45 protein-coding genes and 1 rRNA gene (2 of these 46 cut by a window edge) are annotated in these 57,671 nt (G+C 73.4%); 27 read left to right on the top strand and 19 right to left on the bottom strand.

Going from position 1 to position 57,671, the window contains the following annotated elements; translation table 11 throughout:
• The 5 genes from STTU_RS11995 to STTU_RS11975 form a co-directional block, all read left to right on the top strand.
• Positions 1–133, top strand: the 3' end of a protein-coding gene (locus STTU_RS11995) for a 5-(carboxyamino)imidazole ribonucleotide synthase (protein WP_007823050.1). Its footprint begins 1,007 nt before the window's first position; the window shows 133 of its 1,140 coding nt (coding positions 1,008–1,140); its start codon lies off the left edge, out of view; its stop codon occupies positions 131–133.
• Entirely contained in the window at positions 130–669 is a 540-nt protein-coding gene (gene purE, locus STTU_RS11990) for a 5-(carboxyamino)imidazole ribonucleotide mutase (RefSeq protein ID WP_009068179.1), read from the top strand. Before STTU_RS11995 ends, purE begins: the two co-directional genes overlap by 4 nt.
• Positions 670–763: 94 nt before the next feature.
• Positions 764–1,975 (top strand): dipeptidase, encoded by a 1,212-nt coding sequence (locus STTU_RS11985; protein WP_007823048.1) that lies wholly within the window; start codon positions 764–766, stop codon positions 1,973–1,975.
• 219 nt (positions 1,976–2,194) lie between these two features.
• A complete protein-coding gene (locus tag STTU_RS11980) occupies positions 2,195–3,352 on the top strand; it encodes a S1 family peptidase (protein ID WP_009068183.1) in 1,158 nt (385 codons plus the stop codon).
• 264 nt (positions 3,353–3,616) lie between these two features.
• Entirely contained in the window at positions 3,617–4,732 is a 1,116-nt protein-coding gene (locus STTU_RS11975; protein WP_007823046.1) for a membrane dipeptidase, read from the top strand.
• A 69-nt stretch (positions 4,733–4,801) separates the two neighbouring features.
• Here the strand turns inward: STTU_RS11975 and STTU_RS11970 are convergent, their stop codons facing one another.
• Positions 4,802–6,148: a UDP-glucose dehydrogenase family protein gene (locus tag STTU_RS11970; protein WP_007823044.1), complete on the bottom strand. Its 1,347-nt coding sequence runs from the start codon at positions 6,146–6,148 to the stop codon at positions 4,802–4,804.
• Positions 6,149–6,517: 369 nt separating this feature from the next.
• Between STTU_RS11970 and STTU_RS11965 the strand changes: the two genes are divergently transcribed.
• From STTU_RS11965 to STTU_RS11955, 3 genes are all read left to right on the top strand, one after another.
• Entirely contained in the window at positions 6,518–7,624 is a 1,107-nt protein-coding gene (locus STTU_RS11965; protein ID WP_052862492.1) for an acyl-CoA dehydrogenase family protein, read from the top strand.
• Between the two features lie 173 nt (positions 7,625–7,797).
• Positions 7,798–8,190, top strand: a complete 393-nt coding sequence (locus STTU_RS11960; RefSeq protein ID WP_007823040.1) for a hypothetical protein — start codon at positions 7,798–7,800, stop codon at positions 8,188–8,190.
• 81 nt (positions 8,191–8,271) lie between these two features.
• A complete protein-coding gene (locus STTU_RS11955) occupies positions 8,272–9,339 on the top strand; it encodes a hypothetical protein (protein WP_007823038.1) in 1,068 nt (355 codons plus the stop codon).
• Positions 9,340–9,348: 9 nt separating this feature from the next.
• Here STTU_RS11955 and STTU_RS11950 read toward each other — a convergent pair whose 3' ends face one another.
• On the bottom strand, positions 9,349–10,179 hold the full coding sequence (locus STTU_RS11950) for an SAM-dependent methyltransferase (RefSeq protein ID WP_043254943.1): 831 nt from the start codon (positions 10,177–10,179) through the stop codon (positions 9,349–9,351).
• Positions 10,180–10,308: 129 nt separating this feature from the next.
• Complete coding sequence (locus tag STTU_RS11945) at positions 10,309–11,643, bottom strand: LCP family protein (RefSeq protein WP_043254941.1); 1,335 nt, start codon at positions 11,641–11,643, stop codon at positions 10,309–10,311.
• A 117-nt stretch (positions 11,644–11,760) separates the two neighbouring features.
• On the opposite strand from STTU_RS11945, the gene STTU_RS11940 reads away from it, so the two are divergent.
• A complete protein-coding gene (locus tag STTU_RS11940) occupies positions 11,761–12,309 on the top strand; it encodes an acyl-CoA thioesterase (protein ID WP_010273626.1) in 549 nt (182 codons plus the stop codon).
• 114 nt (positions 12,310–12,423) lie between these two features.
• Here the strand turns inward: STTU_RS11940 and STTU_RS11935 are convergent, their stop codons facing one another.
• The 5 genes from STTU_RS11935 to STTU_RS11915 form a co-directional block, all read right to left on the bottom strand.
• Positions 12,424–13,944 (bottom strand): LCP family protein, encoded by a 1,521-nt coding sequence (locus tag STTU_RS11935; protein WP_007823027.1) that lies wholly within the window; start codon positions 13,942–13,944, stop codon positions 12,424–12,426.
• A 113-nt stretch (positions 13,945–14,057) separates the two neighbouring features.
• On the bottom strand, positions 14,058–15,878 hold the full coding sequence (locus STTU_RS11930) for an LCP family protein (protein WP_234019220.1): 1,821 nt from the start codon (positions 15,876–15,878) through the stop codon (positions 14,058–14,060).
• Between the two features lie 181 nt (positions 15,879–16,059).
• Entirely contained in the window at positions 16,060–17,868 is a 1,809-nt protein-coding gene (locus STTU_RS11925; protein WP_007823024.1) for an LCP family protein, read from the bottom strand.
• A gap of 295 nt (positions 17,869–18,163) precedes the next feature.
• Positions 18,164–19,420: an LCP family protein gene (locus STTU_RS11920; RefSeq protein WP_007823022.1), complete on the bottom strand. Its 1,257-nt coding sequence runs from the start codon at positions 19,418–19,420 to the stop codon at positions 18,164–18,166.
• A 114-nt stretch (positions 19,421–19,534) separates the two neighbouring features.
• Positions 19,535–20,278, bottom strand: a complete 744-nt coding sequence (locus STTU_RS11915; RefSeq protein ID WP_007823020.1) for a TIGR03089 family protein — start codon at positions 20,276–20,278, stop codon at positions 19,535–19,537.
• A gap of 136 nt (positions 20,279–20,414) precedes the next feature.
• Between STTU_RS11915 and STTU_RS11910 the strand changes: the two genes are divergently transcribed.
• Positions 20,415–21,632 (top strand): N-acetylmuramoyl-L-alanine amidase, encoded by a 1,218-nt coding sequence (locus tag STTU_RS11910; RefSeq protein ID WP_007823018.1) that lies wholly within the window; start codon positions 20,415–20,417, stop codon positions 21,630–21,632.
• A 184-nt stretch (positions 21,633–21,816) separates the two neighbouring features.
• On the opposite strand, the gene STTU_RS11905 is transcribed toward STTU_RS11910, so the two are convergent.
• Positions 21,817–23,043, bottom strand: a complete 1,227-nt coding sequence (locus STTU_RS11905; RefSeq protein ID WP_199785015.1) for an RNA-guided endonuclease InsQ/TnpB family protein — start codon at positions 23,041–23,043, stop codon at positions 21,817–21,819.
• Between the two features lie 14 nt (positions 23,044–23,057).
• Between STTU_RS11905 and STTU_RS11900 the strand changes: the two genes are divergently transcribed.
• From STTU_RS11900 to STTU_RS11890, 3 genes are all read left to right on the top strand, one after another.
• Positions 23,058–23,219, top strand: a complete 162-nt coding sequence (locus tag STTU_RS11900) for an Arc family DNA-binding protein (protein ID WP_037933123.1) — start codon at positions 23,058–23,060, stop codon at positions 23,217–23,219.
• Between the two features lie 111 nt (positions 23,220–23,330).
• On the top strand, positions 23,331–24,422 hold the full coding sequence (locus STTU_RS11895) for a nucleotidyltransferase family protein (protein ID WP_043254938.1): 1,092 nt from the start codon (positions 23,331–23,333) through the stop codon (positions 24,420–24,422).
• A 129-nt stretch (positions 24,423–24,551) separates the two neighbouring features.
• Positions 24,552–25,517, top strand: a complete 966-nt coding sequence (locus tag STTU_RS11890; RefSeq protein WP_043254937.1) for a DNA-3-methyladenine glycosylase — start codon at positions 24,552–24,554, stop codon at positions 25,515–25,517.
• Positions 25,518–25,529: 12 nt separating this feature from the next.
• Here the strand turns inward: STTU_RS11890 and STTU_RS11885 are convergent, their stop codons facing one another.
• The 3 genes from STTU_RS11885 to STTU_RS11875 form a co-directional block, all read right to left on the bottom strand.
• The gene (locus STTU_RS11885) at positions 25,530–26,870 is read right to left on the bottom strand and encodes a coenzyme F420-0:L-glutamate ligase (protein ID WP_043254935.1); all 1,341 of its coding nucleotides are present in this window, start codon (positions 26,868–26,870) and stop codon (positions 25,530–25,532) included.
• A complete protein-coding gene (cofD, locus tag STTU_RS11880) occupies positions 26,867–27,826 on the bottom strand; it encodes a 2-phospho-L-lactate transferase (protein ID WP_043254934.1) in 960 nt (319 codons plus the stop codon). Before cofD ends, STTU_RS11885 begins: the two co-directional genes overlap by 4 nt.
• Positions 27,827–27,958: 132 nt before the next feature.
• Complete coding sequence (locus tag STTU_RS11875) at positions 27,959–28,465, bottom strand: cysteine dioxygenase (RefSeq protein WP_007822990.1); 507 nt, start codon at positions 28,463–28,465, stop codon at positions 27,959–27,961.
• Between the two features lie 828 nt (positions 28,466–29,293).
• Between STTU_RS11875 and STTU_RS11870 the strand changes: the two genes are divergently transcribed.
• The 3 genes from STTU_RS11870 (at position 29,294) to STTU_RS11860 (ending at position 35,449) form a co-directional block, all read left to right on the top strand.
• The gene (locus tag STTU_RS11870; protein WP_007822987.1) at positions 29,294–29,566 is read left to right on the top strand and encodes a WhiB family transcriptional regulator; all 273 of its coding nucleotides are present in this window, start codon (positions 29,294–29,296) and stop codon (positions 29,564–29,566) included.
• Positions 29,567–30,011: 445 nt separating this feature from the next.
• A complete protein-coding gene (locus STTU_RS11865; protein WP_007822985.1) occupies positions 30,012–33,947 on the top strand; it encodes a glycosyltransferase in 3,936 nt (1,311 codons plus the stop codon).
• Positions 33,944–35,449, top strand: coding sequence for a DUF5719 family protein (locus STTU_RS11860; RefSeq protein WP_043254931.1), 1,506 nt, complete (start codon positions 33,944–33,946; stop codon positions 35,447–35,449). Before STTU_RS11865 ends, STTU_RS11860 begins: the two co-directional genes overlap by 4 nt.
• Before the next feature lie 85 nt (positions 35,450–35,534).
• Here the strand turns inward: STTU_RS11860 and STTU_RS11855 are convergent, their stop codons facing one another.
• Entirely contained in the window at positions 35,535–35,984 is a 450-nt protein-coding gene (locus STTU_RS11855; RefSeq protein WP_007822981.1) for a metallopeptidase family protein, read from the bottom strand.
• A gap of 584 nt (positions 35,985–36,568) precedes the next feature.
• Here STTU_RS11855 and STTU_RS11850 point away from each other — a divergent pair.
• Positions 36,569–36,940, top strand: coding sequence for a DUF3499 domain-containing protein (locus STTU_RS11850; RefSeq protein ID WP_007822975.1), 372 nt, complete (start codon positions 36,569–36,571; stop codon positions 36,938–36,940).
• Positions 36,941–36,953: 13 nt separating this feature from the next.
• Here the strand turns inward: STTU_RS11850 and STTU_RS11845 are convergent, their stop codons facing one another.
• Complete coding sequence (locus STTU_RS11845) at positions 36,954–37,481, bottom strand: hypothetical protein (RefSeq protein ID WP_007822974.1); 528 nt, start codon at positions 37,479–37,481, stop codon at positions 36,954–36,956.
• 310 nt (positions 37,482–37,791) lie between these two features.
• Here STTU_RS11845 and STTU_RS11840 point away from each other — a divergent pair, with 310 nt between their 5' ends.
• The 7 genes from STTU_RS11840 (at position 37,792) to STTU_RS11810 (ending at position 45,744) form a co-directional block, all read left to right on the top strand.
• Positions 37,792–39,153, top strand: coding sequence for a phosphomannomutase/phosphoglucomutase (locus STTU_RS11840; RefSeq protein WP_043254926.1), 1,362 nt, complete (start codon positions 37,792–37,794; stop codon positions 39,151–39,153).
• A 107-nt stretch (positions 39,154–39,260) separates the two neighbouring features.
• A complete protein-coding gene (locus STTU_RS11835; protein WP_007822972.1) occupies positions 39,261–39,443 on the top strand; it encodes a Trm112 family protein in 183 nt (60 codons plus the stop codon).
• Between the two features lie 210 nt (positions 39,444–39,653).
• Positions 39,654–40,769 (top strand): SIS domain-containing protein, encoded by a 1,116-nt coding sequence (locus STTU_RS11830; RefSeq protein WP_007822971.1) that lies wholly within the window; start codon positions 39,654–39,656, stop codon positions 40,767–40,769.
• 108 nt (positions 40,770–40,877) lie between these two features.
• Positions 40,878–42,041 (top strand): mannose-6-phosphate isomerase, class I, encoded by a 1,164-nt coding sequence (gene manA / locus STTU_RS11825; RefSeq protein ID WP_007822970.1) that lies wholly within the window; start codon positions 40,878–40,880, stop codon positions 42,039–42,041.
• Positions 42,042–42,192: 151 nt separating this feature from the next.
• Positions 42,193–43,176, top strand: coding sequence for a cation diffusion facilitator family transporter (locus STTU_RS11820; protein WP_007822969.1), 984 nt, complete (start codon positions 42,193–42,195; stop codon positions 43,174–43,176).
• A gap of 353 nt (positions 43,177–43,529) precedes the next feature.
• The gene (ahcY, locus tag STTU_RS11815; RefSeq protein ID WP_007822968.1) at positions 43,530–44,990 is read left to right on the top strand and encodes an adenosylhomocysteinase; all 1,461 of its coding nucleotides are present in this window, start codon (positions 43,530–43,532) and stop codon (positions 44,988–44,990) included.
• A gap of 121 nt (positions 44,991–45,111) precedes the next feature.
• The gene (locus STTU_RS11810) at positions 45,112–45,744 is read left to right on the top strand and encodes a hypothetical protein (RefSeq protein WP_007822967.1); all 633 of its coding nucleotides are present in this window, start codon (positions 45,112–45,114) and stop codon (positions 45,742–45,744) included.
• A gap of 47 nt (positions 45,745–45,791) precedes the next feature.
• On the opposite strand, the gene STTU_RS11805 is transcribed toward STTU_RS11810, so the two are convergent.
• The 4 genes from STTU_RS11805 to STTU_RS11790 all read right to left on the bottom strand — a co-directional run bounded on the left by STTU_RS11805 (position 45,792) and on the right by STTU_RS11790 (position 52,703).
• Entirely contained in the window at positions 45,792–48,887 is a 3,096-nt protein-coding gene (locus tag STTU_RS11805) for an alpha-mannosidase (protein WP_007822966.1), read from the bottom strand.
• Positions 48,888–49,056: 169 nt separating this feature from the next.
• Positions 49,057–50,676, bottom strand: a complete 1,620-nt coding sequence (locus STTU_RS11800) for an extracellular solute-binding protein (RefSeq protein WP_007822965.1) — start codon at positions 50,674–50,676, stop codon at positions 49,057–49,059.
• A 126-nt stretch (positions 50,677–50,802) separates the two neighbouring features.
• Positions 50,803–51,786, bottom strand: coding sequence for a carbohydrate ABC transporter permease (locus tag STTU_RS11795; RefSeq protein ID WP_043254922.1), 984 nt, complete (start codon positions 51,784–51,786; stop codon positions 50,803–50,805).
• A complete protein-coding gene (locus STTU_RS11790; RefSeq protein WP_007822963.1) occupies positions 51,783–52,703 on the bottom strand; it encodes an ABC transporter permease in 921 nt (306 codons plus the stop codon). The genes STTU_RS11795 and STTU_RS11790 overlap by 4 nt, the downstream gene beginning before the upstream one ends.
• A 252-nt stretch (positions 52,704–52,955) precedes the next feature.
• Between STTU_RS11790 and STTU_RS32975 the strand changes: the two genes are divergently transcribed.
• Positions 52,956–55,169, top strand: a complete 2,214-nt coding sequence (locus STTU_RS32975; protein WP_007822962.1) for an ROK family protein — start codon at positions 52,956–52,958, stop codon at positions 55,167–55,169.
• Between the two features lie 171 nt (positions 55,170–55,340).
• Entirely contained in the window at positions 55,341–57,053 is a 1,713-nt protein-coding gene (locus STTU_RS11780) for a glycoside hydrolase family 71/99-like protein (RefSeq protein ID WP_007822961.1), read from the top strand.
• A gap of 110 nt (positions 57,054–57,163) precedes the next feature.
• Here STTU_RS11780 and STTU_RS34615 read toward each other — a convergent pair whose 3' ends face one another.
• Positions 57,164–57,484 carry a hypothetical protein gene (locus STTU_RS34615; protein ID WP_158678789.1) on the bottom strand — a complete coding sequence of 107 codons (321 nt, stop codon included), beginning with the start codon at positions 57,482–57,484 and terminating at the stop codon, positions 57,164–57,166.
• A 110-nt stretch (positions 57,485–57,594) separates the two neighbouring features.
• Here STTU_RS34615 and STTU_RS11775 point away from each other — a divergent pair.
• Positions 57,595–57,671: ribosomal RNA gene (locus tag STTU_RS11775) — 16S ribosomal RNA — on the top strand; it runs 1,452 nt beyond the window's last position.

Genomic DNA, 57,671 nt, shown 5'->3' with positions numbered 1-57,671 from the left:
CCACATGTACGCGAAGGGCGTGAAGCCCGGCCGCAAGGTCGGCCACGTGAACACCTACGGCGAGGACCTGCCCGAGGTCCTGGAGCGCGCCCGGCACGCGGCCGGCTACCTGCGAGGGACGATCACCGAATGAGCACGACAGCCCAGCCCCTCGTCGGCATCGTCATGGGTTCCGACTCCGACTGGCCCGTCATGGAGGCCGCGGCGAAGGCGCTCGACGAGTTCGCGATCCCCTACGAGGTCGACGTCGTCTCGGCGCACCGGATGCCGCGCGAGATGATCGCGTACGGCGAGGACGCGGCCGACCGCGGCCTCAAGGCGATCATCGCCGGGGCGGGCGGCGCGGCGCATCTGCCCGGGATGCTCGCCTCCGTGACCCCGCTGCCCGTCATCGGCGTGCCCGTGCCGCTCAAGTACCTCGACGGCATGGACTCGCTGCTCTCCATCGTGCAGATGCCCGCCGGAGTGCCCGTCGCGACCGTCTCGGTCGGCGGCGCGCGCAACGCGGGCCTCCTCGCGGCCCGCGTCCTCGCGGCGCACGACCCCGAGCTGCTCGCCCGGATGCGCGACTTCCAGCAGGACCTGAACGCGCAGGCGACGGAGAAGGGCAAGCGGCTGCGGACGAAGGCCGCGCAGAACGCGAGCGGGGGCTTCGGCTTCGGGAGCTGAGGCCGGGCGTACGTTCTTCCTCGTACGTCACGGGGGTGGCGCCGCGTTCCGCGCGGGGCCGCCTCCGTCCCCCCTTCGGAGAAGAGGTCCCGCCTTGGCCACCCCCCAGCCGTCCCCCGCCCGACTCGAAGAAGCCCGCGCGCTGCTCGCCGGGGCGCCCGTCGTCGACGGGCACAACGACCTGCCGTGGGCCCTGCGCGAGCAGGTGCGGTACGACCTCGGGCGGCTCGACATCGCCGAGGACCAGCGCGGCAGCCTCCACACCGACCTCGCGCGGCTCGCCGCGGGAGGCGTGGGCGGGCAGTTCTGGTCGGTGTACGTGCCGGGCGAGCTGGCCGGGGACGAGGCCGTCGCGGCGACGCTCGAACAGATCGACTGCGTGGACCAGCTCCTCGCCCGCTACCCCGAGCGGCTCGCCGAGGCCCGCACCGCCGACGACATGGAGGCCGCCCGCGCCTCCGGGCGCATCGCCTCGCTGAAGGGCGCCGAGGGCGGCCACTCGATCGCCAACTCGCTCGGCACGCTGCGGGCCTTCCACGCGCTCGGCGTCCGCTACATGACGCTCACGCACAACAGCAACACCGACTGGGCCGACTCCGCGACCGACGAGCCCGCGCACGACGGCCTCACGCGCTTCGGCGTCGAGGTCGTGCGCGAGATGAACCGGCTCGGGATGCTCGTCGACCTCTCGCACGTCGCCCCCGCGACGATGCGCGCCGCGCTGGACGCGAGCGAGGCCCCGGTGATCTTCTCGCACTCCTCCTCGCTCGCCGTCTGCGACCACGTGCGCAACATCCCGGACGACGTCCTGGAGCGGCTGCCCGCCAACGGCGGCATCGCGATGGCCACCTTCGTCCCGAAGTTCATCCTCCCCGAGGCGGGGGAGTGGACGCTGCGCGCCGACGAGAACCTGCGCGCCCGGGGCTTCCACCACCTCGACACGACGCCCGCCGCGATGGCGGCGCACCGCGCCTTCGAGGAGGCCGACCCCCGCCCCTCCGCGACCGCTTCGACCGTCGCCGACCACCTCGACCACATGCGCGAGGTCGCCGGGATCGACCACCTCGGCGTCGGCGGCGACTACGACGGCACGGCCTTCACGCCGAAGGACCTCGACGACGTCGCGGGCTACCCGAACCTCGTCGCCGAACTCCTCGACCGGAACTGGTCCGCGGCGGATCTCGCCAAGCTCACGTGGTCCAACGCGGTCCGCGTCCTGCGCGAGGCCGAGATCGCCGCGAAGGAGATCCAGCGCGGGCGCGGCCCGTCGAACGCGACGATCGAAGAGTTGGACGGCAAGAAGTAGCACTCAGTGCGAGGGAGTTGGGGTTCCCAAGGCCTCAACTCCCGGCATTTAGCTTCTTGTTGAAACTTGTCGCGGAATCGGACACGAACCAACAGTGGCGAACATTGGTCTATGCCTGGCCTGTTGAGCGCGCCTACTCTCGTTGACGCGGCGCCCCCACAGCGTCGGGGCGTCGTTGTTCCACCCCCACTCCTGGAACAACGAGAGGCCGTCACCCCCATGCATCGCAGACCCGTCATGCGTATCGCCCTGTCCACGCTCGCCCTCCTGGGAGGTCTCGGCGTCGCCGCAGGGACCGGCACCGCCGCCCAGGCGGACAGCAAGCCCGAACAGCCCGCCTCCGCAGGGCTGTTGACCGCCCTGCAGAAGGACTTCCACCTCACCGCGCAGCAGGCCGAGCAGCGGCTCGCCGCCGAGAAGCAGGCCGCGAAGACCGACCGCGCGGCCCGCGAGGCGGCCGGTTCCGCCTTCGCCGGTTCGTGGTTCGACGCGAAGAAGGGCACGCTCACCGTCGCGCTCACCGGCACCCGTACCGCCGACGCCGTCCGCGCGACCGGCGCCGAGGTCCGCACCGGCGCCCGGCACAGCGAGGCCCGGCTCACCTCCGTCAAGCGCGCGATCGACCGCATCAAGGCGCCCACGTCGGTCACCGGCTGGCGCGTCGACCCGCGCACGAACCGCGTCGTCGTGGACGTCCTGGCCAAGGACCGCTCCGACAAGGCCGTCCGCGCCTTCCTCACCAAGGCCGAGGACGCCGGGCCCGTCACCGTCCACGCCGTCGAGGGCGCGCCCGAGAAGCCCCGCCCGCTCGCCGCCGGAACCGTCGGCGGCGACCCCTTCTACACCGGCAACGTCCGCTGTTCCATCGGCTTCTCGGTCGTCGGCGGCTTCGTCACCGCCGGGCACTGCGGGCAGCCGGGACAGGCCGTCTACGGCTGGGACAACAGCTACATCGGCAACATCCAGGGCTCGACCTTCCCCGGCGACGACATGGCCTGGGTCAACGTCGGCAGCGGCTGGTGGACGACCCCCGTCGTGCTCGGCTGGGGCACCGTCTCCGACCAGCTCGTCCGCGGCTCCAACGTCGCCCCGGTCGGCAGCTCGATCTGCCGCTCGGGCTCGACCTCGCACTGGCACTGCGGCACCGTCCTCGGCCTCAACGAGACCATCAACTACGCGAACGGGCCCGTCTACGAGGCCACCCACACCAACGTGTGCGCCGAACCCGGCGACTCCGGCGGCTCCTTCATCAGCGGTGACCAGGCGCAGGGCGTGACGTCCGGCGGCTTCGGCAACTGCACGAGCGGCGGCGAGACGTGGTTCCAGCCGGTCAACGAGATCCTCGGCCGGTACGGACTGACGCTCGTCACCTCGTGACACCCCTCGCGAGGCGCTGAGACCCGGGTACGGGGCGGGGACGGCCGGTGGCCCCCGCCCCGTACCGCTGCCGTACGGCCCGCACCGCCGCGCCGCTCGCCCCCGCCACCGCTCGACCCCGCCACCGCCCCACCGCCTTCACCGCCTCACTGCCTTCACCGCCCCACCCCCTCACCCGAACGGCCGTCCCGGCGTGTCGGCCGCCCCGCACCGTGCCACGGTGGGCGCACTGCCCCGTACCCGAGCGAGCACCGGAGCCCTTCCATGGCGCACCTGCGGGACGACGCCCTCCCCGACGACCCCTTCCCCGAAGGCACGGACCCGCTCGGCGGGGACGCCACCGCGCCGCGGCCCGCGCCCGAGGACATCGCGGCGCTGCTCGCCGAGCACCCCGTCGCCGACGGCTACAGCGGGCTCGCCTGGACGCTGCGCCACCTGCCCTGGTGCGAGATGGAACTCGGCGACAGCGCGCTCGGCGCCGACATACCCCGGCTGCGGGCCGGCGGGGTCGGCGCGCAGTTCTGGTCGCTCAAGGTGCCCGGGGACGAGGGCGCGAGCCTCACCCGCACCCTCGAACAGCTCGACTTCGCGCGCGCCGTCGTCGCCGCGCACCCCGGCGCGCTCCGCCTCGCCCGTACCTCCTACGACGTCGCCGACGCGCACGGCCGCGGCCGGATCGCCGTCGTCCCCGGACCCGCCGACGCGCGCGGCATCGACGACTCGCTCGCGGGCCTGCGCACCCTCGCCGAACTCGGCGTCCGCTCCCTGACCCTCGCCGGGGCCCGCTGGGCGGGCGAGGAGGGGCTGAGCGTCTTCGGGACCGAGGTCGTCCGGGAGACGAACCGCCTCGGAATGCTGCTCGACCTCACCGGGGCACCCGCCGCCGTCGTCGCGCGCGTCCTCGACATCTCGCGCGCGCCCGCACTCCTGCGCGCCGGGGCCGCCGCCGTGCGCGAGCACGCGGGCAACGCGCCCGACCCCGTGCTCGCCGCGCTCGGCGCCGCGCGCGGCCTGTGCCTCGTGCCCCTCACCGAGCCCCTGTGCGGCCCCGCGCTCGCCGACACGGCCGACCACATCGACCACGTCCGCGCCGTCGCGGGCCCCGGGTCGGTCGCCCTGTGCGGCGCCCACGACACGGGCGAAGCCCACCCCGAGGGCCTGAGCGACCCCACCGGCTACCCGCCCCTCCTCACCGAACTGCGCGCCCGGGGCTGGAGCGACGCCGAACTGACCGCGCTGACCTGGGAGAACGTCGTCCGCGTCCTGAAGGAGGCCGACGAGACGGCCCGCGAGACGAGCGCCCGCCGGGGCCCGAGCACGGCGCGGCTGGAGGAGCGGGACGAGCTGAGGCCGAGGCCGGTCCCGGGACTGGGGCTGTAGCGGCCGAGAACCCGGCCCCTCCGGGGATGCCCCCGGCCGAAGACGGGGGCGGGGGCCCCGGCAGGCTGCTCAGGCGTTGGGCCGCCCCATCGCCCGGTACGTCCACCCGGCCTCCCGCCACCGCGCCGCGGAGAGCGTGTTCCGCCCGTCCAGCAGAACCTTCTGCTTGACGGCCTCGCCCATCTCCGCCGGGTCGATCTCCCGGTACTCCCCCCACTCCGTGAGGTGGAGCACCACGTCCGCCCCCCGCACCGCGTCCAGCGCCGTGTCCGCGTACCCCAGCGTCGGGAAGACGCGCGCCGCGTTCTTCATCGCGCGCGGGTCGTGCACCGTGACCTGTCCGCCCTGGAGGTGGATCTGCCCCGCCACGTTGAGCGCGGGCGAGTCCCGTACGTCGTCCGAGTCCGGCTTGAAGGCCGCGCCGAGCACCCCGACCCGCACGCCCAGGAAGGAACCGCCCACCGTCTCGCGGGCGAGGTCCACCATCTGCGCGCGGCGGCGCATGTTGATCGAGTCGATCTCGCGCAGGAAGGTCAGCGCCTGGTCGGCGCCGAGTTCGCCCGCGCGCGCCATGAAGGCGCGGATGTCCTTGGGCAGGCAGCCGCCGCCGAAGCCGATCCCGGCGCGCAGGAACTTCCGCCCGATGCGGGAGTCGTAGCCGATCGCCTCGGCGAGCTGCGAGACATCGCCCCCGGCGGCCTCGCACACCTCGGCCATCGCGTTGATGAAGGAGATCTTCGTGGCGAGGAAGGAGTTCGCCGAGACCTTCACCAGCTCGGCGGTCGCGTAGTCCGTGACGAGGAAGGGCGTGCCCTCGCCGATCGGGCCCGCGTAGACCGTACGGAGCAGCTCCTCGGACTCCGCGTCGCGCACCCCGACGACGAGCCGGTCCGGGTGGAGCGTGTCCTCGACGGCGAAGCCCTCGCGCAGGAACTCCGGGTTCCACGCGAGCCGCGCCCCGGCGCCCGCCGGGGCCAGCTCCGCGAGCCGCGCGGCCAGCCGCTCGGCCGAGCCCACGGGGACCGTCGACTTGCCGACGACGAGCGCCGGGCGGGTGAGCAGCGGCGCCAGCGACTCGACGGCGCTGTCCACGTAGCTCATGTCGCAGGCGAGGTCGCCCCGGCGCTGCGGGGTGTTGACGCACACGAAGTGGACGTCGCCGAAGTCGGCGATCTCCTCCCACGAACTGGTGAACCGCAGCCGCTTGGTGGAGCCGTCCAGCCCCGCGACGTGCTTGCGCAGCACCTCTTCGAGGCCCGGCTCGTACATCGGGGTCTCGCCGCGCGAGAGCGACTCGATCTTCTCCGGCACGACGTCGATGCCGAGCACGTCGAAGCCCAGCTCCGCCATGGACGCCGCGTGCGTGGCACCGAGATAGCCGAGACCGATGACGGTGATCCGGGGCGACTGGCTCATGGACGGCTCCTGTGCGACGGGGATACGTGGCGGGGCTGCGTACGGGCCGCCGGAGCGGCCGACCGGCGGGTCGCGCGGGCGCTGCCCCGGCGGATGCCGAGCATAGTCGGCGGCCCCCGGAGCGCTTCGGGGGCGCGGCCGGGAACGCGGGGGCTGTCGGAAAGGTCACTCGGGGTGCGCGTGCCGTAGGCGCGGCAGGCTTCGCGGCCTATTATTCGAAACCGTAGGTTACTTACCGGTAATGAGCGTGCGGGGCAATCCCCGGGGCCCTTCGCGGCACCCCCCGGGTCCGCTCGCGCCGGGCCGTTCGAGAAGGAGACCAGCACCGTGTCCGACTTCGACCTGTACCGTCCGGCCGAGGAGCACGACATGCTCCGCGAGACGGTCCGCGCCCTCGCCGAGGCGAAGATCGGCCCGCACGCCGCCGAGGTGGACGAGCAGGGCCGCTTCCCGCAGGAGGCGCGCGACGCGCTCACCGGCGCCGACCTGCACGCCGTGCACGTGCCCGAGAACTACGGCGGCGCCGGGGCCGACGCCCTCGCGACCGTCATCGTCATCGAGGAGGTCGCCCGCGTCTGCGCCTCCTCCTCGCTCATCCCGGCCGTCAACAAGCTCGGCTCGCTGCCCGTCATCATCTCCGGCTCCGAGGAGCTGAAGAAGAAGTACCTGGGCCCGCTCGCCAAGGGCGACGCGATGTTCTCGTACGCCCTCAGCGAGCCCGACGCGGGCTCCGACGCGGCCGGCATGAAGACGAAGGCCGTGCGCGACGGCGACTTCTGGGTCCTCAACGGCGTCAAGCGCTGGATCACCAACGCGGGCGTCTCCGAGTACTACACGGTCATGGCCGTCACCGACCCGACCAAGCGCAGCAAGGGCATCTCCGCGTTCGTCGTCGAGAAGAGCGACGAGGGCGTCTCCTTCGGCGCCCCCGAGAAGAAGCTCGGCATCAAGGGCTCGCCCACCCGCGAGGTCTACTTCGACAACGTCCGCATCCCGGCCGACCGCATGATCGGCGCCGAGGGCACCGGCTTCGCGACCGCGATGAAGACGCTCGACCACACCCGTATCACCATCGCCGCGCAGGCCCTCGGCATCGCGCAGGGCGCCCTCGACTACGCCAAGGGCTACGTCCAGGAGCGCAAGCAGTTCGGCAAGGCCATCGCCGACTTCCAGGGCATCCAGTTCATGCTCGCCGACATGGCCATGAAGATCTCCGCCGCGCGCGCCCTCACGTACCAGGCCGCCGCCGCCTCCGAGCGCGGCGACGCCGACCTCACCTACCAGGGCGCCGCCGCCAAGTGCTTCGCCTCGGACGTCGCGATGGAGGTCACGACCGACGCCGTCCAGCTCCTCGGCGGCTACGGCTACACGCGCGACTACCCGGTCGAGCGCATGATGCGCGACGCGAAGATCACCCAGATCTACGAGGGCACCAACCAGGTCCAGCGCATCGTCATGGCCCGCAACCTGCCGTGACACGCCGGGCGCGGGGAGACGGAGCGACGCGGGGCGCCCCGCCCCGCGCCCCCGTCCCGCCCCCGCCCGCGCCCCCCTCGCGCCCCCGAGTCGCCCCGCGACCCGTGACCCCCACCCGCCCCCACCCGTTGTGCTCTGCGTCCGCCCCCCACCCCTGAGAGGGACCCAGACACATGAAGCACGACAAGCTCGCCAAGGCCGCCTTCGCCGTCGGTGCCGTCCTCGCCGCCGGTGCCGCCGCCTCCGGCACCGCCTCCGCCGCGGGCCCGACCGACGCGCTCGGCGCCCTGCCCCTCGGCTCCGTCACCGGCGCGCTGCCGGTGGGCGACGTGGCCGGCCAGGTCGCCTCCGGCGAGATCACCGAGAACCCGCTGGAGAACGAGACGGTCGCCGGTGCCGTCCACTCCGTCGAGCAGACCGGTGGCCAGCTCGCGGGCCAGGTCCAGCAGGCCCGCGCGGGCGGCCAGGGCCAGGGCAACTCCCCGATGGTGGGCGGCCTCCCCGCCGCCGGGCTCCTCGGCGGCCTCCCCGTCGGCGGTCTCCTCGGCGGCCTGCCGATCGGCTGAGTCCCGGCCCGCAGCACCCGCCCCGCCCTCCGGTCCGCCGCAGGGCGGGGCCCTTGTCGTCCCGTACGCCTGGAGGTCCCCATGGACGACCCCTCCGCCCGGTACACCGCCCTCGCCCGGCACGAGGAACGGCTGCGCCACGAGGAGCGACGCCGGCGCGAGACGCGTGCCGCCGCCATACGGCGTGCCGCGGCGGAGGCGTGCCGTCCCGCCGCCGTACGCCGCCCGCGCCCCACCGACGCCCTCGTCCCGCCGCGCCCGCGCTCCGGCGAGCCCCCGCACGTCCCGGGCCCGCGTGCGCTCAGCCTCGACGACTTCGCCGAGTCCGCGATGGCCGTCGTCCGCCCCGTCCCCGGCGAGGAGGTCGACCTCGACCTGCGCCTCGGCCCGCCCCCCGCCCTCGAAGCCCTGGCCGCCCCCGCGCCACCCGCGCCGGTGAGCGCCCCGCCGGCCGACTGGCGCGCGGCGCTGCGCCCCGCCACGGTGCTCGACGGGGCCTCGGCGGGCCCCTGGACCGCGTACGGGATCAGCACGCGTACGGCGCCGGGCCCGGCCCGTACCGACGCGCTCGCCCTCGCCCCGTACGGCCCGGGGCTCCTCCTCGCCCTCGCGAGCGGGACCGCCGCCGACGACGCCTGCGCGGCCGTCTACCGGCACGCGCTGCGCACCGCGCCCGCGCTCCGCGAGGCCCTGCGCACCCGCGACGCCGAGGGGTACCGGCGGCTCGGCGAGGAGACCGCGCGCGCCTGCGCGACGGTCCTCGCCGACGAGGCCGTACGGGCGGGGACGCCGCCCGCCGGGTACTCCCTGCGCCTCCTCCACGTCCCCGTGGACGACCCGGGAGCGCCGTGCGGACTGCTGGTGTTCGGCGCGGGCGCCTCAGCCGCCCCCGGCGGGGGTACGGCCGTGCTGCGGCCCGGCGGGGACTGGTACGAGACCCCCGCGACCACCGCCCGCCTCCTCGAAGGCCCGCACCCGGGCGGCGCGTTGCTCCTCACGACGGGCCGCCTCCCCGCCGGCCCCGGTGCCCGCGCGCGCCTCGCGGCGGCGTGGTCTCCGGGACCGCCGCCGGCGGGACCCGTCGCGCTCCTGGGGCAACCGCTCGCATCGGGAGGGGACGTGTCGGCCGTCGTGCTGTGGCGGCGGTGAGGCGAGGGCTCAGGGCTTGCGGGCGATCGCCGAGTAACCCGCCTTGATGACGTCCTCCTCGCCGGGCACCGGCTCGCCCAGCTCGGGGTGCCACTCGCCCTCGGAGACGATGCCGGGCCCGACGAACTCCAGACCGGTGAAGAACTTCTCGAACTCCGCGCGCGGGCGCGGGTGGAGCGAGGCCGTGCCCGAGCGGTAGAGGCTGCCGACCTGCTCGGCCTTCTCGGGCTGGAAGTCGGCGGTCACGTGCGAGAGCACGAGGTAGCTCCCGGGCGCCAGGCGATCGACGAGCCCGGAGACGATCTCGTGGGCCCCGGCCCCGCCGTCGGCGTTCCGGTCCCCGACGAAGTGCAGCAGCGCGATGAGCGAGAGGGCCACCGGCTTGCTGAAGTCCAGTGACTTGGAGGCCCGTTCGACGATCGCCTCGCTGTCGCGGACGTCGGCCTGCACGTAGTCGACGGCGCCCTCGGGGGTGCTGCGCAGGAGGGCCTCGGCGTGGGCGAGGACGATCGGGTCGTTGTCGCAGTAGACGACGCGGGCGTCCCGGGCGACCCCCTGGGCCACCTGGTGGAGGTTGGGCTCGGTGGGGATGCCGGTGCCGATGTCGAGGAACTGCCGTATCCCCTGCGAGGCGAGCCACCGCGTGGCCCGCCGCATGAACTCCCGGTTCATGCGCGCGAGGACGGGGACGTTCGGCTCGATGGCGAGGACCTTGCGCCCCATCTCCTCGTCGACCGGGTAGTTGTCCTTGCCGCCGAGGAACCAGTCGTACATCCGCGCCGGGTGCGGGCGCGTCGTGTCGATGTAGGGGGAGGGGGTGTTCGGGGCCGCTTCGCTCATGCCGCTGCTCTCCAAGTCACACGCTTCTACCGTCATGTAGCAGCGAGAATATGTGAGTTGGCACGGGCACGCAGGACGGGGCGCCCCGGGCCCGTACACGCCCGGAACGCCCCGCTTGCGAGGGCCCGTTCAGTTGCCCGAGACGGTGACCTTGTCGTCGTTCTTCAGCTCGTTGACGAGCTGCTTGACCTTCGGCATGTCCCACGCCAGGTTGCCGCCGACGCTGCCCGCGATCGGCATGTTCATCTGCTTGCCGTCACCGCCCGTGACGCCCTTCATCGCCCAGAACATCGACACGAGGTTCCACAGGCTCATGTCCTTGTCGACGATGAGCGAGTCGAGACCCGAGCCCATCACGGGGTAGAGCTTGAAGGGGTTGATGATCGTGCTCGGGGTGGCGACCTGGTGGGCGAGCGCGGCGAGGAACTTCTGCTGGTTCTTCGTGCGGTCGAGGTCGCTGCCGGGCAGCGCGTAGCGGGTGCGGACGAAGGCGAGGGCCTGCTCGCCGTCGAGGGTCTGCTTCCCGGCCTTGAAGTCGGCGCCCGACTTCCCGTCCTTGAAGCCCTTCGGGATGTCCATCTCGACGCCCCCGACCGCGTCCACGATGCTCGCGAAGCCGTCGAAGCCGATCTCCGCGTAGTGGTCGATGTGCAGCCCGGTGTTGTACTCGATGGTACGCACGAGCAGCTCGGGGCCGTCGAAGGCGTACGCGGCGTTGAGCTTGTTCGCGCCGCGCGCCGGGTACATCTTGCCCGAGTCCGAGCCCTTGAAGGACGGGATCGTGATGTTCGAGTCACGGGGCAGCGAGATCATCGTGGTCCCGTTGTCGCCCGTGTGCAGGATCATCATCGAGTCGGTGCGCTTGCCCTCGGCGGAGCCGGTGTGCAGGCGCTTCTTGTCCTCCTTGGACATCCCCTCGCGGCTGTCGGAGCCGACGATGAGGTAGTTGGTGCCCTTGCCCTCCGCCGGGCGGTCGATGACCTTCGACAGGTCCACCTCGCGGCGGATCTTGCCGTCCGCCCAGAAGTACGTCGAGACAGTCGTCACGAGGAGCGCGGCGACGACGACGATCGCCGTCCACTTGATCCGCTTCCGCCAGTTCGGCGCGGGGCGCGCCGGGCGTCCCTGCGCCGGGCCTCCGGGACCGCCGGGGCCGCCGGGCTGCTGCGGCCCGCCGGGCGAGCCGTAGACCTGCCCGGTGTTGTAGCCGCTGTCGTACCCGCCGTAGCCGTCCTGGTACGGGCCCTGCTGCTGCCCGTACTGGTCCGGCGGCGGGTACGCGCCGCCCTGCTGCCCGTACTGCTGCTGCGGGGGCACGGGAGCCGGGCCCCCGGGGCCCCCGGGCCCGCCGCGCCGCACGTGCGGCATCGAGCGGGCGCCCTCGGGCTGCGCCTCGGCGCTCCCGCGCCCGTATCCCCGGCTGTCGGATCGCTCCCCGCCCCAGCCCTGCGGCCTCTCGTTCATGGGACAAGTCTGCCGCGCCGGGGGGCTCGCCATACAGGGCGGGGAACGAATCGGAGCGGGCCTGTTGCAGAGCTGATGCAAAAGCGGGGGTGACCGGGCGGACATAAAGTGGACGGTATGACTGACCCGGCACCGCGTACGGACCCGGAGATCCCGGGCAAGCCGACCTCGGCATCCCGTACGACGCTCTCGCACATCATGACCGCCACCGACACGAACCTCTACGGCACCGGCCACGGGGGCGTGATCATGAAACTCGTCGACGACGCGGCGGGCGCCGTCGCGGGACGGCACTCGGGCGGGCCGGCGGTGACGGCCTCGATGGACGAGATGGTCTTCCTGGAGCCGGTCCGCATCGGCGACCTCGTCCACGTCCACGCGCAGTGCAACTGGACGGGGCGCACGTCGATGGAGATCGGCGTCCGCGTCATGGCGGAGCGCTGGAACGAGTCGACCCCGGCCCAGCAGGTCGGCACGGCGTACCTCGTCTTCGCGGCGGTGGACGCCCAGGGCCGCCCCCGTCCCGTACCCCCCGTGCTCCCCGAGACGGACACCGACGAGCGCCGCTTCCAGGAAGCCCAGATCCGCCGCACCCACCGCCTCGCCCGCCGTCGCGCGATCCGCGAACTGCGCGAGAAGCGGGTGGCGGAGGGGCTGCTCGACTGAGGGGCGGGAGAGCGGGGACGGGGACCGGGGACGGAACGGGCGGGGGAGCGGCGCCCCGCATGGCAGGCGCGTCACCGCGGGAGAGGCGCGTCACTTCATGAGGGGCGCGTCACTTCATGAGGGGCACGTCACCTCGTCGCCCCGGACCGCTCCGTACTTGTTCTCCTTCGGGGCCTGCGCCGGGTCCTCCGCGCGGACCTTCGCGACCGCCGGGGTGTCCTTGCCGACCGTGACCTCCAGGGTGGCGCCGAGGCCCTTTCGGGGGAGGAGGTTCGCGTGGGGGACGGCGGTGGCGAGGCTCTTCGCCGAGCGGTCCCAGCCGGGGTCGTAGGCGATCGTCGTCCGCGCGGCCGGGTCCGTCGTCCCTGTGCCCGCCGTCGCCGTGAAGCCCGTCGCCCGCAGGGCCTTCGCCACGCGCTCCGCCTCGCCCGAGGTCCCCGTGCCGTTCAGGACCCGTACCGAGATCTGCTGCGGCGGCACGTCGACCGGGAGCGGGGCCGGGCCCGCGGCCGGCTTGTGGGCGGCCAGCGGGTGGTCCTCGCGCAGGGCCGTGAAGAGGGCCTTCGCACGGTCCGCGTCCCACACGAGCGTGTCACCGATGCCCGGCACGTGGCGGCCCTTGGGCGCGAGCGGCATCGAGACGAACTCCGAGGAGGAGGGGCTGAAGCCGCGCATCGCGCGGGCCAGGTCCAGGATCTCGTCCGTGCCGAAGCCCTTGTCGGCCCGTACGGAGGACAGCAGCGCGTCGGCGACCTCGTTCAGCCGGACCGGGTTGAACAGCGTCCCGCCGCTCGTCGCGCGCTCCACGACCGCCGCGAGGAACCGCTGCTGCCGCTGCATCCGGCCGAGGTCGCTCGCCGCGTCGATGTGCCGCGCCCGTACGTACTGGAGCGCCTGCCCGCCGTCGAGCTCGTGCGAGCCCGCCGGGAGGTCCAGGCCCGTGTACGAGTCCTTGAGCGGCTTCGCCGTGCAGATCTCGACGCCGCCGAGCGCGTCCACGGTCCGCATGAAGCTCGTGAAGTCGACCTCCACGTAGTGGTCGATCTTCACCTTCGTGAGCTTCTCGACGGTCCGTACTGTGAGCTGCGGGCCGCCCTCCGCGTACGCCGCGTTGAGCTTCACCGGGTGCTCGTGGTGGTGCTCGCCCGAGGTGCGGTCGACGTGCGGCGGCAGCATCGCGTACGAGTCGCGGGGCAGGCTCACGACGCTCGCGCGGGAGTGGTCGGCCGACAGGTGCACGATCATCAGCGTGTCCGTGCAGTGGCAGGGCGCGCCCCCGAGCCGGTACCGCTGCCGGGTCCCCTTGTCGAGCCCCTCGCGCTCGTCGGTCCCCGCGAGCAGCAGGTTCATGCCGTGCCCGGCGGAGGGGCGCCCCGCGAGGCCCTTGAACGCGTCGACGCGGCCGATCTTGTGGTCGACGCCGCTGAGCAGGGTGTGCCCGGCCCCGGCGGCGAGCAGCACCGCGACGGAGCAGCCGGTCAGCCCCCGGACCGCCCAGCGCAGCGCCCGGCGGCGTCGGCTCGGGGGGCGGCGCGGGAGCGGGCGGGCGCGGGGGGACCGGCGGGGACGGGGGGAGTGGGGGCTGGGGGCGGGCACGGCACCTCCGCACGGGTGACACTGCCGCGCGGGCGGCACGGCGGGACGGGATGAGCCAGACCGTAAGCCGGTATGACTGTCGTACCGTTGTACTGGCCGATGCGCCGCGCCTCAGATCCCCCCATTGGCGGCAGGGCGCCACCGGAGGCGCCTCACCACGAGTAGGCCGGGTCCACCTTCATGCACGCCGTGTCGTCCGCGCCGTTGAGCGCCTGCGCCGACTTCGGCAGCGCGTCGTCATCGTCGTCGTCCTTCTTCGGGAAGCGCGTGCCCTCGCGCCAGTCGGAGCCGATCACGACGGTCACGCCCGTGACGTCCGCGCTCTCCTTGACGCGCCGCAGCGGGATCTTCAGCGCCTTCGCGACCGACTGCGCGTCGGCCTCGGCGTCCCCGCCCGGGTAGCGGACCTCCGTCTTGTCCTCGCTGCCCGTGTGCGACTGGTCGGCGGTCGTGCGCGCGAAGTCCTTGCCCACGAGCTGCTGCGCGATCGTGCCCGCCCGCTCGGGTACGAGGGCGAGCTGACCGGTCGCCGTGGCGTTGCGCACGGACACCTTCACCTCGCCGGGCGCGGCGGCCTGGTCGCTGATGTCCTTGACCTTCGGCTTCTTCTTGTCCTTGCCGTCGAGCGCGATGTCCTCGCGCACGAGCCGCCACAACTGCTCCGCGTCCCCGGCCTTCGGCGCCACGCGGGGCCCCTCGTAGACGAAGGGCATCGTGGTCAGGGTGATGCGCTCCGGGGGCACGGCGCGCAGGTCGTTGCTCAGGTCGTAGATCTTCTTGACGCTGCCGAGGCCCTCGTCGACCGTGAGCGCCTTCGTCGCCGCCTCGGCGAGCGCGCGCAGCTTGCCGGGGTTGGTGAGCGTCGCGTTCTCGCGGAGCTGCCGCACCATGGCGCTCATGTACATGTGCTGGGCCTGGGCGCGCCCGATGTCGGTGCCGTCGCCGAAGCCGTAGCGGGTGCGCAGCCACTGGAGCGCCTGCTTGCCCTTGACCGGGTGCGTGCCCTTCTCCAGCTTGAGGCCGGAGCCCTTGCCCGTGGAGGTGTGCGAGTAGATGTTGCGGTCCACGCAGACGGGGACACCGCCGACCGCGTCGGCCATCGAGACGACGCCGGAGAAGTCGACCATCATGAAGTGGTCGATGTGGATGCCGGTCGTTTCCTCCCACGTGGCGACCGTGCATCCGGGGCCGCCGCGCCCGAGCGTCTCGTTCGTCATGCGACGGGTGGTCGTGGCCGGGTAGACCTCACCCGTGTCGGGGTCCTTGCACTCGGGGAGCTTGAGGAGCGTGTCGCGCGGCATGCTCACGACCGACATGTTGCTGCGGTCCGCCGAGACGTGCACGAGCATCTGCACGTCGGCGAGCGGCTTGCCGCCCACCGTGTCCCTGGCGCCGCCGAGCTTGAGGTTCTCCTTCGTGTTCCGGCTGTCGGAGCCGATCACGAGGATGTTCATCGGCGTCTGCCCCGCCGTGTTCGGCGTCGGCGCCGGGGGGCGCTTCTCCGGTGCCACGGGGGTCAGTTCGGCCTTGACGATGTTGCCGTTGAGGTGCCGGTAGTAGAGGTAGCCCGCCGTCGCCGTGCCGGTGATCAGCACCGCGAGCGACAGCGCCGACCAGGCCAGGACGCGCCGCGTCCGGCGCCGCTTGCGGGGCCGGGCGAGGACGGTCGCGGAATCCGGCGCGGGGGCGGACTCGGCAGCCGGTGCGTGCTGGTTCACGGCACCCGGTGCGGGGTCGTTCGCGGCAGCCGGTGCGGGCTGATTCGCGGGGCCGTTCGCGGCAGCCGGTATGACGGAGCCGTCCTCCGCGTCCGCCGCGGGTCCCGGTATGCCGTCCGGGCCCGCCTCGGGTATTCCCCCGTCCGGGCCGTCGGACGCGTCGCCCGGCGCGGGCCCGGGTGCCGGTTCCCCCGCCCGTACGGACTCCCCCCGACCGAGCCCCGGGAGCTTCCCGCTCGCCGTGTCACCCGTCATCTCGTCCCGCCTTCCCGCCCCATGCCTGTCCGGCACCCCTCGGTGCCGGGCCGTGGCCCCCACCCTCAGACCTGCGAACACGCCGAAACGTTGTGCGGCTGGTCATGGTTGAGCCAACATGCCGGGCGGGAGGCTCCCTTGCCTCCCGCCTGCCCCCTTTTTCCCGTCCGACCGGGCCCGTTCAGGACGCGCAGACCTTCTTGTCCGCCTCCTGGCGCGCGACGTTCTTCGGTGCCTCCTTGGGCGCAGTGATCGAGATGCCGGGGCCCTTGAAGTCGGGGCCCAGCACCAGCTTCATCGCGGGCAGCCCCTGATCGTTCTCGATGCTCTCGCCGGGCTTGAGCGCGGACCCCGGCAGTCCCATGATCTCGGCGAGCTTGCGCGCCTGCGGGGCCTGGTCCGCCGCGTACTCCAGCGTCGTGCCCTTCTGCTTCGGCGCGTCGCCCTGCTGACTCGACTTGTTGACACCCTGGTTGGTCTGGAGCCACGTCAGCTCGCCCTGCGCCGAACCGGTGGGCGCGCCGCCGTTGAAGACCTCCACGCGGATGTCGGCCGCCTCGGACTTGCTGCCCTTGAGCCGCGCCTCCTCGGCCGCCTTCTGCTTGTTCGCCTCGGCCTTCTTCTTGCTGTTGACCTCGGTGAGCGAGACGTCGTCCTTCATCATCGCGAAGAGCGGATCAGCGTCCGTCTCGTTGAGGACGACCGTCGCCTTGACCTTCTCTGCCGGGTTGTCGACCACGGGGAGCGTCACGAAGGTGATGTTCTTCGGGTTGATGTGCTGCAACTCCTTGGCCAGCGACATCAGTTTCGTGATGCTGCCGATCCCCGAGTCCACCGTCAGCGCGTCGGTCGCCGCCTCGGCGACCTTGTAGAGCTTCTTCGGACTCGTCAGCGTGTCCTCGGACTTGAGCTGCCGCGCGAGCGAACCGAGGAACTGCTGCTGGACCTTGATGCGGTCGAGGTCGCCCTGGTTGCCGAAGCTGTGCCGGGTGCGGACGAAGGCGAGCGCCTGCTCGCCCTGCACCTTGTGCGTCCCCGCCGAGAGCTTGAGGTGCGAGTCGGGGTCGTCGACGTCCTTCGCCACGCACACCTCGACGCCGTTCACGGCCGTCGTCAGGTTCTTGACCGCGTTGAAGTCGGCCATCATGAAGTGGTCGACCTTGAGCCCGGTCAGCTCGGTGACCGTGCGCATCGTGCAGCCCGGGTCACGGCCCTCCTGTCCGAGGCTCGTGTTGAAGCGGACGTTCTGCGTGCCGGGGATCGTCTCCGTGGAGCCGTCGTCCTGCTTGGTGGGGCAGTCGGGGATGTTCGTGATGAGGTCGCGCGGGATGCTCAGGCCGGTCGCGTTGGTGCGGTCGGCGGAGACGTGCAGCAGGATGTTGGTGTCCGCGTGGCCCGGACTGTCCTTGTCCCCGTACCCCTCGTTGCCCTTGCCGGTGCGCTTGTCGGTGCCGATGATCAGGATGTTGATCGGCCCGTCGGGGGCGGCGTCCTTGTTGCCCGCGTCGCCGATGTCGACCTTGTCGATGTTGCCGTTGAGGTGCTGGTAGTACGCGTAGCCGCTCCCGGCCACCGCGACGAGCAGGAAACCGAGCCCCCCGGCCGTCCACAGCAGCGCCTTCTTCTTGCCGCCGCCCTTGCGCGCCTTGCGCGAGGCGGCCCGCCCGGAAGCCTGTTTGCGGGCCGAGGCGCGCCCGCCGCCCGCCGCCTCCTGCCGCGCCGCCGCACGGCCGCCCTCGCGCGGGGCGTTCTCCGCGCGCGGGGACCCGCCCTGCTCGGGCACCCGGGGCTCGGAGCGGTACGGGTCGGTTCTGCGGGGACGCGCGGACCCGTCGACGTGGTCCCAGGCCCCGCCGCCGGACCCCGGCGGCTCCTGCGACTGCTCAGCGGAGCCGCCGAGTCGCAGTTCGTATTCGCCGGTCTGCGGATTGAGTACCCATTGGTCTGCGGGGTCGAATTCTTCCCCCCGCCCACGGCCTTGCGCGTCCACGGTTGTCCAAATCCTCCGTCACGGGGCACGCGGCGCCGACCCGCCCTCCAGGTGGGGTGGAGACGCGGCGGGAGGCACTCGGGTCAATCGGTGACGCGCCGCGATGAGTACGGTCGCGGCCACCGGGATCGCTCACATTAGCCGCCCACCGCCCCACGCGACGACGGCGGTGACACATTCCACTTCCCTTATAACCGGGCATTCCATGGCAATTGTGGAAGTGATTGAACTCCGGACGGTCATTCCTTTACTTGGCGGGGCCATGTGGCGCACAGTCCGCCGACAGCACGCTCACCTAAGCCCCCGAGCAACCCGCGTCGGCCGCGCTCGTCCCCCGGTAGTGGCCCCCGTTCCCGGCGCCCGCCGCGTCACGGCCCGTACCCGCACCGTCACGGCCCGTACCCGCCGCGTCGCCGCCCGTGCCCGCCGGATCGCGTCCCGGCGCCGCCTCGGCGCCCTCGCCGCCCGCCTCCGTGCGGTCCGGCTTCCCGCTCACGCGCGCGCTCGCGCTCGGCGCGGGCGAGGCGGAGGCGCTCGGGTCGGGGTCCACTCTGACCGGTGAATCGTTGCGCAACTGCGCGAAGAGGCGTTCCGCGGCGGGCTGCACCAGTTGGTCCCGGTTCGGGTCGGCCGCGTACGCCTCCCGCGGGACCGTCAGGAAACGCACGTCCTTGGTCGGCACCGAGCGGACGTCGCGGACCATGCCGTAGAGATCCCGCAGGCTCGCGAGGCCCGGGTCGGTCGTGAGCGCCGAGGTCGCCGCGTCGAGCACCGGGTAGAGCTTCCCCGGGTTGTAGAGGACGTCGCCGCCGCTCATCTTCGACACGAGCGCCGCGAGGAACTTCTGCTGGCGGTCGATCCGGTCGGTGTCCGAGCCGTCCCCGAGCGTCTTGCGCACCCGTACGTACCCGAGCGCCTCCTCGCCGTCGAGCTTCTGGTCCCCGGCCGCCAGCTTGAGGTGCGCGTCCTTGTCGTCGATGGGCCGCTCGACGCACACCTTGACCCCGCCGACCGCGTCGACCATCTTCTTGAAGCCCTCGAAATCGACCACGACGTAGTGGTCGATCCGCACGTTCGTCATCTTCTCGACCGTCCGCACCGTGCACGCGGTGCCGCCGCTCTCGAAGGCCCAGTTGAACTGCGCGAGACGCTCGTTGCCGCGCTTGCCGTCCGCGCCCCGGCAGGAGGGGATCGTGACCATCAGGTCGCGCGGCACCGAGACCGCCGTCGCCCGCTTCCTGTCCCGCGAGACGTGCAGCAGGATCGTGGTGTCCGAGCGCTGGGTGCCGCCGTCGCGCCCGTACTCCTTGTTCTTGCCCGCGCGCGAGTCCGAACCGATGAGGAGGATGTTCTGCGCGCCCTTCGCGACCGACGACGGCCGCTCGCGGTCGTACTTGCGCAGCTCGGCCGCCGCCGAGGTGTCCTCCGTGATGTTCCGGTCGAGCTTCCGGTAGAAGCCCCAGACGACGGCGGTCAGGGCGAGCAGCACCACGGCGAGCCCGAAGGCCGCCCAGCGGACCCAGTGCCGACGGAGGACGTGCGCGATGTTCACTGGACCTCCGCCGCTGGCCGTCAGGATCTCCCGTTCCGACGATGCGGCCTGCGGGGCCCGAGCGCGCGCGGCGGGGGGCCGAACGAATGGCGGGGGCCCGGGACGCCGGAGCCGCTACACCGCGGAGACGGTCACCCGCTCGTCCGCCACGCGTCGCTCCAGCGCCCCCCGGTCCAGGTTCCGGCACAGCACGACGGACGCGCCGACCGCCAGCGGCGCGTAGAGCCCGGCCGCCAGCCCCGCCCAGCCGGCGAAGCCGAGACCGCTCAGAATCCGCTCGCCCGGACCGACGCCCAGCCGCTCCGCGTCACCCTGTGCCCGCTCCACGAGCTGCGTGCTCGTCAGCTCCTCGCCCGCCACCACGAGCGCCGGTTCCTCCGGGTCGACGGGGACGAAGGGCGCGAAGCGGTCGCCCTGGGACGGGACCTCGACCGCGTAGTCGAGGAAGCCCTCCGGCGTCACCGGGAACCGCACACCGAGCGGGCGCAGGCTCAGCGCGACACGTTCGCCCGTGCAGGCGCGGGCCGCCTCCAGGGCGTCCGGGCCCGTCACCACGAGGTCCGCGCCCGCCGGGTCGCCCGCGACGTCCACGAGGAGCCCCGTGGAGGAAGCGGCGACGAGCCAGACGGCCGACTGCCAGTGCGCGGGCAGGTGCAGCGCGAGCCGGTCGCCCGCGCTCAGGGACAGCTCGCCCTGGATCAGGTTCGCGGTCTTCGCCACCCAATTGGCGAAGGTGGCGACCGAGAGTTCCACGCGCTCGCCGGTCGCGTCGTCGTAGTACGTGACGAAGGGGCGGGCCGGGTCCGAGGCGAGCGCGGAACGCAGCAGGTCGGCGGGGGTGCGGTCGAGAGCGGTCACGTGCCCCAGGCTACGCGGGGCCCTCGGCCCCTCCCGCCCGCCGGGTCCGCGCGCGCCCTCCGCGGCGTCACCGAGGTGGCCGACACACCCTCAACTCCCGTGGACAGCGCCCGAAGGTGTGCCCAATATCGTAAATATGCGTACATTTCTCGCCACCTCGATAGGTGTCACCTGCGCGGCCGTCCTCACGCTGCCGCTCGCCCCGGCCGCCGCCGCGCACCCCGACCCGCGCCCGCACCCCCGCACCGCGGCGCCCGCGCGGACCGCGTCCGCCTCCGCCCCGGTCCCCGGCTCCACGGCCTCGCTCCCGCTCACCCGTCTGCCCGCCACCCGCGCGGACGGCCACGACCGCTACGGCGCGAGCCTGTCCCGCCGCACCACCAAGCCCTTCTCGCTCGTCGGCATCGTCTGGGACGACCCCGCCCGCACGCTCACGGGCACGGCGGAGGTGCGCGTACGGGACGCCCGTACCGGCGCGTGGGGCGCCTGGCAGGCCCTGGAGACCCACAACGCCGAGCACGCGGCCGACCCGGAGAGCCGCGAGGCCCGCGCCCCCGGCCGCCACGGCGGCACCGCGCCGCTGTGGACCGGGGCCGCCGACGCGGTCGAGGCGCGCGTCAGCGGCCCCGCGCCGCTGCCCGCCGGGCTCCGCATCGACCTCGTCGACCCGGGCACCGACCGCCGCGGGACGACGCGGCCCGCGCCCGGACCCGTGAGACCCCCCGCCGGGCACGGCGCGCTGCCCCGGGGGCAGGCGCCGGAGCCCGCCATCGTCGACCGGGCGGGCTGGGGCGCCGACGAGAATCTGCGCGAACCCCAATTCGGCTACACAGGCCCGGTGCGCGCCGCATTCGTCCACCACAGCGCGAGCGGCAACAACTACACGTGCGCGGAGGCGCCCTCCGTCATTCGCGGTATTTACCGCTATCACGTCGAGAGCAATGGGTGGCGCGACATCGGCTACAACTTCCTCGTCGACAAATGCGGCACGGTCTACGAAGGCCGTGCCGGAGGCGTCGCCAAACCCGTCATGGGGGCGCACACCCTCGGTTTCAACACCGACAGCACGGGGGTCGCACTGCTCGGCACGTACACCGACACCGAGCCCTCCGCCGCCGCGCTCGACGGCCTCGCCAAGCTCACGGCCTGGAAACTCGGCCTGAACAACATGGACCCGGAAGGGAAGGTCACGCTCGTCTCGGACGGCGGCAACCTGTACGAGAAGGGGGCGAAGGTCAGCCTCGACGTCATTTCCGGGCACCGCGACGGATTTGCCACGGAATGCCCGGGGAAGCTGCTCTACGAGAAACTCGGCACCCTTCGCAGCAAAGCGGCGGCACTCCAGGGCAGGTAACCCCACCCTCCGCCACCGGAACCCTCCCGCCCAGGGAGGGTTCCGGCTTCCCCGCAAAGATCCTCATCTGCATAAACTGTCCGGCCGAAAGACATTCGGCGGGCCCATCAGGAAGAGCGGTCGGTCAGGAAGCAGAGAAGCCAGCTTGACGTCCTCCCTCTCCCGCGGGAGAGGTATTTCTGGCTCAGGCAGCCTCGGGGAGCGGCGCTCCCCGAGGTCTTGCGCCGTCGGCACCAGCCGGGACGAGACCGGCCCGGACCAGCATCACGCGCGCGGAGTTCTTGTCCCTGGGCGAGACCGTTCCGCATGCGGTGCAGGTGTAGATACGTTCCGAAAGAGGAAGTGCGTGCTTGGTTCTCGCTCCGCACGACGCGCAGTCCGTGGTGGTGTGCGCGGGATGCACCAGGCGCACGTCGCGCCCGTGCTTGTGGCCCATCTCGATCAGGGCCGCCTTGGTGGCGCCGATGGCGGCGTCGGCGGCCTTGCGCGTCATGGTGGTCCCGGCGAGGAACCCCGGCCGGAAGTTCTCGACGGCGATCGCGTCGTGGTCGCGCACGACGCGCTTGGCCCACTTGCGGGCGGTGTCCTGGCGCCGCCGCGCGATCCTCTTGTGTGCCTTCGCCGCCTGCGTCCGGGCGCACCGGTAGCCCTGGGACGCGGCCTGTCCCTTGGCCGGGCGGCGGCGGGCCATCATCCGCTGGTAGCGGGCGAGGCCTCGAGCGGCGCTGTCCCCGTGCCGCGGGTGGGGCAGGTCGTGCGTGTCGCTCGTGGTCGTGGCGATCTCTCTGACGCCCCAGTCCACACCGAGCACCGCGCCCGTTCCGGGCAGCGGTCGCCGCTCGGCTGCGACGACGAACGACGCGTACCAGTGACCGATGCTGTCGCGGTACACCCGCACGGAGGACGGCGCGGACGGCAGCTCCCGCGACCAGACCACCGCCAGGACGATCCCGCCCGCCAGATGCAGGCGCCCCTCCCTCAGCCGGAAGCCGCGGACGGTGTAGTTCAGCGTGGGCGCGGACTCGCGCTTCCTCTTCGCCCTCGGCATCCCCGCGCGGCGGCGGACCGGCAGACATCTCTCGATGTCCTTCAGCGCCTTGGAGCGGGCCTTCGCGAAGTCCCGGATCGTCTGCTGCTGCGGCACCGACGCGCCCTCGCGCAGCCACGCCATCGCGGCGCGGGCCTCGGTCAGCATCTTGTCGAGCCCCGCCGGGCCACAGGTCAGCCCGGCGCCGGGGTGCTGCCGGTTGTGGGCGTGCACCTGCCGGGACTTGGCGACGCACTCGTTCCACACCCAGCGGCACCGGTCCCACTCGGCCAGCAGTGCGCCGCGAGCGGCCGACGAGACGCGCAGCCGGTAGGTGTACCGGACGCGCACCGGGCCCTCCCGCCGCTCCGTTGGCATCGTCATGGCATCATTTTGGCATGGATGATGACGAGAAGCGGCTCTCTCTCCGCCTGCCGGCCGTGCTGCACGCCCGCCTCGTCGAAGCGGCCCATGCCGACCGGCGGTCCGTCAACTCCGAGATCATCCACCTCCTCGAGGTCGCCCTCGGAGCGGTGGGTGGAGATGACTCCTCGCTCTGAGGGCAGCGATCCCGCCCCATGCCCCGCTCGGCGGGAGCGTCGATCCTCCCCCGTCAGCGGGAGGTACCCCCACTCCGGCCTGAAGGCCGGGGCATCCTCGAAGGAGACACGGTGACCAAGGCCCCGGAAGCGATCCTCCTGGTGGGCGGCAAGGGCACGAGGTTGCGCCCCCTCACGGTGAACACCCCCAAGCCGATGGTTCCGGCGGCGGGGGTGCCGTTTCTCGCGCATCAGCTGGCGCGGGCGCGGGCGGCCGGTGTGGAGCACATCGTGCTCGCGACCTCGTACCTCGCCGAGGTCTTCGAGCCGTACTTCGGGGACGGCTCCGCGCTCGGGCTGCGCATCGACTACGTCACCGAACGCGAGCCGCTCGGCACCGGCGGCGCGATCCGCAACGTCGCCTCCCACCTGGAGTCGGGCCCCGACGACCCCGTCCTCATCTTCAACGGCGACATCCTCACGGGGCTCGACATCGGCGCCCTCGTCGGCACCCACGTCACCACCGGCGCCGATGTCTCGCTCCACCTCAGCCGCGTCGAGGACCCCCGCGCCTTCGGTCTCGTGCCCACCGACGCCTCGGGCCGCGTCCTCGCCTTCCTGGAGAAGCCGCAGACGCCCGAGGAGATCGTCACCGACCAGATCAACGCGGGCGCCTACGTCTTCCGCCGCCGGATCATCGACTCCATCCCCACCGGCCGTCCCGTCTCCGTCGAGCGCGAGACCTTCCCCGGGCTCCTCGAATCCGGCGCCCACCTCCAGGGCATGGTCGACTCCACGTACTGGCTCGACCTCGGCACCCCGCAGGCGTTCGTCCGCGGCTCCGCCGACCTCGTCCTCGGCCACGCCCCCTCCCCGGCCGTCCCGGGCCGCTGCGGCGAACACCTCGTCCTGCCCGGCGCCGAGGTCGCCGAGGACGCCAAGCTCACGGGCGGCACGGTGGTCGGCGAGGGCGCGGTGATCGGCGAGGGCGCGCGGGTCGGCGGCTCGACGGTCCTCGCCGGGGCGGTGATCGCGCCCGGCGCGATCGTGATGGACTCGCTCGTGGGGGTCTCGGCCAGGGTCGGCGCACGGACCGTGCTCGACGGGGCGGTCATCGGGGACGGGGCGGTCGTCGGGGCCGACAACGAACTGCGGGACGGCGTGCGGGTGTGGTGCGGGGCCGTCCTGCCGGACGGGGCGGTGCGGTTCTCCTCGGACCAGTAGCGCGGAGTCCGCCTTTTCGCGGCGCGGCGTGTGGGGGCGCTGCCCCCAGGCCCCCGCTCCTCCATCGCCGGAGGGGCTGGATTCTGCTCGCCGGAGGGGCTTGGTTGTGGGGTGCCGTAGCCTCGACGCGTGGCCGGCCGTTTTCCCCTCCGTATCCCCGCACCCTCCCGTGCGCCCCTGTCACAGGCTGCCCATCACCGCGAGTGGGCCCCCGACGGGCCCCTGCACCTCGGTCAGGTCCTCGGCTGTCTGCGGCGCGGGCCCGGCGATCCCGCCTTCCGCGTGGACGCGAGCGGCGCCTTCTGGCGGGTCAGCCGGACGCCCGAGGGCCCCGCGACGCTCCGGGTGACCGCCCTCGGGGGGACCGTGCGGGGGGATGCCTGGGGCCCCGGCGCCACGTGGTTCCTCGACCGGCTGCCCGCCCTGCTCGGCGGCGAGGACAGCCCCGGGGGGTTCGCGCCCCGCCACCGGCTCGTGGCCGAGGGGCAGCGCCGCGCGCCGGGGCTGCGGCTCGCGCGGACCGGCCTCGTCCTCGAATCGCTCGTCCCCTCCGTCCTGGAGCAGAAGGTCACGGCGGACGAGGCGTACCGGGCCTGGCGCCGCCTCCTCACCCGGTTCGGCGAGCCCGCGCCGGGGCCCGCGCCCGAGGGGATGGCGGTGCCGCTCGCCGCGCGCGACTGGGCGCTCGTCCCCTCCTGGGAGTGGCACCGCGCGGGCGTCGACAACAAGCGGGCCTCGACGATCCTGCGGGCGGTGCGGGTCGCCGCGCGCATGGAGGAGGCCGCCGGGATGACGCCCGCCGAGGCCCGTGCCCGTCTGGAGAAGATCCCCGGGATCGGCCCCTGGACCTCCGCCGAGGTCGTCCAGCGCACGCACGGCGCGCCCGACGAGGTCACGACCGGGGACCTGCACCTGCCGCGCATCGTCGGCTGGTCCCTCGTGGGCGAGCGGGACGCCGACGACGCCCGCATGCTCGAACTGCTCGCCCCGTACGAGGGCCACCGCCACCGCGCCGTCCGTTACCTCCTGACGGTCGGCTCGATCCCGCCGCGCCGCGCCCCGAAGATGCGGAAGACCGACATCGCGCGCTGGTAGCGCCGCCCCGTCTCAGCGGACGGTCAGGAAGTCCTCCGGGTCCCGCCCCGCCCTCGGGGGCGGCACCTCCCGCGGGTGCCCGATCGCCACCGCGCCCATCGGGTCCCACTCCTCGGGCAGCTTCAGCACCTCGCGCACCACGTCCCGGCAGAACATCGTGGACGACACCCATGCCGAGCCGAGCCGTTCCCCGGCGAGCGCGACGAGGAAGTTCTGTACCCCCGCGCCCGTCGCCACGACGAACATCTCCCGCTCCGCCGCGTCGCGCCGCGCGTCGCCGTAGTGGTGCGCGCCCTCCGTGACGAGGCACGGGACCGCGAGGTAGGGGGCCTTGCGCAGGACGTCGCCGCGCCGGACCCGCTTCGCGATCGATTCCTCGCTCTTGCCGTCGCGCCGCAGGTCCGCGATCCACGCGTCGCGCATCGCGTCGAGCAGCGCGGTGCGCGCGGACTCCGATTCCAGGAGGACGAAGCGCCACGGCGTCGTGTGGTGCGGCGCGGGCGCGGTGACGGCGGCGGCGACGGCGCGGCGTACGGCGCCGGGGTCGACGGGCTCGTCGGTGAAGGCGCGGACGGTGCGGCGCTGGGCGACCGCTTCCCGTACCGCCTCCGAGGTCCCGAGCCGGAACATGTCGTCGCGCGCGGCGCGCACGAGCGCCCGCGCGCCCCGCGCTCCGTCGGCTCCGTCCGTTCCGTCGGCTTCCTCCGTTCCGTCCGTGACGAGGTGCGCGAGGCCGCTCACGACGGCGACCGGGTAGCCGGCCGCCTTGCCCTTCACGAGGTCGGCCGCCGCCGCGATCTCGTCGGCGAGGGCGACGACGGTGGCGCTGAGCGGGTTGCCGTGCGCGTCCGTGCCGCCGCGCAGGTCGTCGAGGACCCGTACGCCCGAGGCGCCGATCGCGACGTCGGTGAGCCCCGCGCGCCAGGGCCGCCCGAAGGTGTCCGTGACGAGGACGCCGACCCGGACGCCGAGGGCCGCGCGCAGCCCTTCGCGGATGCGCGCGGCGGAGGCGTCGGGGTCCTCCGGGAGGAGGAGCACGGTCCCCGCGGCGGTGTTCGAGGCGTCGACCCCGGCGGCGGCCATGACGAGGCCCTGCCGGTTCTCGACGATGCGCAGCGGGCCGCGCCTGGCGACGACGCGGACGGTCTCGGCGTCGATCGCCTCCTCGCGCGAGTCGGCGGCCATGATTCGCCCCTCGGCCTTGGAGACGATCTTCGAGGTGACGACGACGAGGTCCCCGTCGGCGAGGCCGGGGTGGGCGGCGGCGACGAGCGCGGCGAGGTCGTCGCCCGGGGCGACCTCGGGGATGCCGGGGAGGGCCCGTACGGAGAGGGCGGGGGCCGGGGTGCTCACGCTCGTACCTCCTCGGCGAGTTCGAGTGCCGCGCGGGCCATGCGCGCGCTCGCGTCGAGGTCCGTCATGAGGAGCGGTACGGCGCGGCAGCGGATGCCTTCCGCCTCGACGCGCGCGACCGCTGCCTCGTCCACGGTGTCCACGAGCCAGCCGTCGAGCAGCCCCGCGCCGTAGTGCTCGGCGACGGCGGCGGCGTTCGACTCGACGCCGACGGCGGCGAGGACCTTGTCGGCCATGCCGCGCACGGGGGCGTCGCCGATGATCGGCGAGAGGCCGACGACGGGTACGCCCGCGTCGGCGATCGCCTCCCTGATGCCGGGCACGGCGAGGATGGTGCCGATCGAGACGACGGGGTTGGACGGCGGGAAGAGGATGACGTCGGCCCGCGCGATCGCCTCCAGGACGCCCGGCGCGGGCTTCGCCTGCTCGGCGCCCACGGGGACGACGGCGAGTGCGGGCACGGAGGCGCGCAGGCGGACCCAGTACTCCTGGAAGTGGACGGCCTTGCGCTCCCCGTCCGTGTCGACGGCGACGTGCGTCTCGACGCGGTCGTCCGACATGGGCAGGAGGCGTACGCCGGGCTGCCAGCGTTCGCACAGCGCTTCGGTGACGGCGCTGAGCGGGTAACCGGCCGCGAGCATCTGCGTCCGCACGATGTGCGTCGCGAAGTCCCGGTCGCCGAGCCCGAACCACTCGGGCCCGACGCCGTAGGCGGCGAGTTCCTCCTTCACCCGGAAGGATTCCTCGCTGCGCCCCCAGCCCTGTTCCTCGTTGATGCCGCCGCCGAGCGTGTACATCACGGTGTCGAGGTCCGGGCACACCTTCAGCCCGAACAAGTGGATGTCGTCCCCGGTGTTGCCGATGACGGTGATGTCCGTGCCCTCGGGTACGGCCTGCTGAAGGCCCCGCAGGAATCGGGCGCCGCCGATGCCGCCGGCCAGAACCACAATGCGCATGGGGACAGTCTCTCGCAGGCGGTGCGCGGGGGGATTCAGGGGGCGGTGCGGGGCGGGCACGGGAGGGAGCGGGGGTACGGGTCGGTGCGGGCGTGGGGGCTGTCGCGGAGTGCTCGGGGGGCGGGTCCGGCCTCAGGCGTGGGCGGCGGCGCAGTGGGCCGCGTGGGCGCTCTCGTCCTTGGCGTGCATCGGCATCTCGGTCAGGCCCGGGTAGTAGATGTGCAGGCTCACGGCGGGTTCGAGCGCGTCGTTGACGACCTCGTGCACGTACCCGGGTGCGAAGACGCGCTGGGCGCCGGGGGCGAGGTGGCGTTCGGCGCGCGGTGTGCGTTCGGTCAACTCCCCGTCGAGGACGGTCAGTACGCCGCTGGAGGGGCCGTGGTCGTGGAGCCCGCTGCCCTGCCCGGGAAGCCAGGACAGGAGCCACACCTCGTAGCCGGGCCCGGTGCGCAGGCGGTGGTACCAGCGGGCGGTGGCGTCGAAGCGGACGAGGGGGCGCCACGCGGCGTGCGCGGCGGCGAGGGTGCGGGCGAGCCCCGCGAACTCGGCGACGGTCGCCGGGTGGGGGCGCGGGGGCTGGAGCAGGTGCGGGACCTCCAGGAGGTCGCCGGCGATCTGGAGGTCGCTGTGGTCGTTCATGGGGAGGTGCGTTCCTCGGGGTACGGGCCGGTGGGGCTCGAACGGGGCGTGCCGCGCAAAACCCGGGTCCGGGGGCGGGGTGGGCCCGGAGGAGGGGCGGCGCGGGGCACGGCGGAGGCGGTGGAGGAGGGGAGCCCGACTGCTTGTGGCGGGGCTCAGGCGTCGGACGCGGGCCCGGGGAGCGGCACGGCTCGGGGGAGCGGGACGACTCGGGGTGCGGGACGCGGAGGGCGCGGTACGGGGAGGGGGCTCAGGCCGTACAGCCGGCGGTACACAGCACGCCGGGCGCCGTACGCGGACACGCGCACGCGGATGCGCTGCGGGAGCGGATCATCCGGGCGGAGGCGTAAGGCGCGAGCATGCCCACAAGGCAAGCGGCTCACACCTGAGATGTCAACCGGGCCCGGGGGTCCGCCAAGGGATTCACCTCATCGGGTTGACCAGAGTGCTGAAAGGTTTGTGCACCTCGTTCACGGGACACATGGGGCAGCAGTCCCTCCGCGAGGTGCCGTTGCCTGCTCGTGACCTCTCTGTGATCAGGCTCGCAGTACGGGCCCTCCGCGGAACGGGCGCGGATGCGGTGACGTCTTCTCAGGTGTCGGCGGCCGTCGCGGTGTCCGTGCGGAAGGGGTGCAGGGAGTGTGGCGGGGTTTAGGCCGATTTGAACACTTTCCGCACCCCCTTGGTTCCGCAGAGTGAATAAGGGGCCCAATAGCAGATCCCGGCTTGACTGCCTCGGATCAGCACACTTGTAATTTCACTCGTGTCGTTTGGTCGCCATCAGTAACGGCGGCATCACGGGGATGTAAAGACAGACGAGGGGCGCAGATGACCGAGCTGTTTCAGGAACTGCTGGTCGGCGACGCGTTGGACGCCGAGGAGGAACTGGGCTGGCAGGAGCGCGCCCTGTGCGCCCAGACCGATCCCGAATCCTTCTTCCCCGAGAAGGGCGGCTCGACGAGAGAGGCGAAGAAGGTCTGCCTCGCCTGCGAGGTCCGCTCCGAGTGCCTGGAGTACGCCCTCGCCAACGACGAGCGCTTCGGGATCTGGGGCGGGCTGTCGGAGCGGGAGCGGCGCCGGCTGAAGAAGGCCGCGGTCTGAACGGACCGCGATTGCGAACGCACGGGCTCGCGCAAGCGGGCCCGTTCCGCGTTTCCGGGAGCGGGAGGTGGCGGGCGTCCCGCCTCGGGTGCGCGGTGCGGCGGATGTGTGTGCGCGGGGCTCCGCCCCCGGACTCCGCTCCCCGAACGCCGGAGGGGCCGGGACACGCCCCTGCCCGGGAACCCCTCTCCCCTCCCGCGCGTTGGGCTCGTCGGGGGCCCATTCGACCCTTACGGGTTCCGTTCGACCGCCCCCTAAGGGTTCGCCCCGACACACCCCCACTTGGGCCGATATGACGATCGGTTCGTCGCCCCCCGCCTGTGGACAGGCGGCCGAGGCGCCACCCCCGTAACGGCTAGTGTGGGGCCCCGTCCGAGACACCCCCACTTCCCCACGAAGTGGCGAGGGGTCCACCGCAGTCCACCGAACCGGGGCCCGTACCTCGATGTCCGTGCACAATCACCCGGCAGACTTCGCCGCCCACCCCGGCTACGGGGACAGCACCGCAGCGCCCGCGCGCTGGGCGGCGGTCGACCCGAGCCGTCCACCCGAGTTCCCGCGCCACGTCGTCACCGCCGTGCTCGTCGCCCACGACGGCGCCCGCTGGCTGCCCGAGGCCCTCGCCGGGCTCGCGGCCCAGGAGCGCCCCGTGCAGAACGCGGTCGCCGCCGACACCGGCAGCGCCGACGACTCCGCGCGCCTGCTCGGCGAGACGCTCGGCGACCCCTGCGTGCTCCACCTCGCCCGCCGCTCCGGCTTCGGCGCGGCCGTCGACGAGGCGAGCCGCATCGCGGCCCCGCTCGGCCCCGAGGAACTTCCGTACCTCAAGCGCCCCAGCGGCTGGGACCCCGTCAGCCGTACGTGGCGCGACGAGACCTACGACCTGCCCGAGCTGCCCCACGGCGAGCCCGTGCAGTGGCTGTGGCTCCTGCACGACGACTGCGCCCCGACGCCCACCGCGCTCGCCGAACTCCTGCGCGCCGTCGAGAACGAGGCGGAGCTGGGCAACGACGTCGCGATCGTCGGCCCCAAGCTGCGCGGCTGGTACGACCGCCGCCAGCTCCTGGAGGTCGGCGTCTCGATCGCGCCCAGCGGTCGCCGCTGGACCGGCATCGACCGCCGCGAGCAGGACCAGGGCCAGCACGACTCGGTCCGCCCGGTCCTCTCCGTGTCCACCGCCGGGATGCTCATCCGCCGCGACGTGTACGAGGAGCTGGGCGGCCTCGACCGCGGACTGCCCCTCATGCGCGACGACGTCGACCTGTGCTGGCGCGCCAACGCCGCCGGGCACCGCGTCCTCGTCGCGCCCGGCGCCGTCGTCCGGCACGCCGAGGCCGCCTCGCGCGAGCGCCGTACCGTCGACTGCGTCGGCCGCACCGCGAGCAGCCCGCACCGCGTCGACAAGGCGGGCGCGGTCCGTACCCTCCTCGTCAACACGCGCACCGCCGCGCTGCCCTGGACCGCCTTCCGCATCCTCCTCGGCACCGTCCTGCGCACCCTCGCCTACCTCGTCGGCAAGACCCCGGGGCAGGCCGTCGACGAGATCACCGGGCTCCTCTCCGTCCTGCTGCGCCCCGGACGGCTCCTCAAGGCCCGCCGCGCGCGCGGCCAGTCCGCCGTCGAGCCCGCCGAACTGCGCCCGCTCTTCCCGCCGCCCGGCGCGACCCTGCGCCTCACCGTCGAGCAGATCGCGGGCTCCCTCGCCGGGCGCACCGCGCAGGAGGAGAGCAGCGGCGGCCGGCACGGCGTCGTCGAGTCCGGCCCCGGCGGGGACGACGCGGACTACATGGAGGTCGAGCAGTTCGCCCGGATCAAGCGGCTCAGCCGCAAGCCGGGCCCCGTGCTCTTCGCCGTCCTGCTCCTCTTCTCGCTCATCGCCTGCCGCAACCTGCTCGGCACGGGCTCGCTCATGGGCGGCGCGCTGCTGCCCGCGCCCGACCGGGCGGGCGAGCTGTGGTCCTCGTACACCGACGCCTGGCACGCGCTCGGTACGGGCTCGACCGAGGCCGCGCCGCCCTACCTCGCGCTCGTCGCGAGCCTCGCGACGCTCTTCCTCGGCTCCACGTCGGCCGCGATGACCGTGCTCCTCGTGTGCTCCGTGCCGCTCGCGGGCGTCACCGCGTACTTCGCGACCCGGCCGCTCGTCGAGTCGCGCCTGCTGCGCGCGTGGGCCGCGATCGCGTACGCGTTCCTGCCCGCGGCGACCGGGGCGCTCGCCGACGGCCGCATCGGCACCGCGCTCCTCGCCGTGCTCCTGCCGCTCATGGCCCGCGCCGCGCTCTCCGCGGCCGGCTTCCTCGGCAGGCGCGGGACGTGGCGCGCCGCCTGGGCGCTCGCGCTGCTCCTCACGCTCACGACGGCCTTCACGCCCGTCGTGTGGCTCTTCGCGCTCGTCCTCGGCGCCCTCGTGCTCGCCGTGCGCCGCACCGAACTGCCCGCCTACGGGCCCCGGCTCCTCGCCGTGCTCCTCACGCCGCTGCTGCTCCTCGCGCCCTGGTCGTTCACGCTCTTCTCGCACGGCCTGCTCGGCGAGGCCGGGCTCGACGACCGCGCCGGCAGCGCGAGCGCCACGGACCTGCTCGGCATGAACCCCGGCGGCCCCGGCACGATGACCGGGCTGCTGCTCATCGGCATCGTCCTCGCCGCCCTCGGCGCCCTCCTGCGCGGTGAGCGCCGCACCGCCGTGCTCACCGCCTGGAGCGTCGCCCTCGTCGGCTTCGCCCTCGCCGTGCTCACCAACCGTGACGGCTGGGCGGGCCCGGCGACCCTCGTGCAGGGCGCGGCGCTCCTCGGCGCCGCCCTCATCGGCGCGCAGGGCGCCCGCTTCCGCGTCGCCGAGCAGAGCTTCGGCTGGCGCCAGCCGCTCGCGGCGCTCGTCGGCATCGCCGCCGCGCTCGGCCCGCTTGTCGCCGCCCTCGGCTGGATGGCCGCGGGCGCCGACGGCCCCCTGGAGCGCCGCTCGCCCACCCAGGTGCCCGCCTTCGTCGCCGCCGACAGCGGCACCCAGGACCGGGCCCGCACCCTCGTCCTCGACGGCGACAACGCCTCCGAGGTCCGCTACTTCCTCATCCGCGGCGCGGGCAACCACCTCGGCGACGCCGAGCAGTTCACCGCCGCGGGCCCCAACGCCCGGCTCGGCGAGACGGTGGGCCGCCTCGTCGCGGGCTCGGGCGCCGACCAGGCGGGGCAACTCGGCTCGTACGCGATCCGCTACATCCTGCTCCGCGAGGGCCGCTCGTCGAGCGCGATGGGCCGCGTGCTCGACGCGACACCGGGGCTCATGCGCGTCAGCAGGCAGGACGGGCTCGCGCTGTGGCGCGTCGACCGCGAGGTCGCCCGCGTCACGCTCACCGACAAGCAGCACCCGCCGAAGCCCGTCGCCGCCGGGCCCGTCGACGTCCACACCCGCGTCCCGGCCGGGGCCGAGGGCCGCGTCCTGCGCCTCGCCGACAGCGCCGATCCGGGCTGGACCGCGAGCCTGGACGGCAAGCCGCTCAGCCGCACGACGGTGGACGGCTGGGCGCAGGGCTTCACGCTCCCCGCGAGCGGAGGCCACCTCGACGTCACGTACGACCAGCCCTTCACGCGCACCCTGTGGGTCGGCGCGCAGGGCCTGCTCGGCCTCGTCCTGATCGTCCTCGCCCTCCCGGGCCGCCGCCGCGACATCGACGACGACCTGCCGGAGGAGGAGATCGCGGTCCCCGCGCAGGCCGTCGACGGCGAGGGCCGCCGCGCCCGCCGCCTGCGCGCGGCGGCGGAGGCCGAGGGCCAGGAGGAGCGGGGCGCCGCCCCCGACCCGGCCGCCGTCCCCGCTTACGCGAGCACGGCCGAGTACGACCCGTACGGGTACGGCTCGGGCGGCGGCTACGACACCTACGCGAACGGGACCGGGTACGACGGCGGCGGCTACGGGACCGAGGGCGCGGCCCCGTACGACCCCGACACGGGGCAGATCCCGCCGTACGACCCGAACGGCCCGGACACGGGGCAGGTTCCGCCCTATGACGCGAACGGTCCGGACACCGGCCAGGTCCCGCCGTACGACCCGAACGGTTCGGACACGGGGCAGATCCCGCCGTACGACCCGAACGGTCCGGACACGGGGCAGGTCCCGCCGTACGACCCGAACGGTCCCGCCACCGGGCAGCTCCCGCCCTATCAGGACCAGGGCTACGGGTACCCGCCCGCGCGGGACGGCGAGGGCTACGGGCAGGACGGCGACGGCTACAGGCGGGACGGCGACGGCTACGGGCAGGACGGCGGCTACGACACCCCGTACCCGCCGCGGTCCCCGTACCAGCAACAGCCTTACGAGGACGAGAACGGTCCCTACGGTCAGCAGCGGGGCCGTGACGGGCGCGAGCACGGGAGCGACCAGTGAACCGCAGCACGATGTCCCTGCTCGGCGCCGTCGCCGCGCTCGCCGTCCTCACCGGGGTCGCCGCCGCGACGGCCCCCGACCCCGGTGCGGGGGAGCGGCCCGCGCGGGCCGCCGCGCAGCCCGTCCAGCGCTCCAGCCTGCTGTGCCCCGCGCCGGGGGACTCCGCGCTCGCCGAGACGACGTACACCTCCTTCTCGCCGACGACGAGCGGCACGAACGGCAGCGGCGAGGCCGTGCTGCGGCCCTCGCCCACCGAGGTGCGCGACGGCAAGAACGCGGAGCAGGCCCCGAAGGCGGGCAAGCCGCTGCTCACGGCGCGCAAGCAGGGCACCCCGGTGAGCGAGGAGCCCGACTCCTCGAAGACGCCCTCGCTCGTCGGCGAGGCGAGCGGGCCGCTCGCGCCGGGGTGGACCGTGCAGCAGACGACCCTGGTCGACGCGGGCGCCGACCGCGCCCTGCGCGGGATCTCCTGCGGCGCGCCCGACACGGACTTCTGGCTGCCGGGCGTGAGCACGGCGAAGGACCGCTCCGACTACGTGCACCTGACCAACCCCGACGACACCGCCGCAGTCGTGGACATCGCGCTGTACGGGCCGAAGGGCGAGCTGAAGTCGGAGGTCGGCGAGGGCATCCAGATCCCGCCGCTCTCCACCGTGCCCGTCCTGCTCTCGACGCTCAGCGGCTCGCCCGAGAGGGACCTCACCGCGCACGTCACCGCGACGACGGGGCGGATCTTCGCCGCCACGGACGCGAGCACGCAGGGCGCGGGCGGCGACTGGCTCGTCCCCGCGACCGACCCGGCCGCGCGGCTCGTGCTCCCCGGCATCCCGGGCGACGCCACGAAGATCCGCCTCGTCGCCTTCGCCCCGGGGGCCGACGACGCGGACCTGAAGGTGCAGTTCGCGCAGAAGGGCAGCATGATCGTCCCGGCCGGTCACGAGAGCCTTCTCGTCAAGTCCGGGATGACCGGGTCGCTCGACCTCGACGACATCACGCACGGCGAACCGGGCAGCCTCGTGCTGAGCCCCGAGGACCCCAAGTCGGCGACCCCGGTCGTCGCCGCGCTCGAAGTCACGCGCGGCAAGGGCGCGGACCAGGAGACGGCGTTCATCCCCGCGACGTCCCCGGTCGGCGAACGCGCCTCGGTCACGGGCAACACGGGCAAGAGCGTGCGCCTGACCCTGGCGGCGCCCGAAGCGGCGGCGAAGGTCGGGGTCACGATCTCGGCGGGCACGAAGGGCGGCGCCCCGGTCACGAAGACGTACAGCGTCCCGAAGGGCACCTCGCAGGCGTTCGACGTCGAGCCGGGCAAGGGCACGAAGGGCGAGTGGTCCCTGACGCTCGCCCCCGAGAAGGGCGGCGGCCCCGTGTACGCGAGCCGTCAGCTCACCGCGAAGTCCGACTCGGGCGCGTCCCTCTTCACCATCCAGCCCCTGGAGGACGACAAGGGCACGGTGCGCGTCCCGCGCACCGTGGAGGACCTGCGGGTGACGGAGGACTGAGGCGACCGGGGAGTGCCGGGCCCGGGGGAGCGGGGGTGCCGGGGGAGCGGCCTGCGCGGGGCGCGAAGCGGCCCGCGCGGGGTCCTCACTCCTCCCCGTACCTCGGGTCCACCGATTCCGGGGTGAGGCCGAGAAGCTCGGCGACCTGCTCGACCACGACCTCGTGCACGAGCAGGGCACGCTCCTCGCGGCCCTTGCTGCGGATCTCGACCGGGCGGCGGTAGACGACGACGACCGGGGGACGGCCGTCCTTCGCGCCCACCGCCGTGCCGAGCGGGACGGATTCGTCCTGCCAGGCGTCGGCGGGCGCACCCCCGCCGGGCACGTCAAGGACCATGAAGTCGACGTCGGCGAGCTGGGGCCAGCGCCGTTCGAGACGGTCCACCGAGTCCTGCACGAGGTCGGCGAAGCTCTCCGCCCTGCTCGCCGAGATCGGCACCTGGGGCGGCGCGACGGGACCGCGCATCCCCCGCCCGTGGCGATCACGGCGGCGCGGGCCCCGGGAGGCGGGCGAGGGCGGAAAAGAGCTGTCCATCACTTGTGAAGGGTAGTCCCCGGGGCCCGTCGAGGGGATGCGGCGGCACGCTCCGTGCGGGCGCGGTGACCGGGCGGGATGCGTACGGGAGACGGACCGGGCGGGCACGGAGGCGCGGGGGACGTCGTACGGGGACCGCCGCCGCGACCGCACGCGGCCGGCGCCCGCGACCGTACGGGACCGGCGCCCGGGACCGTACGGGCGCGCCCCGCTGCCCCGCCCCGCCCCTCGCGCGTCCTCCGCGACCGCCCCGACACATGCGGGACACGTATGCGACAGGCGTATTCGGCGACGCTTTCCGGACACCCAGGTGACGGCTTTTCAGACGCGCCCGCCGTCGGGGCTCCGCCCACCGTCTCGCCGCCCCCGCGCCCCGCGCTGTCCGACCCGTACCGACTTCGGCGGACATACGAGGACCGGTCTGCCCCCGAGCCGACTCAAACGGATACCGGCGAGGGCCTGAAGGGGGTTTCCGTCCGTCTGCCCGGCTTGGGCCGCACCGGCGGTTTCCGGCCACGACACGGCGCGTACCGGCTGGTGGGCGTCGTCGCGGCCCGTTCAAGAGTGCGGTACCGTCCAGGACCGTGAGCCCTGTACGTCGTTGTTCTCGCACCGCGTGCGGCAGCCCTGCCGTCGCCACGCTGACGTACGTCTACGCCGACTCGACGGCCGTCCTCGGGCCCCTCGCCACGTACGCCGAACCGCACTGTTACGACCTGTGCGCCGAGCACTCGGAACGGCTCACCGCGCCGCGCGGCTGGGAGGTCGTCCGCCTCGCCGACGCCTCCGCGCCCCCGCGCCCGTCCGGCGACGACCTCGAAGCGCTCGCCAACGCGGTCCGCGAGGCCGCCCGCCCCCAGGACCGCCCCGCCGAACGCGAGGCCCCCCGCGCGGCGGACCCCATGGAGGTCGCCCGCCGGGGCCACCTCCGCATCCTGCGCTCCCCGGAGAACTGAGCCGCCGGGCCCCCTACCGCGCCCCCGCCGCCCCGGGCCGCTCCTCCTGAGCCGGCTCGTCGGGAGCGCCGTCCCCGACCGGACGCCCGCGCGAGGCGCCCGCAGCCGCCGCGCCCAGGAGCACCGCCCCCGCCACACCCCCGAGCCCGATGCCGTTGAACCAGCGCAGGACGGGCTCGCCCGCGTACGTCGAGCCGTCCTCGCGGAGGCAGGTGAAGCCGAGCGGCAGGTACGAGGCGCGGGAGTCCCGCAGGCCCGCGACCGTCGCCGGGTCGACGTCACGGCAGGCCGGGGCGGGCGAGGAATCGGCCCCCGAGCGGCTCTCGTGGTCGTCGAGCTGGACGAGGCCCGCGCCGATGACGTAGACGGAGACCGCCGCGAGCGCGAGCACCCGCGCCGACCAGGCCGTCAGCTCGCGCCGCCCGCGCGGGCGGCCCCCCGGGAGCGCGAGCGAGACGGCCTTGACCAGCACGGCGACCACCACCCCGCACAGCGTGAGAGCGGCGAGCGGCACGAACAGCACGAGCAGCAGGGCGAGCACGGCTCAGCCTTCCTGGAGGGAACGGACGCGGTCGGGACGGGTGTCGCGGCGCGCGGGCACGTCCCGCCGGGCTCTCTCCCCGTACCTCCCCCTGGCGGGTGACGGCCCGTGAGCGGCGTCACCGCTTCCGAGACCCGCGCGCGCCGCGAAAGGTTGTGGCGGAGCGGGCGGGAGCCGTCCGTGGCCATGGGGCGGGGGCGTGGCCGGGTAGGTTGTGGGGCGTACCGGAGCGACCGCGTACCCGCCCGGGGGACCGGTGGACGGTGGACGCGGATCAGCAATCGGGAGCCAGGCAACCGGGAGGCAGGCTGTGGCCGATCTGTCGCAGATCGTGAAGGCGTACGACATTCGCGGGACCGTCCCCGAGCAGTGGGACGAACACCTCGCCGAGCTGTTCGGCGCCGCCTTCGCCGAGGTGACGGGCGCCGAGGCGCTCGTCGTCGGGCACGACATGCGGGCCACGTCCCCTGGGCTCGCCGCCGCCTTCGGCGCGGGCGCGCGCGGGCGCGGCGCCTCCGTCACCGCGATCGGGCTCTGCTCGACCGACCAGCTCTACTACGCCTCGGGCGCGCTCCACCTGCCCGGCGCGATGTTCACCGCCTCGCACAACCCCGCCCAATACAACGGCATCAAGCTGTGCCGCGCGGGCGCCGCCCCCGTCGGGCAGGACACCGGGCTCGCCGACGTCCGCGCGCTCGTCGAGAGCTGGATCGAGGAGGGCGCCCCGGCCCCCGTGGCCCGTACCGGCACCCTCTCCACGCGCGACACGCTCGGCGACTACGCGCGCCACCTGCGCACCCTCGTCGACCTCGGCGGCATCCGCCCGCTCAAGGTCGTCGTGGACGCGGGCAACGGCATGGGCGGCCACACCGTCCCCACCGTCCTCGCGGGCCTGCCGCTCGACCTCGTGCCGATGTACTTCGAGCTGGACGGCACCTTCCCCCATCACGAGGCCAATCCGCTCGACCCGGCCAACCTCGTGGACCTCCAGGACCGCGTACGGGCCGAACGCGCCGACCTCGGGCTCGCCTTCGACGGCGACGCCGACCGCTGCTTCGTCGTCGACGAGCGCGGCGAGCCGGTCCCGCCCTCCGCGATCACCGCGCTCGTCGCCGCCCGCGAACTCGCGCGCAACGGCGGCGAGGGCACGGTGATCCACAACCTCATCACCTCCTGGTCCGTCCCCGAGGTCGTCCGCGAGCACGGCGGCACCCCGGTGCGCACCCGCGTCGGGCACTCCTTCATCAAGGCCGAGATGGCACGCAGCGGCGCGATCTTCGGCGGCGAGCACTCGGCGCACTACTACTTCCGCGACTTCTGGAACGCCGACACGGGGATGCTCGCCGCGCTCCACGTCCTCGCCGCGCTCGGCGAACAGCCAGGACCGCTCTCGGAACTCGTCGCGCAGTACGACAGGTACGTGGGCTCGGGCGAGGTCAACTCGACGGTGGACGACCAGGCCGCGGCGACCGACCGCGTCCGCCGCGCCTTCGCGTCCCCCGACGTCACGATCGACACCCTCGACGGCCTCACCGTCACCGCCGCCGACTGGTGGTTCAACCTCCGCCCCTCCAACACGGAGCCCCTGCTGCGGCTCAACGTGGAGGCACGGGACGCGGGGACGATGACGAAGGTGCGGGACGAGGTCCTCGGACTCGTACGGGTCCCGTGACACCCCGCCCCTGACACCCCGGTTCCCGCCGCACGCGCCCCGTCCGCCCCGACCAGGGGCGGGCTAGGCTGGCCCCGTACCCGTCACCGCCCGCGGAAGGACCCCGCATGCCCCTCGAATCCGGCCTCCTGGAGATCCTCGCCTGCCCCGCCTGCCACTCCCCGCTGAAGGAGCGCACGACGGAGGACGCCGAGGAACTCGTCTGCACCGGCGCCGACTGCGGCCTGATCTACCCGGTCCGTGACAACATCCCGGTCCTCCTCGTCGACGAGGCCCGCAAGCCGGAGTGACGAACCGGGCGCGACAGGTCCCGCCACCACCGCGAGAAACGCACCCCGGACCGGCCCCGAATCCAGCGCGCCCGGGGACACCTCCCGGCCGAAGGCCGGGGGCGTTCGAGGACCGGGGTCCGGGGCGGAGCCCCGCGGTCCCGCCCCGGTGAGCGCGAGGCCCAGGCACCCGGCCCGACCCGCCCCCCGCCGCCCCGCCAGGGAGACGCCATGCTCGACGACCTCCTGCTCGACGACCCCGCCGCACTCGCGCACGCGGACCCGTACGGACTGCTGCCCGCCGCCGCGTCGGCCGGAGCCCTGGTCCGTACCGCCCAGCGGCTCGCCGCCGAGGCCGGGCTCACCTCGCTCAAGCCCGAGGGACGGCCCCGCTCGATCCTGCTCGCGACCTCGGGCCCGGCCGCCGAGACCGCCGCCGACGTGACGAGCGCGCTCGCCGCCGGCGGCTGCCCCGTGATCCGTCTCGCCCCCACCGGCGTCGCCGCCGCATCCGGCGCGCTGCGCTGGGCGCTCCCCGGCTGGGCCGGCCCCGTCGACCTGCTCCTCATCGCCACGCCCGACGGCTCCGAGCCCGGCCTGCGCCTCCTCGCCGAGCAGGCGTACCGGCGCGGCCTCACCGTCGTCGCGGTCCTCCCGCGCCGCAGCGCGCTCGGCGAGATCGTCGACGGCTCGCGCGGCCTCCCGCTCCCGCTCGCGACCCCGCCCGAGGGGGAACGGACGGTCTCGCCCTGGCCCTTCCTCGTCCCGCTGCTCGGCCTCCTGGACCGTACGGGCCTCGTCGACGCCGACGAGGAGGCGGTCCAGCGCCTCGCCGACCGCCTCGACGCGACCGCCGAGCGCTGCGGGCCCGTCACCCCGACCGGCGCCAACCCGGCCAAGTCCCTCGCCGTCGAACTCGACGAGTCGCTGCCGCTCCTGTGGACCGAGGGCCCCGCCTCGGACGCCGTCGCGCGCCGCCTCGTACGGCTCCTCGCCGCCCGCGCGGGCCGCGCCGCGCTCACCGCCGCGCTCCCCGAGGCCCTGACCGCGCACGCGGCGCTGCTCAGCCGCCCCGCCGAGACGGACAGCGGGGACGACGGCATGGACGACTTCTTCCGCGACCGCGTTGAGGACACCTCGGGCCCGCGCCCCCGCGTCGTCCTGCTCCGCACCCGCACCGCGGACGGCCTCACCGCGGCCCCCGCCGTCCGCGAGCTCGCCCACGCCCACCGCGTCCCCCTCACCGAACTCGCCCTCCCCGAGGGCCAGGACCTCGACGTCCTGGCCGAACTCCTCGCCCTCACCGAGTACACGGCGGCGTACCTGTCCCTGGCGGGGCAGGGCTAGCCGGAGGCCGCCCGACCCGCGACGGGGGACGGCGCCCCGCCCCGCCCGCCCCGTACGCTCGATCCCGGCCGCCGACCTCCACCCGTCCGCCCGCCCGTTGAAGGAACCATGGATCGCCTCAGCAACACCATCCGCCCCTACGCCTGGGGCTCGCTCACCGCCATTCCCGAGCTGCTGGGCGTCGAGCCCAGCGGCGAACCGCAGGCCGAGATGTGGATCGGCGCGCACCCCGGGGCCCCCTCGCACCTCGACCGCGGGCACGGCAGCGTGGCCCTCTCGGCCGTCGTCGACGCCGACCCCGCACGCGAACTCGGCGCCCCCGCCGCGGAGAAGTTCGGCCCGCGCCTCCCCTTCCTCCTCAAGGTCCTCGCCGCCGGATCGCCGCTCTCGCTCCAGGTCCACCCCGACCGCGCGCAGGCCGAGGCCGGTTTCGCCGAGGAGGAGCGGCGCGGCGTCCCGATCGACGCCCCCGAGCGCAACTACAAGGACGCCAACCACAAGCCCGAACTGATCTGCGCGCTCACGCCCTTCGACGGCCTGTGCGGTTTCCGCGAGCCGACCGCCGCTGCCGCGCTGCTCGCCGGGCTCGACGTCGACAGCCTCAAGCCGTACGTGGACCTGCTGCGCGCCCACCCCGAGGAGGCCGCGCTGCGCGAGGTCCTCACCGCGATCCTCACCGCCGAGCCGCGCGCCATGGCCGCGACCGTGGAGGAGACCGCGCTCGCCTGCGAACGCCTCGGCGGCCCGTACGAGCCCTACGCCCGCGTCGCCCGCGACTACCCCGGCGACCCGGGCGTCCTCGCCGCGATGCTCCTCAACTCCGTCCGCCTCCAGCCGGGCCAGGCCCTCTACCTCGGCGCCGGAGTCCCGCACGCCTACCTCCACGGCCTCGGCGTCGAGATCATGGCCAACTCGGACAACGTGCTGCGCTGCGGCCTCACCCCCAAGCACGTCGACGTCCCCGAACTCCTGCGCGTCGTCCGCTTCGCCGCGACCGACCCCGGCGTCCAGCGCCCCGAGGCCGCCCCGGACGGCGAGGAGGTCTACGCGACCCCCATCGACGAGTTCCGCCTCTCGCGCTATGTGCTCGTCCCCGACGCCACCACCCCCGACCTCACCTCGCCCGGCCCGCAGGTCCTGCTGTGCACGGCGGGGCGGGTCACGGCGGGCGACGAGACGCTGAGCCCCGGGGAAGCGGTCTTCGTCCCGGCGGGCGAACGCGTCACCGCGCACGGCGAGGGCACGCTGTTCCGCGCGGGCGTACGGGTCTGAACCGGGAGGCCCCGCCCGGCCCTCACCTCGCCCCGGCGCGGATTCCGCCGCCCGCGCCGGGGCACCCGTCCCCCGTACGGGAGAATGACGCGTCCCGGGAACACCGGCCGACACCGACGACCCAGACGACCCACAGGGGAGACGAGCAGAGATGAGTGCGTCAGGCGGCACCAAGGCGATCGTGGCGGCGCTCTCCGCCAACCTCGCCATCGCCGTGTCGAAATTCGTGGCCTTCGCCTTCAGCGGTTCCTCGTCGATGCTCGCCGAGGGCGTCCACTCCGTCGCCGACTCCGGCAACCAGGCACTGCTCCTCCTCGGCAAGAAGCGCTCCGAGCGCGCCGCCACGCCGCAGCACCCCTTCGGCTACGGCCGCGAGCGCTTCCTCTACGCCTTCCTCGTCTCCATCGTCCTGTTCTCGGTCGGCGGCATGTTCGCGCTGTACGAGGGCTACGAGAAGATCAAGCACCCGCACGAGCTGGAGCACTGGTACTGGCCCGTCGGGGTCCTCGTCTTCGCGATCATCGCGGAGGGCCTGTCCTTCCGCACCGCCGTGAAGGAGTCGAACACGACGCGCGGCACGATGTCGTGGGTCGAGTACATCCGCCGGGCGAAGGCCCCCGAACTGCCCGTCGTCCTCCTGGAGGACTTCGGCGCGCTCATCGGTCTCGTCCTCGCCCTCGGCGGCGTCGGCCTCTCGCTCGCGACCGGCGACGGCGTCTGGGACGGCATCGGCACGCTCTGCATCGGCGTCCTGCTCATCCTCATCGCGCTCGTCCTCGCCGCCGAGACGAAGTCGCTCCTCGTCGGCGAGGCCGCGAACCCGCAGATCGAGGAGACCATCTCCGCCTCGCTCGTCGACGGCACCCTCGTCACCGGCGTCATCCACATGCGCACGCTCCACCTCGGCCCGGAGGAACTTCTCGTCGCCGCGAAGATCGCGGTGCGTCCCGACGCGACGGGCACGGAGATCACCGAGGCCATCGACGGCGCCGAGTCCCGCGTCCGCGAGGCCGTCGCGATCGCCCGCGTGATCTACCTGGAGCCGGACATCTTCACCGAGGCGGAGGCCGCCGCGGGCCCGCAGCCGGAGGCCACCCCGGGCGGTCCCGTCCCCCACCCGGCCGAGGATCACTGACCGTCACGGCAGCGCGCCACGCGGGGGCCCGGGAAGGACACCGTCCTCCCGGGCCCCCTGTCTCCTCCGGGCAGGGCTGGTAGCTTGGGGGACAGCCAGACGTCGCTGCTGATGGCGGTCGGGCGGCCTCCGCGAGGGGACCGGCCGAGGGAGAGAGGGCCTCCGACGGACTGCGCCGCGCAAGGGGACGGGACACGTGTGTCCGCGTCCGGCCCGGCACGCCTCGTCCGCGGACGAGCGCGCGCCCCCGTACGTACGCGTACGGGCGTACTGGCCGGTCCGGAGCGCCCCGGACCCGCTCCCGCGCGGCCAGCACACCCGTACACGCGCCCCGACCCGAGGAGCAGCACAGCATGACGTCCGCCACCACACCGCAGGACTTCAAGGTCGCCGACCTCTCCCTCGCCGATTTCGGCCGCAAGGAGATCACCCTCGCCGAGCACGAGATGCCCGGCCTCATGGCGCTGCGCGCCGAGTACGCCGAGACGCAGCCGCTCAAGGGCGCCCGCATCACCGGCTCCCTGCACATGACGGTGCAGACCGCCGTCCTCATCGAGACCCTGACCGCCCTCGGCGCCCGGGTCCGCTGGGCCTCCTGCAACATCTTCTCCACCCAGGACCACGCCGCCGCCGCCATCGCGGTCGGCCCGGACGGCACCCCGGACAACCCCCAGGGCGTCCCGGTCTACGCCTGGAAGGGCGAGAGCCTGGAGGAGTACTGGTGGTGCACCGAGCAGGCGCTCACCTGGGCCGACGCCCCCACGGGCGGCCCGAACATGATCCTCGACGACGGCGGTGACGCCACCCTCCTCGTGCACCAGGGCGTCGCCTACGAGAAGGACGGCAAGGTCCCCGACCCGGCCACCGAGGCCGAGAACGACGAGCACCGCGTCATCCTCGAACTGCTCACCCGCACCATCTCCGCCGGCTCCCGGAAGTGGACCAAGCTGGCCTCGGAGATCCGCGGCGTGACCGAGGAGACCACCACCGGCGTGCACCGCCTCTACGAGATGCAGCGCGACGGCTCGCTGCTCTTCCCGGCGATGAACGTGAACGACGCCGTGACGAAGTCGAAGTTCGACAACAAGTACGGCTGCCGCCACTCCCTCATCGACGGCATCAACCGCGCCACCGACGTCCTCATCGGTGGCAAGACCGCCGTCGTCTGCGGCTACGGCGACGTCGGCAAGGGCTGCGCCGAGTCGCTGCGCGGCCAGGGCGCCCGCGTCATCATCACCGAGATCGACCCCATCTGCGCCCTCCAGGCCGCGATGGACGGCTACCAGGTGACGACGCTGGACGACGTCGTCGACAAGGGCGACATCTTCGTCACGACGACCGGCAACAAGGACATCATCATGGCGAGCGACATGGCCAGGATGAAGCACCAGGCCATCGTCGGGAACATCGGCCACTTCGACAACGAGATCGACATGGCCGGTCTCGCGAAGATCCCCGGCATCGTCAAGGACGAGGTCAAGCCGCAGGTCCACACCTGGACCTTCCCCGACGGCAAGAAGATCATCGTGCTCTCCGAGGGCCGCCTGCTCAACCTCGGCAACGCGACCGGTCACCCCTCCTTCGTCATGTCCAACAGCTTCGCCGACCAGACGATCGCGCAGATCGAGCTGTTCACGAAGCCGGAGGAGTACCCCGTCGGCGTCTACGTGCTGCCGAAGGCGCTCGACGAGAAGGTCGCCCGCCTCCACCTCGCCGCGCTCGGCGTCAAGCTCACGACGCTCCGCCCGGAGCAGGCCGAGTACATCGGGGTACAGGTCGAGGGTCCGTACAAGTCGGACCACTACCGCTACTGAGCCCCCGCGGGCGCGGAATCACGCCCGCCGGAGCAGGTGAGGACGGCCCGGAAGCCCCCGCGCTTCCGGGCCGTCCCGCTTCCCCCGCTTCCCCCGAGCACCCACCCCAGGACACCCCCCGATGCCCCGAGGCCGCTACTCCCTCCACGACCCGCACGACGGCCGCCTCCTCGCCGAGGAGCACTTCCAGTGCGCGCCGGGACCCTCCGGCTGGCGGTACGTCGCCCGGCTCACCACCCCCGTGGGCGAGCCGGACGCCGGTTCCGTCGACCTCACGCTCGACTCGCGCGGGCGTCCCCTGCGACTCGAACTGCGCGCGGGCGGCTGGCAGGTCCGCGGCGGCGCACTCGAAGGGCTCACCTGGGTCAGGTCGGACCCGGAGGGGAACCACGCCACCGAGGGCAACGCGCGCGCCCACGCCTTCGGCGGCACGTCCCCCGCCTTCTACGTCGCCACCGCCCGGCTCCTCCGCCTCACCCCGCAATCTCCCCCCACCCGCATCCGGCTGGTCTCCTTCAGCGCACCGGTACTCGCCACCAGGACGGCCGACCAGTCCTGGCAACTGACGGACACCCAAGCACACGCCACCGACAACGGACTCCTGCGCGTGGACTCGTACCAGGTCAGCGACCTGGAGACGGGGGAGCGGCACGACGTGCACGTGGCCGGGGACGTCGTCCTCGCCGCCCCGGGGATCGAGCTGGAGGACCTGGAGTCACCGCCGAACGAGTTCCCGCCGGAGCCCGGGGAATGACGGAGGGGGCGGCCGGTGCACCGGCCGCCCCCCTCGTCATCCGCCCGTCAGCTCCGGCGCAGCCGCACCGTCAGGATCTGGAACGGCCGCAGCGCCAGCGCGACCCGTCCCTCCACGACCTCCAGCTCCGACACCGGCTCCTCCAGCAGATCCGTCACCGCCGCCGAGCCCACCGCGAACCCCGCCCCGAGCGAGGCCCGCACCGCACCGCCCCGCGACTCGTAGAGCCGCACGACGACGTCCCCCGAACGGTCGTCCGCGAGCTTCACCGCCTCCACGAGCACGTCCGGGTGCGAGACGGTCACGAGCGGAGCGCCCGCACCGCCCGGCACGACCCGCAGGGGCAGGTTGAGCGCGTATCCCCCGGCCGCCGCGCCCCCGATGCCGGTCCCCGCCTCCAGCGCGTACGCGAAGGCGTGCCGCCCCCGGTCCGCCTCGGGGTCCGGGCTGTGCGGGGCGCGCAGGAGGGAGAGCCGCAGCGTCGTCGTCGTACCGCCGTCCGCGCGCGTGTGCCGCCGCACGTCGTGCCCGTACGTCGAGTCCGTGAGCAGTGCCGCGCCGAAACCGTGCTCGCCGACGTGCACCCACCGGTGCTGCCACACCTCGAAGCGGGCCGCGTCCCAGCTCGTGTTCTCGTGCGTGGGCCGCTGGACGTGCCCGAACTGCACCTCCGCGCTCTCGTGCCCGGCGTGCACGTCGAGCGGCCACGCCGCCTTCAGCACGGCGTCCCGCTCCTGCCAGTCGATATCCGTACGGACCACCAACCGCCGTGCCCCGGCCGTCAGTTCGAGGTCCTGGACGAGCCGGGACGCTCCGAAGGCGCGCGTCACGCGCACCCGGGCGAGCAGCGGTCCCGGCTCGACCAGCTCGACCGACTCGGCCGCGGTGAGGTCGCGGACGGTGTTGCGGTAGGACGCGTCGAGGTTCCACGCGCTCCACAGCGTGGGGTCGTCGTGGTGCAGTTGCAGCAGGTTGCCCGGCTCGTCCGGGGCGAGCGTCTCGCGGTCCGCGCCCAGGTCCCGTACCGAGCGCACGAGCCCTTCGGCCCGGTCGATCCGCACCCGTACGAGGCCGTTGTCGAGGACGAGGTCCCCGTTCTCCTCGCCCGCGGTGACCGGCTGCGGGCCGTCCCCGCCGCCGTCCAGGGTCCCCGCGCCGAGCGCCGGGGCGTGCGCGAGCACGGCGCGCGAGCCGTCCGCCAGCTCCTGCCCGCCCGCGACCCCGCCGGGCACCACGACGACCTCCGTACGCTCCTGCGGCGCCGCGTTCAGCACCGCGAACCCCTCGCCGGACGCACCGAGTTCACCCGCTGCGGCCCCGATGATGCCCTCCAGCGCCGCGTGCGCCTCGCGGTACATCTCCTCGGCCTGCTCGTGCACCCAGGCGATCGACGTGCCGGGCAGGATGTCGTGGAACTGGTGGAGCAGCACCCGCCGCCACAGGGCCTCCAACTCCTCGTACGGGTACGCGTGCCCGCCCCGGACCGCCGCCGTGGCCGCCCACAGCTCGGCCTCCCGGAGCAGCGCCTCCGCGCGCCGGTTGCCGCGCTTCGTGCGCGCCTGGCTCGTGTACGTGCCCCGGTGGTTCTCCAGGTACAACTCGCCCCGCCACACCGGCCGGTCCGGGTACTCGCGGTCGGCGGTCGCGAAGAAGTCCGAGGGCTTGGTGACCTCGACGCGGGGCGAGCCCTCCAGGTCCCGCAGGCGCCGGGCCCGCTCCATCATCTCCCTGGTCGGCCCGCCGCCCCCGTCCCCGAAGCCGAACGGCGCGAGCGAGCGTCCCGCGACCCCCTTCTCCGCGAAGTTCGCCTCCGCGTGCGCGAGTTCGCGCCCGGTCAGCTCGCAGTTGTACGTGTCGACGGGCGGGAAGTGGGTGAGGATGCGGGTGCCGTCGATGCCCTCCCAGTCGAAGGTGTGGTGCGGCAGCCGGTTCACGGCGTTCCACGAGAGCTTCTGCGTGAGGAACCAGCGCGCGCCCGCCAGCTTCGCGAGCTGCGGGTACGCGGCGCTGTAGCCGAAGGAGTCGGGGAGCCACACGCCGTCCTGCTCGACCCCGAACTCCTCGGCGAAAAACCGCCGTCCGTAGACGAGTTGGCGGGCCAGGGCCTCGCCGCCCGGCAGATTCCCGTCCGCCTCCACCCACATGCCGCCCACCGGCACGAAACTCCCCTCGTCCACGGCCTTCCTGATCCGCGCGTACACGTCGGGTCGTCGCTCCTTCATCCACGCGTACTGCTGCGCGGAGGAGCAGGCGAAGACGAGTTCGGGGTACTCCTCGGCGAGCGCGGTGACGTTCGTGAACGTCCGGGCGCACTTGCGGACCGTCTCGCGCAGCGGCCACAGCCACGCCGAGTCGATGTGCGCGTGCCCGACCGCGTGCACGGTGTGCGCGGAGGCGTGCGCGGGCCGCGCGAGGACATCGGCCAGGACCTCGCGGCCCCGCGCGGCCGTCGCCGCCACGTCCCACGGGTCGACGACGTCCACGACCTTGTCGAGCGCCCGCAGGATCTCCCACCGCCGGGGCGCCGACTCCGGGAGCTGGCGCATGAGTTCGTCCAGGACGCTCATGTCCTGGAGCAGGTGCCACACGTCCTCCTCGCGCACCGCGAGGTCGGCGACGAGCAGCCGGTACAGGGGCTCGTCCCCGGCGGTCCGCAGGGAGCTGTACCGCATCCCGATCGCCGCGCTGCCCGCGATCTTGGGGTTCGCCGCGAGTTCGACGAGGAGGTCGATCTCCTCGCCCCCGGTGGCGGGTTCGGCGAGGCGCACCGTGCGGTGGTAGGGGTGCAGGCCCTGGAGGGGTTCCCCGGCGGCGGTGTGCACGAAGCCCTCGGCCTGCCCGCCGGGCCCCTGCGTGAGGTCGAAGTCGAGGTCGAAGACGGCCTCGACCCGCCTGCCCGCCCAGTGCGCGGGCACGGTGCCCTTCGCGCGCAGCCATGTCGTGCCCCAGGCCGGGCCCCAGTACGCGCCGGCCTCGAAGGGCTCGTACGTGGCCCGCAGCGCCTCGGCGACGGGCACCGGCTCCCCGGGCACCCGCCACACCTCCAGCGAGAGCGGCAGCGGCTCGGAGTGGAGGGCGGGTCGCAGCCTGCTGGAGACGAACCGTGCGATGCGGTCCTCGGTCGCGGTCCGGTCGTCGTGCATGGTGAGGGTGCTCCTCGGGTGGTGGTGCGGGGTGGGGGAGTAGGGAGGATACGGGGGAAAAGGGGGCTTTCGGTGTGCTCCGGCGCGGGCGCCGAGGCCATCGGCGGCGGGGTGGTCCGGCGCGGGTGCGGGCCGTTCCGCCCGCGCCGCGCGCCCGGCCCCGGCCGGGTCAGCCGTGCAGGCTCGCCCACGCCTTCTCGTACTCGGCGCGCATCTGGTCGCCGCCCTCGCGCCGCCACATGCGGACGGTCTCGTCGAGCGAGGAGAGCTTGTTGCGGCCCTGCATGATGCCCTTGAGGACGTCGTCGGTCTTGAGCTTGAGCGCGCCGAACGTCTTCGCGTTGGTCTCCGAGTAGATGCCCTCGGTCGGGTTGCGGACGAGGACCTCGGCGGCCCGCGTCTGGAAGGAGTGCTGGCGGTCGACCACGTCGGGGCGCTCGGGGAAGTAGAGCGAGAGCGGCGCGTCGGTGATGAACCCGGTGGGCAGCGCGGTCTCGGTCGTGCCGTCCGGCGTGAGGATCGGGTCGGTGCCCCGCCGCTCGTGGTCGTGGCCCTCGATGCCGTACTTGCGCAGCTTGTACGCGTCGGTGCCGAAGGGCGCGGCCATCGCGTTGGCGAGCCGGAGGATCTGCCGCACGCGGGACTTGGGTGCCTTCTTGATCGCGAGGACGGCGAAGCTGGAGTACCCGGCCCAGTGGCTGCCCTTGCCGCCGTCGAAGCCCGGGGCGAGCATCCCGTCGATCTCCAGGCCCTTGTTGTTCTGCGCGTACTGCCGGTAGAAGTCGTTCCAGCCCGCGTTGCCGTCGTAGTGCAGCGCGATCTGCCCGTTGCCGAACCAGTCCTTGAACTTGCCGACGACGCTGTACGCGTCGGGGTGGAGCAGGTGCTCCTGAGTGAGCTTGCGCGCGGCGTCGAGCGCTTCCTTGATCTCCTCGGACTCCAGCCAGAAGGTGAACTTCCCGTTCTTCTCGCGCCAGATGTTCGGCCCGCCCACCATCTCCATCATGAAGTTCAGCGTCGTGATCGGGTCGCCGAGCGCGTACCGGCTGTGCTTGGGGTCGGAGACGTCCCTGCACAACTGCTGGAACTCCTTGAAGTCCCCCGGGTTCGGGTCGAGTTCGCGCTCCTTGAAACGGTCGGAGCGGTAGAACATGATGCTGCCCGCGTTCGCGCGCGGCATCGGCAGCGCGTAGATCCCGCCGTTGTAGACGGTCCAGCGCCAGGCGTCGGTGGGGATGTTGGCGAGGTACGGGTACTCGCGCACCGCCGGGCCCGACAGGTGCTCGGTCAGGTCCTCGAAGAGCGCGTTGAACATCGCCGGCTGCTGGCTCGCGGTCGGCAGCACGAGCATCGCGTCCGGGAGGTCCCCGCCCGCGACGACGACCGAGAACTTGTTGGGGTAGTCGCCCACGGGCACGATCTCGACATCGAGGTCCGTGCCGAGCTGCTCGTTGAGCGCCCGCCAGTACGGATTGCGGCCCTGCGGCGGCGGTACGGGGTTGAAGGTGAGCGTCATGACGCGGACCCCGGGCCCCTTCGCGGGCGGCCCGTCGGGGAAGGCGCGGGCCGGGTCCGCCGGGTAGTGCCGGTAACCGTTGAGCACGCCGCCCTTCGTACCGGCGAGCGCGGGCTTGACGCCCTTGTACGGGACGTAGTCGGGCAGTTCGACCTTCGCGTTGTCCGCGAGCGGGATCGCGGGACCGCCGTCGCCGCAGCTCGCGAGCGCGAGGCCCGCCGCCGCTCCCGCCGAAGCGCGCAGCAGTCCTCTGCGCGAGATGGGGGCACCCATGGGGCTGCTCCTTCGTGATGAGCCGGAATGCGGAAGAGTCCTGGAACGGGGGTACGGGGCCGGGGCGGGGAACCGCCCGGCAACGGAACCGGACGCGCACCCGGCCCCGTACCGTCAAGGGGGGCCTCAGCCCTTCACGGCGCCGATCATCACGCCCTTGTTCATGTGCCGCTGCAGGAACGGGTACACGAGCACGATCGGCACGATCGAGAGCACGATGATCGCCGCCTGGAGCGCCTGCGAGGGCGGCAGCGGCGCCCCGGCGGCGGACGCCTCGCCCGCGCCGATCGCCGCGTTGTTCACCACGTACGTGCGCAGGACGAGCTGCATGGGCCACTTCGCCGACTCGTTCATGTACAGCAGCGCGTTGAAGAAGGCGTTCCAGTACGAGACCGCGTAGAAGAGCCCGACGACGGCGACCGACGCGCGCGAGAGCGGCAACACGACCTTCGTCAGGATGTTCAGCTCGTTCGCCCCGTCGATCCGTGCCGCGTCCACGAGTTCGCGCGGAATGCTCTGGAAGAAGGAGCGCAGGACGATGACGTTGAAGGCGTTCACCATCGTCGGCAGGATCAACGCCCAGTAGCTGTTGATGAGATGGAGCTGCTTGATCAGCAGGTAGCTGGGGATCACGCCCGGTGCGAAGAGCATCGAGAAGAGCAGGATCATCAGCACCGGCTTGTGCCCGAAGGACCCGGGCCGGCTCAGCCCGTAGGCGAGCGTGATGCTGGAGAGCAGGCTCAGCGCCGTACCGACGACCGTCACGCCGATGCTCACCGCCATCGCCCGGGTCACGAGCCCGCCGCGCAGGATCGCCTCGTACGAGTCGAACGAGGGGTGGTCCGGCCACAGGACGAAGCCCCCGGCCTCGTTGACCTGCGCGGTGTCGGCGAGCGACGTCGAGACGACCGTGAGGAAGGGCAGGATCACGGCGAGGCAGCACAGCAGGATGACGAGGGACTTCAGGACCCGCCACGGCGGCGAGGCCGGGGTCTGCCCGGGTATCCCCGCGTCGACGCGGCGCCGCTTGGGCGGGCGCGGGGGGCGCCGGTCCCGGGGCCCGGGGACGTCGGCCGACGCGGGCGTCGTGGGCAGTTGCGCGGTACTCATGAGCGGTAGATCCCTTCCTCGCCGAAGAAGTGCGCGAGCTTGTTCGCGCCCAGCACCAGGACCACGCCCACCAGGCCCTTGACGAGCCCCACGGCCGCCGAGACGCCCCACTGCCCGGACAGCAGGCCGTTGTTGTAGACGTAGGTGTCGAGCACTTCGCTCGCCGGCAGCCCCACCCCGGCCTGTTGCAGGATGATCTGCTCGAAGCCGACGCTCAGCGCGTCGCCGAGCCGCAGGATCAGCAGCAGGACGACGAGCCCGCGCAGCGCGGGGAGCGTGACGTGCCACGTCTGCCGCAGCCGCCCCGCGCCGTCCATCGCCGCCGCCTCGTACAGATCGGTGTCGACCCGCGAGAGCGCGGCGAGGAAGAGGATCGTGCCCCAGCCCGTGTCCTTCCAGATGACCTGCGAGGTCAGCAGGCCCTTGAAGAGCTCGGGGTCGCCGATGATGTTCCACGTGCCCAGGTCCTGCGCGCGCAGGAAGACGTTGACGAGCCCGCCGCTGCCCAGCATCTGCTGGAAGAGCGCCACCACCACGACCCACGACAGGAAGTGCGGCAGGTAGAGCACGTTCTGCACGGCCTTCTTGACCCGCTCGCTCACCAGGCTGTTGAGCGCCAGCGCGAGCAGGATCGGCGCCGGGAAGACGAACACCACCTGGATGATCAGGAGTTGGAAGGTGTTCGAGAGCGCGTGCAGGAAGGCGGAGTCCCCGTTGAAGAGGACGGAGAAGTTGTCCAGGCCCGACCAGCGGCTGTGCATGATGCCGATGAACGGCTGGTAGTCCTGGAACGCGATGACGTTGCCGAGCAACGGCACGTAGTGGAAGAGCAGTACCACGGCGATGCCGGGCACGGTGAACCAGAAGAGGCCGCGATCGACGCGCCGTTTCTTCCGTGGGCCAGTGAGCTGGGACATGGGCTGAGCCCTTCAGCGGCGGAGGGCGGGCCCGGCCTTCGCTCGGTGGGCCCCTCGGGGCGCTATGTAAAATCAATGGATTGCTATGAGTCAATGCGTCCGACAGCGCTTTCTGTCCGCTGCCGCAAGGGATTTACGACGGTACACGCGGGGCTTCCCTTGGCGGGAGGGTGTACAGGGGGCAGAGGTGGCAGCTAAGTTCTTTGGCAGCCGCCGGAGCGGGGATCGTGACGGTACGGAGGCGGGAGCGCGATGAGCGAGGCACGTACGTATACGACGCCGGGCCCCACGACGGGCACGCCGCCGCCCCCTCCGCCGACCCCGCCCGCGGCCTCCGCCGCGGGCTTCGCCCTCACCCCCGCCGACCGCACCCGCCTGCGCGGCTGGGCACGCGGCTCCGGCGCCCGCGCCCTGCGCGCGCAGATCGTCCTCGACGCCTCCGCCGGTACGGGCGTCATCGACAGCGCCCGCCGCCTCGGCGTCTCCCGCCCCACCGTCACCACCTGGCGCCGCCGCTACGCCGCCGAAGGACTCGCCGGACTCGAACACCGCCCCCGCAGCGGACGCCCCTCCCGCGTCGACGAAGCCGCGCTCGTCGCTCGCTCGCTCCTGCCCGCCCCGGACGGCGAGGCCCCCCTCTCGGTCCGCGCGCTCGCGGCCCGTACCGGCGTCTCGCACACCACCCTCGCCGCCGTCCGCCGCCGCTGGGGCCTCGGCGCGGGCCCCGGCACCGCCGGGCTCACCGTCCCCGCCGACCCGCCCTGCCCCCTGCGCGACCTGGACCTCCTCGCCGTCCGCGCGAGCCACGGGCACGCCCTCTTCCTCCTCGGCGAACCCCCCGAGGGCCGCCCCCGCCCCTCCCGCCGCGCCACCGCGCTCGTCCGCGACGCGACGGCCTACGTGTACGGGGCGCTCGACGCACTCGACACCGCCGAAGGCCCGGAGCCCCCACCGGAGTCCGCCCCGCCCGCGTACGACGACCTGCTCGAAGCGGTCCGCTCACGCCACCCCGGCCGCACCCTCCACGCCCTCACCCTCGGCCCCGCCCCGGCCCCCGAAGGCACCCGGCCCCACACCCTCGCCCCCGCGACCCGCGCCCTCTCCCTCCTCCGCGTCCTCCTCCTCGCCGAACTCGCCCGCGACCCCGTGGCGCTGGCCGCCGCGCTGACCGGACCTCCCGCCGCCGATGTCGGGGCAGAAGGCCCCCTCCACTGGGTGCGTCCCCCCGCCCCGCCCACGGCGCAGTCCGCCCCCCGCCCCGCCCCGCGCGCCTTCAACCAGCTCGCGCTCGGCTCGTACAACGAGAAGCTCGTCATCGAGAGCATCCGCGAGGCGGGCACGCTCAGCCGCGTCGAGATCGCCGCCTCCACCGGCCTCACCCCGCAGGCCGTCTCCCGCATCACCCGCAACCTGCTGACCTCGGGTCTCATCGTGCAGGACGAGGGCCGCTCGGCCGGCGCGGGCAAGCCCCGCATCCCGCTGCGCCTGCGCCCGGACGCCGGGTACGCGGTCGGCATCCACCTCGACCCGTGGATGATCACGGCCGTCGCCGTCGACCTGTGCGGCCAGGTCGTCGCCCGCCGCCGGATGCCGCTCGAAGCCCCCCGCGACCCCGACTGGTGCCTCGCCCAGATGGCCGCGCTCGCCCGCGAGGCAGCGGCCGAAGTGCCGGACGGCGGGCCCGTGCTGGGGTACGGGGCCGCGCTGCCGGGACCGCTCGACCGGCGCGCGGGCGTCCTGCTCGACCCGCCGCTCTTCGAGGGCTGGGACCGCGTGGACGTCGGCGCGAAACTCAGCGCCCGGCTCGGCAGCCCCGTCGTCGTCGAGAAGGACGCGACGGCGGCGGCCATCGGCGAACGCTGGCTCGGCGCCGCCGAACGCGCCGAGGACTTCGTGTACCTGTACCTGGGAGCGGGCGCGGGCAGCGGCGCCTTCCTCAACGGCGACGTGCACCGGGGCGCGACGGGGAACGCGGGCGAGCTGGGCGAACTGTGCGCCCCGCGCCCCCGGGCCGCCGGGGACGACGACGTGCCGCGCTCCGCCGAGGAGTGCGCCCCCATCTCCACGACTCTCGCCCGCGTCCGCGCCGCCGGACTGCCCGTGCCGCGCGGCGAGGACGCCTACCCGTGGGTCTGCGCGCGCGCCGCCGAGGGCGATCCCGCCGTCCGCGAGGTCGTCGACGGCGTGGCGCGCGTCCTCGCCCGGGGCGCTGCCGGGCTCGTCGGGCTCTTCGACACCGAACTCCTCATCGTCGGCGGCCCCGCCGTCCTCCCCGGCGTCCGCGCCCGCTACCTCGACGTCATCACCGCCGCCGTCAACACCTTCCCGCTCGCCCACCACGTCCGCACGGTCCGCGTCGCCCCCTCCCATTTGGGCGAGGAGGCAGCGGCGGTCGGCGCGGCGTCCAGCGTCTTCCACGCCACCTTCACGCCCAGCCTGAAGGCCGGACGACGGGCAAGGAACTAACCGGCCACAAGGGAAAGATATGAGGCGTACGCGCCCCCATCTTCCGTACAGCGCAGGGAAATCGCTTTCGTCCAACCGGTTGACGAGGTACATCCGAGGGATTTTCATGGCGGCACCTCACCGGTGCCGCGCTCGTCCCCGAAGCTCCCTCCACGGAACCGAGGACCCCCCATGCCCAGACGCCGTACCCGTCTCTCCCTCGCCGCCGCCGCGAGCCTCACCCTCCTGGCCACCGCTCTCGGCACCCAGGCCGGAGCGGCGAGCCCCACCGCCGCACCCCCCACCCTCAAGGGCCACGTCTACGCGGGCTACCAGGGCTGGTTCAACCACCCCTCCGACGGCTCCCCGCTCGGCGCCTGGCGCCACTGGGCGGGGTCGCAGCCCTCGCCGGGCAACCAGACCTTCGAGCTGTGGCCGGACACCCGCGCCTACCCGGACTCCGTCCTCGCCGGCACGGGCTACGCCCCGCTCGGCAACGGCGACCCGGCCCGCCTCTTCTCCTCGTACCCGAGCGCCGTCGTCGAGCAGCACTTCGACTGGATGCGCGACAACGGCCTCGACGGCGCCGCCCTCCAGCGCTTCGGCAGCGATGTCTCCGACCCCGCCTCACCGCGCGCCGCCGTCCGCAACTCCGTCGCCGACAAGGCCCGCAAGGCGGCCGAGCGCACGGGCCGCGGCTTCTACGTCGAGTACGACGTCAGCGGCCTCACCGACGCGAACTTCGAGCAGGTGCTCCAGGACGACTGGACGAACGTCGTCACCGGTTCCCTCCACCTCACCGATTCCCCCGCCTACGTCCACCAGGACGGCAAACCCGTCGTCGAGCTGTGGGGCCTCGGCTTCAGCAACCGTCCCGGCTCGGCGGAGCAGTCCGAGCGGATCGTGAACTGGTTCAGGAGCAAGGGCCTCTACGTGGTCGGGGGCGTCCCGACGGGCTGGCGCACCGACTCCAACGCGAAGCCGGGCTTCGGCCCCGTCTACCAGGCGCTCGACATGCTCTCCCCGTGGATGGTCGGCAACGCGGGCGACAACGCCCCGCAGATCGCCGCCGACCTGGCCGCGCTCACCCCGCGCGGGCAGGACTACCTCCCGGTGATCTATCCGGGCTTCTCCTGGTCCAACTGGAAGGACGGCCCGCGCAACGAGATCCCCCGCCGCTCCGGCGACTTCCTGTGGCAGCAGGCGGTGAACGTCAGGAAGGCCGGCGTGGGACAGGCGTTCCTCGCGATGTTCGACGAGTACGACGAGGCCACCGCGATCGCCCCGGCCGCCGAGGACTCCTCGATGATCCCCACCGACCAGTACTTCCAGACGACGAGCGCGGACGGCACCTATCTCTCCGCCGACTTCTACCTCCGCCTCGCGGGCGCGGCCACCGGCATGATCAGTGGCCGCGATCCGCTCGACCCGAAGATCCCCATTCCCCCGTCGACGGGCCCCGTCCAGTTCCGCACCGGGTTCGAGCCGGGCACGGACGCCCGCCCGACGACGGGGCTCGCGGTGACGACGTCCGGGGGGAAGGCACACCGGGGGAACACGTCGCTCACGGTGAAGGGGGCGCAGGGCCGACCGGACGGCACGGCGGCGGCCCCGACCTCGTACGGCGTCTTCGACGTGGACATCCCCGTGACGCGGAAGACGGAGCTGACCTACTACCTGAGCCCCGCCGACGCCGCGGGCCGCGCGGTCACCGTCGACCTCCTCCTCGACAACGGCAGGACGGTCCGTACCCGTCCCGCGGGCAAGGTCCCCCTTTCCGCGTGGACCAAGGTGACCAGCCGCCTCAACGGTTCCGCGCGAGGCCACCGCATCACGAAGATCCTGGTCACGGCACCGGGCACGGGCACCGCGTCCGTGGACGACCTCACCGTCACGAACCGCTGACGGCACGGGTGGGAGCCCCCTCGGCGAACGGCGGTTCGAGGGGGCGCCCACCGGATGTGCATCGCGCCCTGACGACCTGCTACTGTCCTCCACGCCCCGAAAGAACCGCCTCACAGCGGAACAGGGTGGGCACTTCTCCGAACAATGCGGAACGAAGGACAGCCGGTAAAACGGCCGCCGAAGATCTGATAAAGTCGGAAACGCCGAAAGGGAAACGGAAAGGCCGAAGGGCCGGGCCGGGAACCGGAAAGCACCGAGGAAATCAGGTCCGCGAGGATCTGGTAGAGTCGGAAACACGAAATACCGAAGGGAAAACGCCCGGAGGAAAGCCCGAGAGGGTGAGTACGAAGGAAGCGTCCGTTCCTTGAGAACTCAACAGCGTGCCAAAAGTCAACGCCAGATATGTTGATACCCCGACCGATGGTCTTCATGGCCTGAGGTTGAGGTTCCTTTGAATACACACAGCGAGGACGCTGTGAACCTGGGAGATTATTCCTCTCCCGGTTCCGCTCTCGTGGTGTCTCCCGATGACGGGAAAACATTCACGGAGAGTTTGATCCTGGCTCAGGACGAACGCTGGCGGCGTGCTTAACACATGCAAGTCGAACGATGAACCGC

Origin of the sequence: Streptomyces sp. Tu6071 (assembly GCF_000213055.1) — a bacterium.
Lineage (GTDB): Bacteria > Actinomycetota > Actinomycetes > Streptomycetales > Streptomycetaceae > Streptomyces > Streptomyces evansiae.
This window is presented reverse-complemented; position numbering and strand designations above follow the sequence as displayed.

Excerpts from the sequence above, each read along its gene's own strand:
- STTU_RS11830 (WP_007822971.1), top strand. The coding sequence starts at position 39,654 with ATGCTCGACGACCTCCTGCTCGACGACCCCGCCGCACTCGCGCACGCG.
- STTU_RS11875 (WP_007822990.1), bottom strand. The coding sequence starts at position 28,465 with ATGAACGACCACAGCGACCTCCAGATCGCCGGCGACCTCCTGGAGGTC.
- STTU_RS11865 (WP_007822985.1), top strand. The coding sequence starts at position 30,012 with ATGTCCGTGCACAATCACCCGGCAGACTTCGCCGCCCACCCCGGCTAC.
- STTU_RS11820 (WP_007822969.1), top strand. The coding sequence starts at position 42,193 with ATGAGTGCGTCAGGCGGCACCAAGGCGATCGTGGCGGCGCTCTCCGCC.
- STTU_RS11970 (WP_007823044.1), bottom strand. The coding sequence starts at position 6,148 with ATGAGCCAGTCGCCCCGGATCACCGTCATCGGTCTCGGCTATCTCGGT.
- manA (WP_007822970.1), top strand. The coding sequence starts at position 40,878 with ATGGATCGCCTCAGCAACACCATCCGCCCCTACGCCTGGGGCTCGCTC.
- STTU_RS11980 (WP_009068183.1), top strand. The coding sequence starts at position 2,195 with ATGCATCGCAGACCCGTCATGCGTATCGCCCTGTCCACGCTCGCCCTC.
- STTU_RS11870 (WP_007822987.1), top strand. The coding sequence starts at position 29,294 with ATGACCGAGCTGTTTCAGGAACTGCTGGTCGGCGACGCGTTGGACGCC.
- STTU_RS11855 (WP_007822981.1), bottom strand. The coding sequence starts at position 35,984 with ATGGACAGCTCTTTTCCGCCCTCGCCCGCCTCCCGGGGCCCGCGCCGC.
- purE (WP_009068179.1), top strand. The coding sequence starts at position 130 with ATGAGCACGACAGCCCAGCCCCTCGTCGGCATCGTCATGGGTTCCGAC.
- STTU_RS11800 (WP_007822965.1), bottom strand. The coding sequence starts at position 50,676 with ATGGGTGCCCCCATCTCGCGCAGAGGACTGCTGCGCGCTTCGGCGGGA.
- ahcY (WP_007822968.1), top strand. The coding sequence starts at position 43,530 with ATGACGTCCGCCACCACACCGCAGGACTTCAAGGTCGCCGACCTCTCC.
- STTU_RS11960 (WP_007823040.1), top strand. The coding sequence starts at position 7,798 with ATGAAGCACGACAAGCTCGCCAAGGCCGCCTTCGCCGTCGGTGCCGTC.
- STTU_RS11955 (WP_007823038.1), top strand. The coding sequence starts at position 8,272 with ATGGACGACCCCTCCGCCCGGTACACCGCCCTCGCCCGGCACGAGGAA.
- STTU_RS34615 (WP_158678789.1), bottom strand. The coding sequence starts at position 57,484 with ATGAAGACCATCGGTCGGGGTATCAACATATCTGGCGTTGACTTTTGG.
- STTU_RS11945 (WP_043254941.1), bottom strand. The coding sequence starts at position 11,643 with ATGAACGAGAGGCCGCAGGGCTGGGGCGGGGAGCGATCCGACAGCCGG.
- STTU_RS11900 (WP_037933123.1), top strand. The coding sequence starts at position 23,058 with ATGGATGATGACGAGAAGCGGCTCTCTCTCCGCCTGCCGGCCGTGCTG.
- STTU_RS11950 (WP_043254943.1), bottom strand. The coding sequence starts at position 10,179 with ATGAGCGAAGCGGCCCCGAACACCCCCTCCCCCTACATCGACACGACG.
- STTU_RS11930 (WP_234019220.1), bottom strand. The coding sequence starts at position 15,878 with ATGACGGGTGACACGGCGAGCGGGAAGCTCCCGGGGCTCGGTCGGGGG.
- STTU_RS32975 (WP_007822962.1), top strand. The coding sequence starts at position 52,956 with ATGAGCGAGGCACGTACGTATACGACGCCGGGCCCCACGACGGGCACG.
- STTU_RS11835 (WP_007822972.1), top strand. The coding sequence starts at position 39,261 with ATGCCCCTCGAATCCGGCCTCCTGGAGATCCTCGCCTGCCCCGCCTGC.
- cofD (WP_043254934.1), bottom strand. The coding sequence starts at position 27,826 with ATGCGCATTGTGGTTCTGGCCGGCGGCATCGGCGGCGCCCGATTCCTG.
- STTU_RS11810 (WP_007822967.1), top strand. The coding sequence starts at position 45,112 with ATGCCCCGAGGCCGCTACTCCCTCCACGACCCGCACGACGGCCGCCTC.
- STTU_RS11805 (WP_007822966.1), bottom strand. The coding sequence starts at position 48,887 with ATGCACGACGACCGGACCGCGACCGAGGACCGCATCGCACGGTTCGTC.
- STTU_RS11795 (WP_043254922.1), bottom strand. The coding sequence starts at position 51,786 with ATGAGTACCGCGCAACTGCCCACGACGCCCGCGTCGGCCGACGTCCCC.
- STTU_RS11965 (WP_052862492.1), top strand. The coding sequence starts at position 6,518 with ATGCTCCGCGAGACGGTCCGCGCCCTCGCCGAGGCGAAGATCGGCCCG.
- STTU_RS11905 (WP_199785015.1), bottom strand. The coding sequence starts at position 23,043 with ATGACGATGCCAACGGAGCGGCGGGAGGGCCCGGTGCGCGTCCGGTAC.
- STTU_RS11910 (WP_007823018.1), top strand. The coding sequence starts at position 20,415 with ATGCGTACATTTCTCGCCACCTCGATAGGTGTCACCTGCGCGGCCGTC.
- STTU_RS11790 (WP_007822963.1), bottom strand. The coding sequence starts at position 52,703 with ATGTCCCAGCTCACTGGCCCACGGAAGAAACGGCGCGTCGATCGCGGC.
- STTU_RS11975 (WP_007823046.1), top strand. The coding sequence starts at position 3,617 with ATGGCGCACCTGCGGGACGACGCCCTCCCCGACGACCCCTTCCCCGAA.
- STTU_RS11940 (WP_010273626.1), top strand. The coding sequence starts at position 11,761 with ATGACTGACCCGGCACCGCGTACGGACCCGGAGATCCCGGGCAAGCCG.
- STTU_RS11780 (WP_007822961.1), top strand. The coding sequence starts at position 55,341 with ATGCCCAGACGCCGTACCCGTCTCTCCCTCGCCGCCGCCGCGAGCCTC.